Annotated in this window: 58 protein-coding genes and 1 other annotated feature (1 of these 59 running past the window's edge); of the genes, 43 read left to right on the forward strand and 15 right to left on the reverse strand. The window is 58.1% G+C overall.

All coding sequences use genetic code 11. The features are described 5' to 3' along the window. The first annotated feature begins 9 nt into the window (after positions 1-9). Both H8S45_RS10335 and H8S45_RS10340 read left to right on the forward strand, forming a co-directional pair. Entirely contained in the window at positions 10-162 is a 153-nt protein-coding gene (locus H8S45_RS10335; RefSeq protein ID WP_330603198.1) for a phage holin, read from the forward strand. A 344-nt stretch (positions 163-506) separates the two neighbouring features. Continuing rightward, complete coding sequence (locus H8S45_RS10340; protein ID WP_186950030.1) at positions 507-1,304, forward strand: N-acetylmuramoyl-L-alanine amidase; 798 nt, start codon at positions 507-509, stop codon at positions 1,302-1,304. A gap of 45 nt (positions 1,305-1,349) precedes the next feature. Here H8S45_RS10340 and H8S45_RS10345 read toward each other — a convergent pair whose 3' ends face one another. The 3 genes from H8S45_RS10345 to H8S45_RS10355 all read right to left on the reverse strand — a co-directional run bounded on the left by H8S45_RS10345 (position 1,350) and on the right by H8S45_RS10355 (position 3,786). Then, positions 1,350-2,486 carry an XRE family transcriptional regulator gene (locus tag H8S45_RS10345; protein WP_186950032.1) on the reverse strand — a complete coding sequence of 379 codons (1,137 nt, stop codon included), beginning with the start codon at positions 2,484-2,486 and terminating at the stop codon, positions 1,350-1,352. 45 nt (positions 2,487-2,531) lie between these two features. Beyond that, complete coding sequence (locus H8S45_RS10350; protein ID WP_186950034.1) at positions 2,532-3,158, reverse strand: hypothetical protein; 627 nt, start codon at positions 3,156-3,158, stop codon at positions 2,532-2,534. Positions 3,159-3,429: 271 nt separating this feature from the next. Continuing rightward, complete coding sequence (locus tag H8S45_RS10355; RefSeq protein WP_186950036.1) at positions 3,430-3,786, reverse strand: hypothetical protein; 357 nt, start codon at positions 3,784-3,786, stop codon at positions 3,430-3,432. Between the two features lie 177 nt (positions 3,787-3,963). Between H8S45_RS10355 and H8S45_RS10360 the strand changes: the two genes are divergently transcribed. Together H8S45_RS10360 and H8S45_RS10365 are read left to right on the forward strand one after the other, a co-directional pair. Beyond that, positions 3,964-4,146, forward strand: coding sequence for a hypothetical protein (locus tag H8S45_RS10360; RefSeq protein WP_186950038.1), 183 nt, complete (start codon positions 3,964-3,966; stop codon positions 4,144-4,146). Positions 4,147-4,257: 111 nt separating this feature from the next. After that, positions 4,258-4,431 carry a ribbon-helix-helix protein, CopG family gene (locus H8S45_RS10365; protein ID WP_330603197.1) on the forward strand — a complete coding sequence of 58 codons (174 nt, stop codon included), beginning with the start codon at positions 4,258-4,260 and terminating at the stop codon, positions 4,429-4,431. Positions 4,432-4,522: 91 nt separating this feature from the next. Here the strand turns inward: H8S45_RS10365 and H8S45_RS16870 are convergent, their stop codons facing one another. Together H8S45_RS16870 and H8S45_RS10375 are read right to left on the reverse strand one after the other, a co-directional pair. After that, positions 4,523-4,864, reverse strand: coding sequence for a sporulation initiation factor Spo0A C-terminal domain-containing protein (locus tag H8S45_RS16870; RefSeq protein WP_186950040.1), 342 nt, complete (start codon positions 4,862-4,864; stop codon positions 4,523-4,525). Positions 4,865-4,882: 18 nt separating this feature from the next. Then, positions 4,883-5,236: a helix-turn-helix domain-containing protein gene (locus H8S45_RS10375; protein ID WP_186950042.1), complete on the reverse strand. Its 354-nt coding sequence runs from the start codon at positions 5,234-5,236 to the stop codon at positions 4,883-4,885. Between the two features lie 311 nt (positions 5,237-5,547). Here H8S45_RS10375 and H8S45_RS10380 point away from each other — a divergent pair, with 311 nt between their 5' ends. The 3 genes from H8S45_RS10380 to H8S45_RS10390 all read left to right on the forward strand — a co-directional run bounded on the left by H8S45_RS10380 (position 5,548) and on the right by H8S45_RS10390 (position 8,554). Beyond that, a complete protein-coding gene (locus tag H8S45_RS10380; protein ID WP_054327261.1) occupies positions 5,548-5,736 on the forward strand; it encodes a hypothetical protein in 189 nt (62 codons plus the stop codon). 15 nt (positions 5,737-5,751) lie between these two features. After that, positions 5,752-6,636, forward strand: a complete 885-nt coding sequence (locus H8S45_RS10385) for a DegV family protein (RefSeq protein WP_147574143.1) — start codon at positions 5,752-5,754, stop codon at positions 6,634-6,636. Between the two features lie 97 nt (positions 6,637-6,733). After that, complete coding sequence (locus H8S45_RS10390) at positions 6,734-8,554, forward strand: polysaccharide deacetylase family protein (protein ID WP_082397103.1); 1,821 nt, start codon at positions 6,734-6,736, stop codon at positions 8,552-8,554. A gap of 34 nt (positions 8,555-8,588) precedes the next feature. On the opposite strand, the gene H8S45_RS10395 is transcribed toward H8S45_RS10390, so the two are convergent. After that, positions 8,589-9,557 (reverse strand): RluA family pseudouridine synthase, encoded by a 969-nt coding sequence (locus H8S45_RS10395; protein ID WP_186950045.1) that lies wholly within the window; start codon positions 9,555-9,557, stop codon positions 8,589-8,591. Positions 9,558-9,795: 238 nt separating this feature from the next. Between H8S45_RS10395 and H8S45_RS10400 the strand changes: the two genes are divergently transcribed. Beyond that, positions 9,796-10,860, forward strand: a complete 1,065-nt coding sequence (locus H8S45_RS10400; RefSeq protein ID WP_054327263.1) for a LacI family DNA-binding transcriptional regulator — start codon at positions 9,796-9,798, stop codon at positions 10,858-10,860. Positions 10,861-11,006: 146 nt separating this feature from the next. Continuing rightward, positions 11,007-11,810, forward strand: a complete 804-nt coding sequence (locus H8S45_RS10405; RefSeq protein WP_054327264.1) for a hypothetical protein — start codon at positions 11,007-11,009, stop codon at positions 11,808-11,810. A 95-nt stretch (positions 11,811-11,905) separates the two neighbouring features. Here the strand turns inward: H8S45_RS10405 and H8S45_RS10410 are convergent, their stop codons facing one another. Both H8S45_RS10410 and uxuA read right to left on the reverse strand, forming a co-directional pair. Further along, positions 11,906-13,498 carry a mannitol dehydrogenase family protein gene (locus tag H8S45_RS10410; RefSeq protein ID WP_054327273.1) on the reverse strand — a complete coding sequence of 531 codons (1,593 nt, stop codon included), beginning with the start codon at positions 13,496-13,498 and terminating at the stop codon, positions 11,906-11,908. Positions 13,499-13,501: 3 nt separating this feature from the next. Further along, complete coding sequence (gene uxuA / locus H8S45_RS10415; protein ID WP_054327274.1) at positions 13,502-14,572, reverse strand: mannonate dehydratase; 1,071 nt, start codon at positions 14,570-14,572, stop codon at positions 13,502-13,504. Positions 14,573-15,469: 897 nt separating this feature from the next. Here uxuA and H8S45_RS10420 point away from each other — a divergent pair. From H8S45_RS10420 to H8S45_RS10510, 19 genes are all read left to right on the forward strand, one after another. Next, a complete protein-coding gene (locus H8S45_RS10420; protein WP_054327276.1) occupies positions 15,470-16,495 on the forward strand; it encodes a zinc-dependent alcohol dehydrogenase in 1,026 nt (341 codons plus the stop codon). Positions 16,496-16,565: 70 nt separating this feature from the next. Continuing rightward, entirely contained in the window at positions 16,566-17,870 is a 1,305-nt protein-coding gene (locus tag H8S45_RS10425) for an acetyl-CoA hydrolase/transferase family protein (protein WP_107631962.1), read from the forward strand. 3 nt (positions 17,871-17,873) lie between these two features. Beyond that, complete coding sequence (locus H8S45_RS10430; protein WP_107631963.1) at positions 17,874-18,680, forward strand: enoyl-CoA hydratase/isomerase family protein; 807 nt, start codon at positions 17,874-17,876, stop codon at positions 18,678-18,680. Positions 18,681-18,757: 77 nt separating this feature from the next. Then, positions 18,758-19,858 (forward strand): TRAP transporter substrate-binding protein DctP, encoded by a 1,101-nt coding sequence (gene dctP, locus H8S45_RS10435; protein WP_054327279.1) that lies wholly within the window; start codon positions 18,758-18,760, stop codon positions 19,856-19,858. Positions 19,859-20,064: 206 nt separating this feature from the next. After that, entirely contained in the window at positions 20,065-20,577 is a 513-nt protein-coding gene (locus H8S45_RS10440) for a TRAP transporter small permease (RefSeq protein ID WP_107631965.1), read from the forward strand. A gap of 39 nt (positions 20,578-20,616) precedes the next feature. After that, positions 20,617-21,912 (forward strand): TRAP transporter large permease, encoded by a 1,296-nt coding sequence (locus tag H8S45_RS10445; protein WP_054327281.1) that lies wholly within the window; start codon positions 20,617-20,619, stop codon positions 21,910-21,912. A 150-nt stretch (positions 21,913-22,062) separates the two neighbouring features. Next, on the forward strand, positions 22,063-22,578 hold the full coding sequence (locus tag H8S45_RS10450; protein ID WP_054327282.1) for a YceD family protein: 516 nt from the start codon (positions 22,063-22,065) through the stop codon (positions 22,576-22,578). Positions 22,579-22,623: 45 nt separating this feature from the next. Beyond that, complete coding sequence (gene rpmF, locus H8S45_RS10455) at positions 22,624-22,809, forward strand: 50S ribosomal protein L32 (protein WP_054327283.1); 186 nt, start codon at positions 22,624-22,626, stop codon at positions 22,807-22,809. Between the two features lie 167 nt (positions 22,810-22,976). After that, positions 22,977-24,281, forward strand: a complete 1,305-nt coding sequence (locus tag H8S45_RS10460; protein ID WP_054327284.1) for a DUF512 domain-containing protein — start codon at positions 22,977-22,979, stop codon at positions 24,279-24,281. Positions 24,282-24,311: 30 nt separating this feature from the next. After that, positions 24,312-25,637, forward strand: coding sequence for a ribosome biogenesis GTPase Der (der, locus tag H8S45_RS10465; RefSeq protein ID WP_147574145.1), 1,326 nt, complete (start codon positions 24,312-24,314; stop codon positions 25,635-25,637). Between the two features lie 24 nt (positions 25,638-25,661). Beyond that, complete coding sequence (gene plsY, locus H8S45_RS10470) at positions 25,662-26,306, forward strand: glycerol-3-phosphate 1-O-acyltransferase PlsY (protein ID WP_054327286.1); 645 nt, start codon at positions 25,662-25,664, stop codon at positions 26,304-26,306. Beyond that, positions 26,303-27,316: an NAD(P)H-dependent glycerol-3-phosphate dehydrogenase gene (locus H8S45_RS10475; RefSeq protein WP_107631967.1), complete on the forward strand. Its 1,014-nt coding sequence runs from the start codon at positions 26,303-26,305 to the stop codon at positions 27,314-27,316. Before plsY ends, H8S45_RS10475 begins: the two co-directional genes overlap by 4 nt. Positions 27,317-27,458: 142 nt before the next feature. After that, positions 27,459-27,944 carry a DUF6376 family protein gene (locus H8S45_RS10480; RefSeq protein WP_054327288.1) on the forward strand — a complete coding sequence of 162 codons (486 nt, stop codon included), beginning with the start codon at positions 27,459-27,461 and terminating at the stop codon, positions 27,942-27,944. 118 nt (positions 27,945-28,062) lie between these two features. Next, the gene (murB, locus tag H8S45_RS10485) at positions 28,063-28,986 is read left to right on the forward strand and encodes a UDP-N-acetylmuramate dehydrogenase (RefSeq protein ID WP_107631968.1); all 924 of its coding nucleotides are present in this window, start codon (positions 28,063-28,065) and stop codon (positions 28,984-28,986) included. Between the two features lie 31 nt (positions 28,987-29,017). Beyond that, a complete protein-coding gene (rapZ, locus tag H8S45_RS10490) occupies positions 29,018-29,875 on the forward strand; it encodes an RNase adapter RapZ (RefSeq protein WP_054327289.1) in 858 nt (285 codons plus the stop codon). Positions 29,876-29,897: 22 nt separating this feature from the next. Further along, on the forward strand, positions 29,898-30,791 hold the full coding sequence (gene whiA, locus H8S45_RS10495; protein WP_186950046.1) for a DNA-binding protein WhiA: 894 nt from the start codon (positions 29,898-29,900) through the stop codon (positions 30,789-30,791). Further along, on the forward strand, positions 30,792-34,307 hold the full coding sequence (locus tag H8S45_RS10500) for a DNA polymerase III subunit alpha (RefSeq protein ID WP_054327291.1): 3,516 nt from the start codon (positions 30,792-30,794) through the stop codon (positions 34,305-34,307). Between the two features lie 70 nt (positions 34,308-34,377). Next, positions 34,378-35,352 (forward strand): 6-phosphofructokinase, encoded by a 975-nt coding sequence (gene pfkA, locus H8S45_RS10505; RefSeq protein WP_054327292.1) that lies wholly within the window; start codon positions 34,378-34,380, stop codon positions 35,350-35,352. A gap of 1 nt (position 35,353) precedes the next feature. Further along, positions 35,354-36,067: an SDR family NAD(P)-dependent oxidoreductase gene (locus tag H8S45_RS10510; RefSeq protein WP_054327293.1), complete on the forward strand. Its 714-nt coding sequence runs from the start codon at positions 35,354-35,356 to the stop codon at positions 36,065-36,067. A gap of 56 nt (positions 36,068-36,123) precedes the next feature. Here the strand turns inward: H8S45_RS10510 and H8S45_RS10515 are convergent, their stop codons facing one another. From H8S45_RS10515 to aroF, 7 genes are all read right to left on the reverse strand, one after another. Further along, complete coding sequence (locus H8S45_RS10515; RefSeq protein ID WP_186950049.1) at positions 36,124-39,126, reverse strand: phosphodiester glycosidase family protein; 3,003 nt, start codon at positions 39,124-39,126, stop codon at positions 36,124-36,126. Between the two features lie 280 nt (positions 39,127-39,406). Next, positions 39,407-40,792 (reverse strand): shikimate kinase, encoded by a 1,386-nt coding sequence (locus tag H8S45_RS10520; protein ID WP_147574147.1) that lies wholly within the window; start codon positions 40,790-40,792, stop codon positions 39,407-39,409. A gap of 4 nt (positions 40,793-40,796) precedes the next feature. Then, positions 40,797-42,068: a 3-phosphoshikimate 1-carboxyvinyltransferase gene (gene aroA, locus H8S45_RS10525; RefSeq protein WP_054327296.1), complete on the reverse strand. Its 1,272-nt coding sequence runs from the start codon at positions 42,066-42,068 to the stop codon at positions 40,797-40,799. A 6-nt stretch (positions 42,069-42,074) separates the two neighbouring features. Beyond that, the gene (gene pheA, locus H8S45_RS10530) at positions 42,075-43,214 is read right to left on the reverse strand and encodes a prephenate dehydratase (protein ID WP_054327297.1); all 1,140 of its coding nucleotides are present in this window, start codon (positions 43,212-43,214) and stop codon (positions 42,075-42,077) included. Beyond that, positions 43,207-44,298 (reverse strand): chorismate synthase, encoded by a 1,092-nt coding sequence (gene aroC / locus H8S45_RS10535; RefSeq protein WP_054327298.1) that lies wholly within the window; start codon positions 44,296-44,298, stop codon positions 43,207-43,209. The genes pheA and aroC overlap by 8 nt, the downstream gene beginning before the upstream one ends. A 14-nt stretch (positions 44,299-44,312) precedes the next feature. Then, the gene (aroB, locus tag H8S45_RS10540) at positions 44,313-45,353 is read right to left on the reverse strand and encodes a 3-dehydroquinate synthase (RefSeq protein ID WP_054327299.1); all 1,041 of its coding nucleotides are present in this window, start codon (positions 45,351-45,353) and stop codon (positions 44,313-44,315) included. Between the two features lie 166 nt (positions 45,354-45,519). After that, positions 45,520-46,536: a 3-deoxy-7-phosphoheptulonate synthase gene (gene aroF, locus H8S45_RS10545; RefSeq protein WP_107631975.1), complete on the reverse strand. Its 1,017-nt coding sequence runs from the start codon at positions 46,534-46,536 to the stop codon at positions 45,520-45,522. Between the two features lie 81 nt (positions 46,537-46,617). After that, positions 46,618-46,872: a binding site (T-box leader), on the reverse strand. Positions 46,873-47,018: 146 nt separating this feature from the next. On the opposite strand from aroF, the gene H8S45_RS10550 reads away from it, so the two are divergent. The 15 genes from H8S45_RS10550 to H8S45_RS10620 all read left to right on the forward strand — a co-directional run. After that, positions 47,019-47,924, forward strand: a complete 906-nt coding sequence (locus tag H8S45_RS10550) for a hypothetical protein (RefSeq protein ID WP_054327300.1) — start codon at positions 47,019-47,021, stop codon at positions 47,922-47,924. After that, positions 47,912-48,430 carry a stage III sporulation protein AB gene (locus H8S45_RS10555; protein ID WP_054327301.1) on the forward strand — a complete coding sequence of 173 codons (519 nt, stop codon included), beginning with the start codon at positions 47,912-47,914 and terminating at the stop codon, positions 48,428-48,430. The genes H8S45_RS10550 and H8S45_RS10555 overlap by 13 nt, the downstream gene beginning before the upstream one ends. 14 nt (positions 48,431-48,444) lie before the next feature. Next, entirely contained in the window at positions 48,445-48,639 is a 195-nt protein-coding gene (spoIIIAC, locus tag H8S45_RS10560) for a stage III sporulation protein AC (RefSeq protein ID WP_107631977.1), read from the forward strand. Beyond that, the gene (locus H8S45_RS10565) at positions 48,636-49,025 is read left to right on the forward strand and encodes a SpoIIIAC/SpoIIIAD family protein (protein WP_054327302.1); all 390 of its coding nucleotides are present in this window, start codon (positions 48,636-48,638) and stop codon (positions 49,023-49,025) included. Before spoIIIAC ends, H8S45_RS10565 begins: the two co-directional genes overlap by 4 nt. A gap of 14 nt (positions 49,026-49,039) precedes the next feature. Continuing rightward, positions 49,040-50,143 (forward strand): stage III sporulation protein AE, encoded by a 1,104-nt coding sequence (locus H8S45_RS10570; protein ID WP_107631979.1) that lies wholly within the window; start codon positions 49,040-49,042, stop codon positions 50,141-50,143. After that, entirely contained in the window at positions 50,140-50,616 is a 477-nt protein-coding gene (locus H8S45_RS10575) for a hypothetical protein (RefSeq protein WP_054327305.1), read from the forward strand. Before H8S45_RS10570 ends, H8S45_RS10575 begins: the two co-directional genes overlap by 4 nt. Beyond that, entirely contained in the window at positions 50,613-51,164 is a 552-nt protein-coding gene (locus H8S45_RS10580) for a hypothetical protein (protein WP_054327306.1), read from the forward strand. The genes H8S45_RS10575 and H8S45_RS10580 overlap by 4 nt, the downstream gene beginning before the upstream one ends. A gap of 34 nt (positions 51,165-51,198) precedes the next feature. After that, on the forward strand, positions 51,199-51,720 hold the full coding sequence (locus H8S45_RS10585; RefSeq protein WP_107631981.1) for a SpoIIIAH-like family protein: 522 nt from the start codon (positions 51,199-51,201) through the stop codon (positions 51,718-51,720). A 65-nt stretch (positions 51,721-51,785) separates the two neighbouring features. Continuing rightward, positions 51,786-52,199 (forward strand): Asp23/Gls24 family envelope stress response protein, encoded by a 414-nt coding sequence (locus tag H8S45_RS10590; RefSeq protein WP_054327308.1) that lies wholly within the window; start codon positions 51,786-51,788, stop codon positions 52,197-52,199. Between the two features lie 145 nt (positions 52,200-52,344). Then, positions 52,345-52,821, forward strand: a complete 477-nt coding sequence (gene nusB / locus H8S45_RS10595) for a transcription antitermination factor NusB (protein WP_054327309.1) — start codon at positions 52,345-52,347, stop codon at positions 52,819-52,821. Then, positions 52,814-53,752 (forward strand): tRNA (adenosine(37)-N6)-threonylcarbamoyltransferase complex transferase subunit TsaD, encoded by a 939-nt coding sequence (locus H8S45_RS10600; RefSeq protein WP_054327310.1) that lies wholly within the window; start codon positions 52,814-52,816, stop codon positions 53,750-53,752. Before nusB ends, H8S45_RS10600 begins: the two co-directional genes overlap by 8 nt. Continuing rightward, positions 53,749-55,023: an exodeoxyribonuclease VII large subunit gene (gene xseA, locus H8S45_RS10605; protein ID WP_054327311.1), complete on the forward strand. Its 1,275-nt coding sequence runs from the start codon at positions 53,749-53,751 to the stop codon at positions 55,021-55,023. Before H8S45_RS10600 ends, xseA begins: the two co-directional genes overlap by 4 nt. A gap of 1 nt (position 55,024) precedes the next feature. Next, positions 55,025-55,261, forward strand: coding sequence for an exodeoxyribonuclease VII small subunit (xseB, locus tag H8S45_RS10610; protein WP_107631983.1), 237 nt, complete (start codon positions 55,025-55,027; stop codon positions 55,259-55,261). After that, entirely contained in the window at positions 55,258-56,142 is an 885-nt protein-coding gene (locus H8S45_RS10615) for a polyprenyl synthetase family protein (protein ID WP_054327313.1), read from the forward strand. Before xseB ends, H8S45_RS10615 begins: the two co-directional genes overlap by 4 nt. Positions 56,143-56,922: 780 nt before the next feature. Then, a protein-coding gene (locus H8S45_RS10620; protein WP_107631984.1) for a hypothetical protein crosses the window boundary here: on the forward strand, positions 56,923-57,011 show its 5' end (the start). The gene runs 505 nt beyond the window's last position; 89 of the gene's 594 nt are visible here — the first part of the coding sequence; it begins with the start codon at positions 56,923-56,925; its stop codon lies beyond the right edge, outside the window.

The following is a 57,011-nucleotide window of genomic DNA, read 5'->3' on the forward strand; positions in this document are numbered from 1 at the left end:
GGTATCGCTGTGCTGCCAATTGAGGACGCGCAGGTGGAAACCATTGTGACGACGCTATGGACTGTGATCGCCGCAGTAGTGGCGTGGTGGAAAAACAACAGCTTTACAGCACCGGCGATTGAGGCAGATAAAGCGCTTAGAGAAGCGAGAAAAGCAAAATAAAGGCCGCCCGATGGCGGCAAATTGACACAGGGCGGCGTGCGATGGTATAATATGTCGGGCGCTGTCGTTCCCAGCGGCGGGCGGTTGACCACTCCTTGAGAAAGGGGTGGTGCATATGGGCTTGAGATTCGCAAGGATTTCAATATGTGCAGCAATCTTGTTACACATTTTTGTTACATATGCAAAGTAGCCGCCCCTCCGACCAAGAGTTAGCGGCTACTTTGTAGCAATTACCTCGGGTCAGCCGTCTGCCGACAGTGCCCCTTTGTATAGATATTATACCACAAGCCCCGCCTGTGTCAAGGTGGGGCTTTTTGTTGTAGATTGAAACTGAGGTGATTTTTTTGAAAATCCTTTTGATTGCCGGACACGGCGGCACGCCATATGACAGCGGCGCGGTTGGCTGCGGCTATACGGAGGCGGTGGAGACGCGGCGCATGGCGGACGCGGTTGCGCCGTTGCTGCGGAGTTACGGCTTTGAGGTCGCGCTGTACGACCAGAGCAGGGACGCTTACAAGGTGGTGACGCAGGGCGGCAGCCTGCCGCTTTCCGGCATCTCCTATGTGCTGGAGTTCCACCTGAACAGCGCGGCAAATGACCTGAAAGGCAACGGCCGCACGACGGGTACGGAGATCTTTGTGCATACGAATGAGCAGGGCGTAGGCGTGGAGCAGGCGATCCTGCGGCGCGTCTGTGCGCTGGGCTTTACCAATCGCGGCATCAAGTACTCAAGTGGGCTTGCCGTGCTCAAGCATGTGTTTAAGCGCGGCGTGAGCCATGCGCTCGTCGAGACGTGTTTTATCGACGATAAGGACGACATGGCGCTGTATGGCGCAAAATTTGACGCTATCGCAAAGGCCATTGCGGACGGCGTGGCCGAGGGCTTCGGCAAAACGGTACAGGATGAGGAGGACGATACCGTGACACAAGCAGAATTTGAGGCGATGTACGACAAGATAAACCCGCTGTACAAGACGATTAGCGACGTGCCGGACTACTGGAAGCAGAAGGTACGGGAGATGCTGGACAGCGGCGCGATCAACGGCGGCACGGCGGATAATCCGGACGACATCAACATGCGCCATGAGGCGCTGCAGGCGGCGATCGTTGCGTATCGTGCGGCGATGGAAGTGAATAAGTAAGCGGAAAGCCCCCTCTGGTACACAACCGGAGGGGGCATCATACGCTTATAGCAGTTGTAAATGTGGGCGAAAGTCCGATTCCTCATTGAAAAAACTTGGTGCAGTTCCAAAAATCTCTACAAGATCCCTAATTTCCCAACAGAAATCGTGGATTATTTGCTGCTTACTAATATTCCCTATTTCTGTGACAAATTCTATTGCACTCTTCAATAATTTTGGTGGTTCTATAGGGATAGCATCATCAAGAGGTTCGACTTTGCGCCATCTTTTGTATGAAAGTTGACGATACATAGTTTCATAGGTATTTGGATCAATAAGCTCCAAATCCTTGCACCGATAAATCATCGAAGCAATGGAGGTACGCCATTTTTCCTTAAGCATAACAAAATAATTAAGCGATAGAGATCGTATATCGGCAGAAAAAGTTTCGTCTGGCAAAAGTAAGGCACTTGCAAAATGATTAGCCTGAGACTCAATACCCTTTAGAAATTCTGCATTTTTAATGTCATCTTTGGTGACGTGACTATGCATAAGAATATGTCCTAGTTCGTGAGCCAAACTAAATCGTATTCTGCATGCAGAACGCAAATTTTTATTACAGAAAACAATGGGAGTTCCATTGCTTATCATAGAGCAAGCATCTGTCTTGTCACCATCAATAGGAGAACCTGAGATTACAATTCCGTTTTTCTCCATAACGTATGTCAAATTGTCGATTGGACCAGAACCTAGTTTCCAATGCTGGCGCGTTATACGAGCAATTTCTTCAATATCAGAATCTGACAGGAAAGTCTTATTAATAAGAAACTCCACTGGAGGGAGATTGAGAGTAGGCATTTTGACATATCTGTTCAAGTATGAATAAGCCTCACTAGTCCACCTACATTTGACTTGAATCATGCTACGTTCGGTTGCTTCAGAGGATTTAAAAGTACGAAAGAAAATAGTACTATCAGTCGATTCGGCATGACTCGGCTTATAAAAGAATCTTTCGGGAAAATCCAAGACTTCCGCCATTTTTGATATTACTGAATTGCTAGGGTGTGATAAATTTAACTCATACCTGGACACCGCTTGCTTTGTGACACCCAATAAATCTGCCAATTGCGTCATATTATACTTGCGTGCCTCGCGTGCTTCTGTGATCCGCTGGGGGTACGCATAAAGGTTGGAACGTATCATAACTCAAAATCCCCCTTAAGATAATAACGCATTTGTGCAAAGTATTCAAGTTGCATTATAAATATCTTCTTCAGCAACACGTTTTTTGAGTTCGAAATTAAAGTCTTCAAAATCGGCAGAGGGCTTAGCAATCATAAGAGGCTTAGAAAGTTTATGCAGTGGGATCTGATTACAGGCATGTCCATAATCATTATCAGGAATGACTAGACACACAGTGCATGAACGCTCCTTGGCAAAACAAACCTGATGGGTAATTACGCCAAAGCTTGGTGCTAAAAAAGTTAAATGACCTTCAGGGTCATCCAAACTTATTTGATTTGTGCTGGCATAGCTCTTGCGGAAAATAGACTTTCTGGGAAGGATGTTTTTATCTACAGAGCTATGGGTAAGAATTTTTCCCTCGTAAAAAAGCTCAATATGTTTGCAGTTATTGGCGAGGTTATTAGTATATTTATACTTCATAGGAAGTCGACCAGATGTACAATCACGTTCGAGCATAAGATCCACAGAAAGATTGCGAACTATTTGACGCGCGGGGGCTGCAGATGGAAGATGTAGAATGTCCATATCCTGAATATATATGTCGGCATACCCGTATGCTCGTTGTACGGATTCGTTTATTTTCATTAAAGCTGAGGGGTTAAATAACTGCGTAATCTCAAGATCTGTCATTATGATCCTCCGTTGTTCTTGACTGCGTTGACATTGAATCGTGTAAACAGTATCTCATAAATAGGTGAATTTGTCAACTGAAAACTCCGATTTTATAAATGTGTAACAGTTGTTTGAATGTACATATTCGATTTAGACCTATGCCGAAAAAAGATAGAGTATAAGTATACGGACAACGTCGATTGGCTCCAAACTAAAATGGATACCGATGAAGAATATTTGGAATAGTTAAACGAAAGCCCCTCCGGAGTACAGCCGGAGGGGTAATATATTAGTCACTCCTTTTCAATTGGTGTTTTTTCAACTTTGCAAAGCCAACGAATGAAAGCACCATCTGCACAATGACACCGAAAAAATAGATTGGCATAGCGATAATGGCGACAGCGTACAGAATCGCACCGGTGAGGGCAAAGCCGCGTTTACTCATTGCCCAGCCGAGGATGTTGAAAATCGTTGCCAGAACGGTGAGAATCATATGCGGCATGACAAGCGCGGTGGCGATGCCGGCACCGAGTATGACGGCTGGATCGGACTGGGAAAACATATTGCCAAAGAAATACGAAACAACATAGATAGAATACAGCGCCCCCAGAATCCACGAGATCAACAGACATATGCTTTTTTTCATCCTTATATTTCTCCTTTTATCATAGATTACCGCCGCGAGAGCGGAGCAGACGATGGTTTGTTTGGTAGGTCTATCCCCCTTCTTAAAATATATTGGTATCTATATGGTATCTGATAAACACCTAAAAGGTATTTTCATAATACCATTAAAGCAGACTAATTGCAAGAGGTGTATAGAATGAAATCGACTGACGAGGTTAAATTTACTTTGCGCCTGCCGCGTGAGATATGCGATAAGCTGGATTATATTGCATCGTACTGGGGAAGGACAAGAGCAGGCGAGATCCATTGGGCGCTGCGTCAGCACATCAAAGCCTTCGAGGATGAGATGGGTAAAATTGAGTTAGAAGAAAATACTTGAATTTAGAAGACTGCCTTACTTAATAAGGTAGTCTTTTTTTGAAAAAGGCTCTTGACAGTGTAGTTAAATACATGCTATATTGTATTCAGCTACACAAAGGAGGTGCTGTGTGTGGCTACCAAAAGCAGGGCTGAGTATTTTCGGAAAAGAAGAGAAACCCTGAAAATGTTTGCTGTAATGATTGAACGCGACACACTGGATGAACTGGACGCAAAGATTGCAGCGCAAGGGAAAACGCGGTCAGATTGGCTGCGTGAAAAGATTTCGGAAGAACTCAGCAAATGAAAAGCGACCACCCACTGTCCCGACAAGACATCATGTGAGCGGTCGCCCTGCATATCAAACCACAAGGGCTTGACAAATTTTATTATAGAAACTACTTTGCTAAGAGGTACTGATATAGATATGCCAGCATCAAGCTGGGGCTGGGGCGTGTGTCTCGATCAAAGTAAGTTATTTTAATCAATAGATCATAATTCTCGCAGTACCAAAGATTATCGCATGCTGCGCGCAATCCACGTTCGACTGCCGTATAAGTAGTATGGCAGACAGCCGCGACATCAGGGTATAACCATTTGGTAACAAGTTGGAGACGTTCGGGCCGTTCGCGAATCAAGCACAGGGCGGTGAGTAGGTACAGCCCCTGCCGCCGCCCTATATGTAAGCCTAATTGCAGTAATAGGTGCTGCGCGTTCCGTTGATACTGCTCCAGTTCCATGAAATATCGCCTCAGATACTATTCGCGCAGGCCACTGGCCATAAAGTCGCGTAGGATGGAAAGAAGAAGCGATTGCATGGATGGGGAGAGCTGGTCAAAACCCTGCTGGTAAACGGAAAGGGGAAAGGTAGTCTTCTCCGGCGTTTCGGATAACAGCACGGAAAGCGGAATACCAAGTGCATCGGAGATTCGCTCCATTGTAAGTAGGGTAGGGTTGTGCGTACCGTTTTCGATGTCGCGGATCTGACGGTCATCTATCATGGCTTCCGCTTTGAATTGGAAACGGCTGATGCCTGCAAGCTCCCTGTACCGTCGTACATTCTTGCCGAAAACCTCGGAAATATTTTGGCGCTGGTTTAACTCGGCTGCCATATGGTTCGCTCCTTTGCCGCCAGTATACGACAAAATGTGCGTTTACAATACAGACTGTATTCTGGATATAATCAGGGAATACCGTCACCTTAACCGTCACTATACGAAAATTACCCTAATATATAGCGGTTTCAAGCATCCTTGGTAAGGATGAGGTCGTCAGTTCAACTCTGATCAACAGCTCCAAAAAGCCCTGCTGCTTTGTGCGGCGGGGCTTTCTTATTTGGGAATACTGTGGATGACTTCGTGTTAGAAGTGTGATATACTATATACAATATTTTGAGGGCGTGATATCGAAAGGGGTATCCTGTATGACGATTTTGGCCTGTGAATGTGGTAACGAGATTTATATTATGGATGAAACGGAAGCGACCGCCTGGCAGTGTGACGCGTGTGGCCAATGGTATGATTTTTTCGGCGTGAAGGTCGTCCCGCCGCAGGAGCGCAGAAAGACAATTTCGCCGCACTTGATTAATTGGAGCGCGGGCGAGGAACTTTAAGCAGCAGGAGGAGTTATGAATCAACAGAAGATCGCTTTGCTTACCGACTCCTGTGCGGATATTCCGCAGGCGGATATCCGCAAATACGGTATTTTTGTCGTGCCGCTCAAGCTCATCTTTTCTGATGGGGAATATGCCGATGGCGTGGATATTAGTGCCGTTGAGGTGTATCGCCGACTCAAAAAGGAGATCCCGAAGACAACGCTGCCCGACGGGGGACAGGTGTCAGATACCTTGGAGCGCATCCGGCAGGCAGGCTATACGAAGGTCCTTGCAATTAATTTTTCAAGCGGCCTCAGTGGGACGCATAATTTGATCCGGCTGATCGGCGAGCAGACCGTGGGCCTAGAGATTGCCGCCTTTGATACGTTGAGCGGTTCGCTTGGCACAGGTATGACCGTGCTACAGGCGGCCCGCTGGATCGAGGAGGGCTGGACTTGGCCGGAGCTGCTGCGGGCTATCCCGCCCTTGATGCGGGCAACGCATGTTTTCTTTTGTGTCGATACGCTGGAATATCTGCAGAAAGGCGGCAGAGTAGGCAAGATCACGGCGGTTGCGGGGACAATGCTACAGATCAAGCCGATCCTCTCCTTTGCGCCTGACGGGGAACTGATCAGTGTGGCGAAGATCCGTGGGAGAAAAGCGGCGGTCGATCAGATGGTGCGAATGGCCACAGCCCTGGTGCCGCGCGGCGCACGCTTCAATTTGGCTGTCGCGCATGGGGACGCGCCGGAGGAATTGAAGGTGATCCGCAGCCTGGCGCAGAAAAGCCTACCTGATTTTGAAAATTTCATGGAGGGCGAGATCGACTGTACCCTGGGCGCGTATGTGGGACCGCATCTGCTTGGAGTGGGCGTACAGCTCTTAACCGACGCGGTGCTGTCGAAAAAGGGCGAATAGTAACGATACTGTAACTGTTTTTGCATGGGTTATGTGTTATAATACGGTATTGGTAGTATGTAGCAATTGATATTAGGTAGGAAGGAATGAATGAGGCATGTCTTATCAAACGGCGTACCGGTCTCGATACCGCCGTCATAGACGACGCCGCCGGAATAGCCACTGGGGTGTGCTGATTGCATTGATTCTAGTGATCGTCATTGCGATCCCTGTCGCGTTTCATATCGTGAAAGGAATTTCCGGCGCGATTTTTGGAGGAAGCCAGAATCAACTGGTGCTTCAAATGAATAACGGCAAGGCGCTGCTGGGTGATGATGTGGTCGATCTGGGCAGCGCGGCGCCGTTTCGGGATCAGAACGGGAATGCTTATGTTCCGGTCAAACCGGTCTGTGACAATCTTGAATTTTCCCTTACTTGGGATCAGGCCACAAAAACGATCACAGTCAGTGATAATAAGCTGACGGTACAGGCGCAGATTGACAGCACATCGCTGCGCGTGAACGAGGCGGCGCAGACTATGGCTCTGGTACCGCGCCTGTCGGATGGGACCGCGTATGTTCCGGCAAAGGAATTCTGCCGGGCGTTGTCCCTGCAGGTAAATGATTTGGGAAGCGGGCAGGGAGATCTGGTTGTACTCACGAAATCCAAAAAAGAGCTGAAAGAGGATAAGCTGAACGAGATCGCGGAGAAGGCTTTGGAAAAGCTTGGCCCGTCTCAGCAGACGTTGCAGCAAACCAGTGTGCTGATGCGTGTCGGCTCAGATAAGCTTGTGCGGGGCGGGCAGTCCGCGCAGATGGTGCAGGACGGGGAGCGGCTGGGCGCCGCCGTGATCGAGCAGGATGGGCTGCGCTATGTTCCGCTCAAGGCCGCGATTACGACGCTGGGCGGGACCGCGGAGTTTGACGGGAGCGCCGAATGGACGATCAACTATGACGGGATTCAGTCCACCGTGCGGGACAATGCCAAGACCAAGGTTGGCGGGGACCGCGTGAAGGGGGACGATATCAAGGTTCATACGGATGAAAACGGGCGTTTCTATGTTTCAGCGCCCCTGTTTGCGGCGCTGGTCGGCAGAAACTATACCGACCTTGCGGATGAAGAGGGTACTTTTGCGTTCACAAAAGGCTCGCTGGAGGGCTTTGACAGCCAGAAGGCATATCTCGATACCATGAAAAGCGCGCTGACCGACGCGGTCGGCGGAGATATCCCAGAGGCCGATGTATATGTTGCCTTGACCTTTGACGATGGGCCGACCGGCGCTACGGACACCTATCCGAACGGTTACACGGCAACGCTTCTGGAGGAGCTGAAAAAGCGCAATGTCCATGCGACATTCTTCATGTGTGGCTACCGCATCAAGGACTTCCACAGCCATATGGAGCAGTACCTTGCGGATGGGCATGAGCTGGGCAACCACACCATGACGCATCCGATGAGCCGCCTGACACATCTGGACGCGGCGACCGTGCGCGACGAGGTGGAGTCCAACAGCGAATTGATCGAATCGTATACCGGCCAAAAGCCGACGGTCATGCGTCCGGTCGGCGGCGGCGTCAACGACACGGTCAAGGAGCAGATGAAAGCGCTCGGTCTGCCGATCATCAACTGGAGCGTTGATACGCTGGATTGGAGCACCAAGACCGATCCGGAGAGTGTGAAAGACCATATCATCAACGAGGTCGAGGACGGCGATATCGTGCTGATGCACGATATCTGGCAGGGTACCCTGCCAGGCGTGTTGGCAGCCATTGACGAGCTGCAGAGCCGCACGGACAAAACATATGCGTTCGTTACGGTTTCCGAGCTGGCCGCGGTCAAGGGCATCACGCTGGAGCCCGGCATGGTTTACAGCAACCTGTCGGATGCAACGGTGCAGGCCATTGAGGATGGAACGTATAAGGAAAATATTTTCGATTAAAAAACAAAGCAGCAGCCTGTGGGCTGCTGCTTTGCTATAGGTGGTATTCAGGGAAATATTTTTGGACGAAAGGGACGTCCTGCACGGTAAAGGTTTTCCCATCCAGATAGGAAAGCGCGCCGGCATCCGTTTGGAAATGGAAGGACAGCGAATAGGCATACAATGCTTGGCCGAATTCGCCGTAAGGACGGTTACGCTCATTTACGCCGTATTTGCCATCGCCTAACAGCGGACAGCCGATCGAGGCCATGTGCGCCCGAATCTGATGGGTGCGGCCGGTGAGCAGCTCGCATTCGACAAGGGAAAGTCGGCCGCTGGAAGCGAGCGTCCGGTAACGGGTGCGCGCGGTTTTGGCACCGGGGACGCGTGTGCTGTGCAGGGTGACCTGCTTGCGCGTCTCGTCGCGGCGCAGATAGTTTTCGATCAGCCCTTCGGCTGGCTGTGGACGGCCGTGAACAACGCACAGATAGCGTTTCTCGAGTTCACGGGATTTGATCCTGTCGTTCAGGATACGCAGCGCCTCGGCCGTTTTCGCGGCAATTACGATGCCGCCAGTGTTGCGGTCAATGCGGTTGCACAGCGCGGGGGCGAAGGATGCGGCGGCGGACGGCTCCCAGGTGCCGGACTGATACAGATAGGCCTGAATATGGGCGATCAGCGTATCTGTGCCGCCGCGCTCGTCCGCATGCACCACCATACCGGGCGCCTTATCGGCAAGGAGGATATGGCTGTCCTCATAGACCACACGGACGCGGGGGTGTGAAATATGCCGGTAGGCATCCTCCTCTTGGGGTGCGTCAAAGTAGCTGTCGTTCAGATAAAGCTGCACCACGTCGCCCGCTATGAGCTTGTAGCTGGCCTCGGTGCGCTTCCCATTGATCTTGATGCGCTTAAGGCGCAGGTATTTATGCATCTGCCCGCCGGAAAGCAGGGGAACTGTTTTGCCAAGGAATTTGTTCAAGCGCTGCCCGCTGTCATTGGATGTGATGTGGTATTCTTTCAATGGAAAGCCCTCTTTTGTCTCCAAGGATAATATGGGAATAGTATACCTCATTTTTATCAAAAAAGGAAGTAGCAGTTGCGGCAAACTGGAGAAAATATATAGAATATGCACAAAGTATAATAACAAAACAGAGTAAATTTGACGAAAATATCCGCAGCAGGGAATCATATATTGATTGGCTCTTGTCAAGCCTGTATAATTATATTGAGAGAGAGGCGGGGAAAAGGAGATAGTGGTCTTGAAGAAAAGTATGACGATCACGGAAATTGCCAAAGAGGCGGGCGTTTCCAAATCAACGGTTTCTCGCGTGCTGAATAATAAATCAGATGTATTGCCGGGAACAAAAGAGCGTGTGCTCCGCGTGATACGCGAGCACCAGTTTCAGCCGAATGCTTACGCGCGCAGCATGTCACAGCGGCGCAGCCGAACGATCGGCGTGGTTGTGCCGCACGATATCGATTACGTTTTTCAGAACCAGTACTATATGGAGATTCAACGCGGCATTCTTAAAGCGATGACGAAGCGGGGATACTATGCGTTGATGCTCTGCTGTCGGGACATGAAAGAAGCCTTTGACGCGGTGCTGCAGAAAAGGGTGGATGGCCTTTTGCTCATCAGTCCGCTTTATGAGCATACGCCGTATATCAACGAGCTGCTGGAGCATCATGTGCCGCTGGTGCTGATCGGGAAGTCGCCTGCGTCGCAGCAGGTCTATCAGGTCTGCATCGATAACTATATGGGCGCGCTGAGCGCGATGCAGCATTTGTTCGGGCTGGGACACAGGCGGATCGCCTTTATTAACGGTCCGCACTTCCTGCCGTCGAGCGAGGAGCGCCGCCGGGCTTATCTGGACGGTATGGCGCGGCAAGGGAACGCGGTCCTGCCTGGCATGGTGCGCGAGGGGTATAACTCCATTGATTCGGGCTATCAGATCGCCAATCAGATCTTAAACGAATTTCCGGATGTTTCGGCGCTGTTCGTTGCGTCTGACTATATGGCGATCGGTGTGCTGGATACCATTCATGACCGCGGGATGCGGATTCCGCAGGACATTTCGGTTGTCGGGTTTGATAATATCCAAATGTCGGAGCAGGTGACGCCAAGCCTGACCACGGTCAGCCAGCAGATTGAGGAAAAAGGCCGGATTAGCGTAAACCTGCTGATGGACCTGATCGAAGGGGCGCCGACGCCGGAGGGAAGGGTGATCGACGTGGAAGCAAAGCTGATCGTGCGCGACAGCACGGGACCGGTTTCTTCCCGTCAGCCGGATTCTCCCTGGAAAACACACCATATTGCCTTGTAGGACGGAAAGATGCTTGCAAAAGGGCGGGCGGCTGCGGCTGCACCGCCTTTTTTAACGGGTTATTGTCGCAAACAGGCATGAAAAGACTTGCGATTTGAACATGGTACCGGTATAATAGAACTGTTGAGTTTAGGAGTGATTACATTATGGTGAAATTGGTCAAGCTGTTCCCGCAGTACATGCTTCTGCCGGCGGTCGGCGGTATTGCGCTGTTGGCGGCGGCGGGCTATATGGTAAAACGGGGCATATCGTTCTGGCTGGCGCTGGCTGTTCTGGTGATTGGCTTTGCAATTTTGTACATCCTGGCGCTGTCCTACGGGGTGAGCGCCCTGCAGAACCGGCTTGCCTGGCTGTATCAGAACCTTGAGCCTGAGCGCTTTCTGGAAAAGTTTGAAAAGCTTCTGCCCCGTGCGAAAAAGACACCCGCGCTCGAAGTCACGGTTCGGGCTTACCTGGCGGATGGCCATGCCGCGATCGGGGAATTCGATCAGGCGCTTGCCCTGTTGGACGGCGCGCCGGTTGTTACGGAAGAAAGCGAACGCCTCAGCGCGGCGCTGCTGATGCTCAATAACAAGGGCCTGATTCATTTCCGGATGGAAAACGCAGAAAAGGGCAAGGAATGCCTGGACAAGATGCGCGAACTGCTGGAGCGGCAGGATGAGGCGGCACAGAAGCGCTATGCAGAGAATGTGCGTATCCTGCAGTGCCATTACGACGCGCTGACCGGTGTGTGCCAGGATGACGCATACCTGCGTGAACTGGTCCGCAACGGCACCACCGCGCTCTTTCGGGTGAATACCAGCCTGCTGCTGGCGCGCGTCTATCTGTCACAGGGAGAAATCAATATGGCGCGGGCTTATTTGGAGCAGACGATTGAAAAGGGACGGGACTGGCTGTGGCCGACGAAGAAAGCACAGCAAATGCTGGCAGCGCTTCCGGCGGAAGAATAACAAATGAACGCGGGCGTCAAAGCGCCCGTGTTTTTTTATGGGTATGGATAACAAAAGCTCCCGCACAGATGTGCGGGAGCTTTTGTTTATTTCTTTTACGCAGTATACTTTTTGAGCGTTGCCCGGATTGCGCCGGGGCCGGCCATCATTTCCTTCCAGTAGCCGATGACCTTATCCGCAAGGCCGCAGGCATACAGGTCGATGCCGAAAATAGACGCGTCGTGTAGGATTGGCTCCAGCTTGGCGACAGCGGCGTCGTCCGCCTTGCCCAGCTCGATGCCGGACAGTTTTTCCTGCAGGGAGGCGAGCAGCGGGTCGGCACTGCACTGGAACGCATTTCCCTCGTCGTCAACCGCGAGCAGGTAGCGCAACCAGCCGGCCAGAACCAGCGGGATATACTTCAACTCGGCAGCCTTGCCGGGGCCCATCGCGTCGTAATTCTTGATCGCGTTGCCAAAGCGGATCGAAACCTTCTGGGAAGTATCGGTTGCGATACGCTGCGGGGTGTCCGGAATGAACGGATTGGGCAGGCGGGTCTCAAACACTTCGTCGAGGAACGCCTTCGGGCTGAGCACGCCCGGGTCAACCACAACAGGCATGCCCTCGATGTGGCACATACGGTCGATCAGGGTGTACAGCTCATGGTCCTGTACTTCCTTAGCGATCGAGGTATAGCCGAGCATGCAACCATAAACCGCCAGCGCGGTCTGGGGCGGGTTGAGGCAGGTGCAGACTTTCATCATTTCCACCTTGTTAACCGTGTCGCGGTCGGTGAAGATAACGCCGGCCTTGTCCAGCGCCGGACGGCCGTTCGGGAAGTCGTTTTCGATAACCAGGTACTGCGGGCGCTCGGCGTTGACGAACGGCGCGATATAGGTGTTCTTGCTGGTTACGAACGGGTGCATATCCTCCAGACCGTCGGCCTCGAGCTGGTCCGCAATCTCCGGAGCCGGACGGGGAGTGATCTTGTCGATCATCGACCACGGGAACGAAACCTTTTCGGTCAGATAAGCATACTCTTCATCAGAGATCTGGCCGTTCTTCTTCCAGGCGTCGACAAATTCCATGATCGCACCCTGGAGCTTCGCGCCGTTGTGCGAGCAGTTATCCATCGAAACCATGGCGAGCGGCTTGCCGCAGGTATGCATGCGGTGCAGCAGCAGGGTGGCGAGCTGCGCCATGAAAGACTTGCAGGCGGAGGGACCGTTCTTCATGTCCTCCACAGCAGCCGGAACAAGCTCCTGCTTGGCGTTGCGCAGGGAGTAGCCCTTTTCCGTGATGGTGAACGAAACCATCTGCAGGGACGGGGCGGCAAAAATCTCCTTGACGCGATCAAGGTCATGCAGCAGGGTAGTGGTTTCCGCAACCGAGCCGATGACTTCCTTTTCAATGCGGCCGTCGGCCTCGAGGGTAACGGCAACCGTAAGGTTGTCTACCTTGTGGAAGCACTTGGTCACGATCTCGTCGTCGTAGCTCTCGCAGGTGATGATGCCGGTGTCCATGTCGCCGCTCCCGATCAGGTGCTGGGCCACAGCCGCCTGGAACGCACGGAACAGGTTGCCTGCGCCGAAATGCAGCCAAGTCGGCGCAGCCTTGGTCCTGGCCGCGACAGCCTCAATGTCAAACGCCGGCAGAGTATAGCCCTTCCAGGCTTCCTTATCTTTCAAAGATGCAATAGAAAGTTTCATTGCTTAATGAGCTCCTTCCAGTTTCTCCAGCATGTCCCAAACGCCCCACAGATACATGATGCCGAGCGCGCGGTCGTACAGGCCGTAGCCGGGGCGGCATTTCTCGTTCCAGATGTGGCGGCCGTGGTCGGGACGCATATAGCCGTCGAAACCGCAGTCGTGATAGGCCTTCATGATTTCCAGGATGCCGACATCGCCGTCGCAGTCGCGGTGGGAAACCTCAGAGAAGTCGCCGTTTTCATAGTGCTTGACGTTGCGGACGTGCGCGAACGCGATGCGGTCGCAATAGGAGCGGATGATGTCGGCGATGTCGTTCTTCTCGTTGGCGCCGAGCGAGCCGGAACACAGGCACAGGCAGTTGTTCGGATGGTCGACCATTTTGAGGAACTTGCCGATCGCTTCCTTGTTGACCAGCAGGCGCGGCAGGCCGAAGATGTCCCAGGGGGGATCGTCCTGATGGATGGCCATTTTGATGCCGGTCTCCTCGCAGGTCGGCATGATCGCTTCGAGGAAGTACTTCAGGTTTTCCCACAGCTTCTCTTTCGTAACGGGCTTGTACTTTTCAAACAGCTCGTCGAGCTGGGCCATGCGCTCAGGCTCCCAGCCGGGCATGGTGTAGCCCTTACAGCCCTTGAGGATATAATCGGCCATTTCCTTGGCGTCCTCGCGGATGACCGACTTTTCATAGTAAAGCGCAGTCGAACCGTCCGGCAGCGGGTGGAACAGGTCGGTGCGGGTCCAATCGAAAACGGGCATAAAGTTATAGGTAACAACCTTTACGCCGCACTGCGCCAGATTGCGCAGGGTGATCTTGTAATTTTCGATATACTGATCACGGGTCGGCAGGCCGATCTTGATATCGTCGTGTACGTTAACCGATTCGACGACGTCGATATTGAAGCCTGCGTCCTCAATGATCTTCTTTTCATGCATGATCTCGTCGACCGTCCAGATTTCACCGGCCTGCTTATGGTGCAGAGCCCATACGATGCCGGTAACGCCGGGGATTTGCTTGATGTCGGCCAGGGAAACGCTGTCGTTGCCTTCGCCGTACCAGCGGAATGTCATTTGCATAGCAAAACCTCCTTAAAATATTGAACTTTCTGTGCCCACAGGCAGGGAGATCGCTTGTATCGCAGCCCGCGGTACCAGATTGGGCGGAAACGTTCCCACCTGCTTGAAAACACCCTCCATACATAACAGGATGGAGGGCGTCGGCGGCCGCGCCGCCGGATCAAAACGTGGAATGAAACCACCACTCACTGACATTATAATACATACCGGAAAGTTGTCAAGCAAACGGTTTTTTTCAAGATTAAAATTCGGAAACAAAAATAATTTTTTTTGACGAGTAGTTTCACCGAATTATGAAATATCTTGCGATAAAATTGTGAAAAATAAACAAGAATGAAATGATAAATTTGTGACAATGCATATTGAAATTGACGCTCTGTGAAAATGTTAACAAAAAATTAAATGAATATTCTGCACGCTCTACAAAAACCTGAAATGAGTGGTGAATTCTTTTGTGGGGTATTGACAATCGTTGTCTGGACAATTATAGTATTACTGTGCTGTAGAAAACTACTGTATTGTGTTGCTGCGCGAAAAAACAACAAAAGCAGGCACTTGTTTTTGTGTTTCGCATGCGCGGCGGAACGGCGATGGCCGTGAGGGATGGACAACCATTGTTGCGCGATAAGAACCTTGGTAAAGGATATGGCGGCAGGATGGTGTCTATTTTATGTAGGGGGTGTGAAATGTAGGGGGTGTGAAACCGCTCCCGAAACCGTGGCCGAAGATTTCCCGTTTTTCGACAACAAGGGGGGTACCCCCCTTGTTCTGTTGGAAGCATCGCTTCCAACAGAACAAGATAACGGAGACTGGAGACTGGGAAGCGGCGCGCCGGTTCTGGCGAAGCAGAAATATGGTAGCTGGGAACAGACGTCAAGTTGAGGAGGATACTTGATTATGAAAAAGCTTTTGTTAACCGATTTCTTCAAGGTCGAAACGGTGGAGTCGCCGATTCCGGAGCCCGGCCCCGGACAGGCGGTTGTCCGCATCAAGTATGCGGGCATCTGCGGTTCTGACTTACATATTTTCGCGGGCCAGCACCCGACCGCCAAGCCGCCCCTTGTGATGGGTCATGAGGCCTGCGGCGAGGTTTACGCTATTAACTCTGAGCGCACCGACATCAAGGTCGGCGACAAGGTCTGCTCCCACACCATCGAGCCCTGCAACGCCTGCGTGGGCTGCCACGAGGGCCGCGAGAACCTGTGTACCAACGTTAAGATCATGGGTACCTCGATGGATGGCGTGTTCACCCAGTATATGCTGGTAAACGCCGACCGCCTGATCAAGTTCAATGACGACGTTGATATGAAGATCGCCGCGCTGGTCGAGCCGCTCACCGTTGCGGTACACGACACCCGCCGCGCGGGCGTCCGTCCGGGCGACGACGTATTCATCGCCGGCGCCGGCACGATCGGCGTGCTGATCGGCATGATGTGCAAATTCTCCGGCGCGGGGCATGTTGTTCTGGCCGAGATCAATCAGGACCGTATCCGCATCGCCAAGGAGCTTGGCTTTGACGTAGTCGATATTTCCGCTCCGGACTTCGTAGATCAGTGCATCGCGATTGCCGGCGGCAAGTTCGATATCCTGTTTGAAGCCACTGGCTTCCAGGGCGGTTATGACGCCTGCTTCAACCTGATCAAGCAGGGCAGCACGATGGTCCAGGTCGGCATGCCGCCCAAGGGTACCATCTTCAACACGGACATCAACACCATTATCTATAACGAGGCTTCGATGCTCGGCGTGCGTCACCACACGATGACCAGCATGGAGGGCGCGGCCAAGATTATTAACTCCGGTGCGATGAACGAGCAGCTCGCCAAGGTCGTTTCCGCGGTTTATCCGGTCGACCAGGCGATGGATGCGTTCGAAAAAGCGAGCAAGGATAAGTCCATGCTCAAGGTATTGATCGACTTTACCTGATCGCCGTTCGAATTTGGCCTTTTGAGAGAGGGCTTGAGGGGTTCGAGTGGCAGTTGGAGGTCGAACTAAAATGAAAGACTGGAGAGCGATCTATCAGTCGAAGCTCACGACCGCGGAAGAAGCGGTCAAGCACATCCCGAACCATTGCCGGGTATTCTTCGGTCATGGCGCAAACGAACCGTTGGTACTGACCGACGCGCTGGTAGCAAACTACGAGCAGTATGAGGACGTGGAGATCTGCCACTGGGTACCGATGGGGAAGGGCGAGTACACCCAGCCCAAGATGAAGGGCCACCTCAATTACAACGGCCTGTTCCTTGGTCCGGTGACACGCGCCTCCGTCAATGAGGGACGTGCGGATTACACCCCGTTTTATTTCCATCAGTCGCCGCGCTTTTTCACCGACGGGACGTTCCCGATCGATGTTGCATTGGTATCACTGACCCCACCGGATGAACACGGCTTCTGTTCGTTCGGCGTATCGGTCGGCGGCACAAAGCCGGCTGCGCTTTCGGCCAAGGTGGTGATCGCGCAGATCAACGACCAGATGCCCCGCACGATGGGCGATTCATTTATCCATGTGTCCCAGATCACCTATGCCGTGGAAGCTTCGCGGCCTCTGCCCGAGCTGGGCGGCGGCAAGATTGGTCCGGTTGAAGAGGCGATCGGCCGCAACTGCGCCAGCCTGATCGAGGACGGCTCCACGCTGCAGCTTGGCATTGGCTCCATACCGGACGCCGTGCTCAAGTTCCTGGGCGACAAGAAAGACCTCGGCATCCATTCCGAAATGTTCTCCGACGGCGTCGTCGACCTGTATGAGCAGGGCGTCATCACCGGCGCGGCCAAGACCGAAAACAAGGGCAAGATGGTCGCGGCGTTCCTGATGGGCAGCAAAAAGCTGTACGACTTCGTTGATAATAACCCTGACGTTATGATGCTCACGGTGGATTATGTAAACGACCCCGTGGTTGTCTCGCGCCAGAACAAGATGGTTTCCATCAACTCCTGCCTCCAGGTCGATTTCAACGGCCAGGTCAACTCCGAGTCCATGGGCATCAACCAGTTCTCGGGGATCGGCGGCCAGCTCGACTATGTGCGCGGCGCGTCCATGTGTCCGAACGGCAAGTCCATCTTGGCGATGCCGTCCACGGCCAAGCATGGCACGATCTCCCGCATCGTACCGGTGTTCGAGCCAGGTACGACGGTCACGACGACCCGCACCGACGTGCATTACATCGTGACGGAATACGGCGTGGCGAATCTGCGCGGCAAGAGCCTGCGCGAGCGCGCAAGGCTGCTGATCAACATTGCGCATCCGGATTTCCGAGACGAACTCTGGGCCGCATATCATGCGCGTTATGGCGAGGAGGGCTGAAGCATGGCAACGAGAACGGTAGAAATGGTCGGGGAGCATAAGCTGGAGCAGGTTTTCCTGACAGTAGAAGATCATATTGGCATTTTAACGCTGCACAACCCGCCGGTCAACGCGGCCAGCGGCACGGTGCAGGAAGAGATCATCATGCTGTGCGATTATATCAACCATGATGACGATATATGGGTGTGCATCATGCATTCCGACCTCAAGACGTTTTGTGTGGGCGTTGACATCAAGCGCTTCAAAAAAAGCATTGATGACAAGGACGTTACCAATACGCAGGAGGTATATTACGACGGTGCGCTCGCGTTGTACGAGCTGCGCGTGCCGCTAATCTGCGCGGTGCATGGCCACTGCCTGGGCGGCGGCCTGTGCTATCCGGCCGGCGCGGACATCACGATCGCGGTCAAGGGTACGGTATTCGGCGCGCCGGAGGCAAAGCTTTCGGTCGTCGGCGGCTCGGGCCATCTAGCCCGCATCCTGCCGCCGCAGATCCAGCGCGACATGTGCTACTGCGGCACGTTTATTACCGCGGAGGAGCTGACCAAGTACGGCGGCGTGACCAAGGTTGTCGATACGCTGGATGAGCTAATGCCCGCGGCGATGGACAAGGCGCGTGAGATCTGCAAGCGCGGACCGCTCGTACTGCGTTACCTCAAGGCGTGCATGAACGCACAGGAGGATTTCCAGATGAAGCGCAAGAACGATCTGGAGGTCACCTACACGCGGTATATGGCGCGGCACAAGGACTTCAACGAGGGCGTTACCGCGTTCCTCGAGAAACGCGAGCCGCAGTATACCGGCGAATAAATAGTATATCAGGCTGGCACCCCCCCAGCCTGCATATAAATCTCACTTTTAAGAAAGCGAAGAAAAGAGGTTGTAACATGAAGAAAAGATTACTCGCGGCGCTTCTGGCGTCTGCCATGGCTCTGTCTCTGGCTGCTTGTGGCAACACCGACACCGGTGCGGACAATGGCGGCGATGCAGCGGCTAACGGTGGCTCCTCCAATGAGCCGGTCGTTCTGAAGATGAACTCCATCAAGACCACCTCCGACCCGATGTACGAAGCTTGGTCGAACTTCTGCGACCGCATCAACGAGGCTGCCAACGGCACGCTGGACGTTCAGATCTACCCGTCTGAGTCCCTGGGCGCCACCACCGACGTAATCGAATCCATTTCCAAGGGCGCTGCCGCTATTCAGGACTGCGACTTCTCCCACCTGGCTGACTACGTTCCGGACTATTCCGCGTTCATGATGCCTTACCTGCTCCAGAAGCCGGAAGACGTTGGTAACCTGTGGCTGTCCGACTTGGGCCAGGAGCTTGAGGCTCAGCTCCATGAAAAAGGCATGCGCATTATCACCGCCGTTTACTTTGGCGAGCGCAACTGGCTGACCAAGTCCCCGATGCCGGACCGCGCTGCTGCTTCCACCATGAAGCTCCGCTGCGCTCCGACCAAGATGTGGACCGAAATGGTTAACGTCATGGGCGGCAACGCTACCACCTGCACCTGGTCCGAGACCTATCAGGCTATCAGCCAGGGCGTTGCGGACGGCGCTGAGTCCCCGATCCATATCCTGTACTCCGCGAAGCTGCACGAGGTTGCTAAGTACCTGAACTACACCCGTCACCTGTATGCTCCGACCATCATGGTTATGTCGGAAGAAGTATACCAGTCCCTGCCGGAAGAGGGCAAGAAGGCGATCGACGAGGTCGGCCAGGCTTACCCGGCGCAGGCTATCGAAGAGGTTGAGTCCGTTGTTGGCCCGATGCTCGAAGATATGATCAACGAGGGCGTTCAGGAAGTTTACCCGACCGACGAGGCGATCCAGGAGTGGCGCGACTATTCGTTCGAGCACGTTCCGGAAGCTTTCCCGGAGTGGAGCGACAATCTGGTAGAGCGCATCCAGGAAGCGATCGGCGCGACCGATTCCAGTGCTTCTGCTGATACCGATGCCGCCGCGGGTGACGCAGCTGCTGCGTAAAACCTGATTGGTGCTTTCGATCTACTTAATTACGATAAGAATCTAATGATGTAGAACGGTTGTATGCCGCGCCGTTAAAACGGGGGGAACTGGTTTGACGGCGCGGGTATGACTGTTTCATACCCACCTCATGTTGACTCTGACTCTTTTTTGCTACATTCCATTTCGCAAATAGCTTTTTGTGAAAGAAAGGCGTGAATTAATCTGTGAACGAGAACAAACAAGGCTTTTTCAAAAAGTTTATTAACGATTGGGAAATGTACATTGCAAGCGTAGGTTTCGTTGTAATGTGCCTGGCGATTATCATTAACGTATTTTCGCGTTTCGTTATCTCCAAGTCCTTTGCATGGGCGGAAGAGGTATCGTATCTGGGCTTTGCCTATACCGTGTTCTTCGGTGTTTGTACTTTGTATAAGAACCAGGGCATGATCGCGATTGACGTCATTGTGGACCGCCTTCCCAAACTCCCGAAGCGTATTATCTACATCATCAATTTTGTCATCCTGGCGATTGGTAATGCGGTTCTTACCTATTACAGCTTTATCCTCACCGTGGAGGCGTGGGTTCGTCCTACGGCTGCGCTGCGTATTCCGTATACCTTTATGGACCTTCCGGCGCTGATCGGCTTCTTTGTCATGTGCCTGTACTCGCTTCGTTTCCTGTACTGGTCCATCATTGGCAAGGAGTTCGCGGAAACTTCGCTGGAAAACCGCGCATAAGGAAGAATACACGTTTACTATGGAAGGAGGTAAAGAGAAATGTCATTTACAGTATGGTTTCCACTTCTCCTGCTGTTTCTGTTTCTCTTCATGAAAATACCGGTGGCGTTTTCGCTCGCATTCTCCACACTGGTATACTTTATGTTTAACTCGTCGTCTCAGCCGACGGATATTATGGTTCAGAACATGTTGTCCGGTACAACATCGTTCACCTACCTGGCAATCCCGTTCTTTACGGCTGCCGGTGTTATCTTTAACTATTCAGGAATCACAGAACGACTGATGAACCTCTGCGAGCTGCTCGTTGGTAAGTTTGCGGGCGGTCTTGCGCAGGTTAACATCGTTCTTTCCGCTCTGATGGGCGGTCTGTCCGGTTCCGCGAACGCGGACGCAGCGATGCAGTCCAAAATGCTGGTTCCGGAAATGGAGCGCCTGGGCTATTCCAAGGAGTTTTCGACCGTTGTAACGGTTGCATCCTCCTGTATCACCCCGATCATCCCGCCCGGAATCGTTCTGATTCTGTATGCAACTGCGTCGGGCGTTTCCATTCAGGAAATGTTCTATGCCGGCTATTTCCCCGGCTTCCTGATCATGGTTGCTGAAATGGCGCTGGCAGGCATCCAGTCCCGCAAGCGCGGCTATAAGCCCACCCGTGATCGCATCGGTACCGCGAAGGAGTTCGCACAGAACCTGAAGCAGTCCATCTGGGCGCTGTTCCTGCCGTTCGGCCTGATCATGGGCCTGCGTTTCGGCGTGTTCACCCCGACCGAAGCCGGCGCCTGCTGCATCGTTTACGCTCTGTTGGTCGGCGCGCTGATTTACCGCACCATCCATGTCAAGCAACTGCTGCCGATCCTGCGTGAGTCCGTTGAGGCTACCTCCGGCATCATGCTGATCATCTGCGCGTCTATCGCGTTCGGCAAGTTCCTGACTTGGGAACGTATCCCGATGATTATTTCCGAAGCGATCTTGGCGATTTGCCACACGGATTGGCAGTTCCTGCTGCTGGTCAACATCCTGCTCGCTATTGTTGGTATGTTCTTCGAGGGCGGCGCTGCAATGATCCTGCTCGCCCCGCTGCTCGTACCGGCTGCGCAGAGCTTGGATGTAAACCTGATCCACTTCGGTATCGTTATGGCGATCAACCTGACGCTGGCCGGCGTTACCCCGCCGTTCGGCGCGATGATGTTCGTTTCCACCTCGATTACAGGATGTACGTTCTCCGGCTACTGCAGAGAGGTGTGGCCGTGGATCATAATGCTGTTTGCGGTGCTACTGATATTCACTTATGTACCCGGCATTATTCTGTTTGTACCGAACCTGCTCATGGGCTGATAAGGCAGATTTGTGTTATAAAAGGTTCCGTCCATCCGGACGGAACCTTTTATCATTAAAATGCGCCGATGCGCCGATGATAAAGTCGTTTTTTGCTTGACAAAGGGCAAAAGGGTGTAGTATACTATCTTAGTACCATGTGAGGTTGACATGAAGATTGATTTGCGAAAGCTGACCGGCTCGAATACCGTCAGCATCCCGTTTTCCGAAACGCTTGATTTGCGGGAGGAAACGCTGTATGGCGCGAAGCCGTTCCAAAGTCCGGTTCAGATCAGCGGGGAGGTTTCGAACGAGAGCGGTGTCCTGCGGCTGAAAGGGACGATCAAAACGATTTACTCCACCGCCTGTGCCCGCTGTCTAAAGCCGTTGGATATTCTGCTGACAGCCGAGACGGATATGATTTTGTCGGACGACCCTGAGACGGAGGAAGAGGACGATCTTTTCGTGCTGACCGGTGACAGCGTGGATCCTGCGGACGTATTGGTGCCGGCATTGATCCTGCAGGTACAGATGACATATCTGTGCAAGGAGGACTGCAAAGGCCTCTGTCCGCACTGCGGCGCCGACCGCAACGAGGTTGACTGCGACTGCGACAAAAAGCAGATCGATCCGCGTTTTGCCGCGCTGCGCGCCCTGCTCGACTCTGATGAGGACAAGAGCACATAAAACAGTCAAACAAATTGAGAAGATAGAGTAGGAGGTGTATCCACCATGGCAGTACCGAAGAGAAAGGTTTCGAAAGCCCGTCGCGACAAGCGCCGCAACTCCCATTGGAAGCTCTCTTTGCCCGGCATGTCCAAATGCCCGAAGTGCGGCGAGATGAAGCTGGCTCACAGAATGTGCAAGGCTTGCGGCTATTACAACGGCCGTGAGGTTGTCGCCGTTAAGGAAGCGTAAGGCTGAAAACAGAACAAAGGATGGAGAAGGCGGCAACGGCTTCTCCATTTTTTTCGCCCCCGATCGGATCCATGGTTTCGGTCGGGCGTGATGGCGGGTGCGGCCGGATGCGTCCCAGGGGGGAAACGTTCCGGCAAGCGTGAAAAATGCAGAAAGGAGGGCGCTGGATGGCGTCAAAAATTGTCAGTGTGGATGCGGGCAGTCCGGCGGCGCGCGCGGGACTGCGGGCGGGGGAGACTCTGCTGCAGATCGATGGGACAGCGATCCGTGATGTGCTGGATTACAAATTTTACAGCTACGACGCGCGGCTGACGCTCCGCGTGCTGGAAGCGGATGGGGAAAGCGTCCGCGAGGTGCGTGTGCGCAAGCGCGAGGGCGAGCCGCTCGGCCTGAATTTCGAGCATTATCTGATGGACGGGATGAAGCAGTGTTCGAACAAGTGCGTGTTTTGCTTTATCGACCAGCTGCCCCGTGGGATGCGCAAGACGCTCTATGTAAAGGACGACGACGCGCGCATGTCCTTCCTGATGGGGAATTATATCTCCATGACCAACTTGTCGGACGCGGATGTGGACCGTATCCTGCGGATGCATATTTCGCCGGTCAATATCTCGGTGCAGACCACCAATCCGGAGCTGCGCGTCAAAATGCTGCAGAACCGCCGCGCGGGCGAAGCACTTCGGATCATGAAGCGCTTCGCGGAGGGCGGCATCACGATGAATTGCCAGCTCGTCGTGTGCAAGGGGCTGAACGACGGGGAGGAGCTGCGCCGCTCGCTGAACGATCTGAAGAAGCTCTATCCCGCGGTGAATACAATCTCGGTCGTGCCGTTCGGTATGACACGCCACCGCGAGGGGCTGTATCCACTGGAGGCGACGGATAAGCCCTGCGCGGAAGCGATTCTGGATATCGTCGAGCCGTTCGCGCAGGAATGCTTGCGCGAGCTCGGCACGCGCCTGGTCTGGTGCGGGGACGAGCTGTACCTCAAGGCGGAGCGCCCGTTGCCGAATACGGTGTATTACGAGGAGTTTACCCAGTTTGAAAACGGCATCGGCATGCTGCCGTTGTTCATGGAGGAGTTCCGGCTGGCGCTGCCGGATTACGAGGGGCGCGCGGCGCGGCCGTTTACCATTGCGACCGGCACGGCCGCCGCGCCTTCTCTGGCGGTCCTGCTTGACGAGGCGGCCGCAAAATGCGATAATTTAAGCGGCAGAGTCGTGGCGATTCGCAACGATTTCTTTGGGCCGCTGGTCTCGGTTGCCGGACTGATTACCGGCCAGGATCTGATCGCCCAGTTGAAAGGGCGGGACTTGGGCGAGCGCGTGCTGATCTCCGCCAATATGCTGCGGGATGGGGGAGACGTGTTCCTGGATGATTGCACGCCGGAACAGGTGTCGGACGCGATCGGCGTACCCATCGTTCCGGTCGAGATCGACGGCGCGGACCTGCTCGCCAAAATTTTTGAAGATTAGCCCCCGAAAAGCAAAGAGGAGGGAAAGGATATGCCAAAGCCGATTATGGCGATTGTCGGCCGGCCGAACGTCGGTAAATCACAGCTGTTTAACCGCTTGGCGGGCAAGCGCCTGTCCATTGTGGAGGATACGCCGGGCGTAACACGCGACCGGCTATATGCGGAAAGCGACTGGCGCGGACGTGATTTTACCATCATCGACACCGGCGGCATCGAACCGTCAAACGACAACGAAATTTTGCAGTTCATGCGCTTTCAGGCGGAAACTGCGATCTCCCATGCGGATGTGATCGTGTTCATCACCGACCTGCGCACCGGCGTGACCGCGGCGGATCAGGATGTGGCGGCGATGCTGTTGCGTTCGGGCAAGCCGATCGTGCTGGCGGTCAATAAATGCGATAAGCCGGGCGACCCGCCGGCGGAGTTTTATGAGTTTTATAACCTCGGCCTGGGAGAGCCTTACGGCATCTCCGCACTGCACGGTTATGGCGTGGGCGAGCTGCTGGACGCGGCTTACGAGCATTTCCCGCCCGAGGAGGAGGGCGAGGAAGCGTCGGACCGCATCCGCGTCGCGCTGATCGGTAAGCCGAACGTGGGCAAGTCCAGCCTGCTCAACCGCGTGCTGGGCGAGGAGCGCGTGATCGTTTCCAATGTGGCGGGTACGACGCGTGACAGCGTGGACGCCGATCTGGACAACGCGCACGGCAGGTTCACCTTTATCGACACGGCGGGCATCCGCAAAAAAAGCAGGGTGGACGAGAAGATTGAGAAATATTCGGTTATGCGCTCCCTGCTCGCGGTCGAGCGCGCGGATGTGTGCGTCATTATGATCGACGCGACCGAGGGCGTGACCGAGCAGGACACCAAGGTCGCGGGCGAGGCGCATAATGCCGGAAAGGCCTGCATCATTGTGGTCAACAAGTGGGACCTGGTGGAAAAGGACGGCTCCACGATGAAGGAATACACGCTGCGCGTGCGCGAGGGGCTGGCATACATGCCCTATGCGCCGGTGCTGTTCATTTCCGCGCAGACTGGACAGCGCGTGGATAAGCTGTTCGCCCTGATCAAAGCGGTACACGAGCAGAACCATATGCGCATCCCGACCGGCCGCCTGAATTCCATCCTGGCCGAGGCGACCGCGCGCGTGCAGCCGCCGACTGACAAGGGGCGCCGCCTGCGTATCTTCTATATGACGCAGGCATCCACCTGTCCGCCGACGTTCGTCTGCTTCTGCAACGATGCTCGCCTGTTCCACTTCTCCTACCAGCGGTATCTGGAAAATCAGATCCGCGAGGTGTTCGGACTGACAGGCACGCCCGTGCGCATGGTGATCCGTGAGCGCGGGGACAAGGATTAAATTAATTTCTTGGGGGACGACAACATGACATTGACGCAATTTGCCATCATCGCGGTGTGCGGCTACCTGCTGGGTTCGCTGAGCTTTGCAATCATCGTCAGCAAGGTAACGCTCGGCAAGGATATCCGCAACTATGGCAGCGGCAACGCCGGACTGACCAACGCCTACCGCACAATGGGGGCGGGCAAAACGCTGTTCGTGTTGCTGGGGGACATTGCAAAGGGCGCGGCAGCAATCTCGATCGGCGCGCTTCTGGTTGGACCGGTCGGCAAGCTGGTGGCCGGTATTTTCGTGATACTGGGGCATATGTTTCCTGTGTACTTTGGCTTCCGCGGGGGAAAGGGCGTGCTGGTCGGCGCGGTCATGTTGCTCCTGTTCGACTGGCGCATTTTCCTGATCGCGTTCGTGCTGTTTTTCCTGGCGGTTGCGGTGACGCGCTGGATCTCGCTTGGCTCGATTCTGGGCGCGGTCAGCTTCCCCATTACGACCCTGCTGTTCTACCGCGATTCGGTTTTGACCGCGATGGCATTCGGTATGGCGGTGGCGGTCATCTTCATGCACCGGAGCAATATCATGCGTATGCTGCACGGGGAAGAGAACAGGTTTTCCTTCAAAAGTAAAAAGACCATTGAGAAAATAGCTTCCGATGGAGAGGAGAGCGGAAAATGAAGGTTTTTGTATTGGGTACCGGCGGCTGGGGCATTGCGCTGGCTATGCTGCTGCACCATAACGGCCATGCGGTGACCTCCTGGACCTTTTTTCAGGAGGAATGCGACCTGCTGCATCGCGAGCGGGCAAACGAAAAGCTGCTGCCAGGGGTGAGGATTCCAGAGGGGATCACGGTCACGACTGATATGTCGGGCGCGGCGGAAGCGGACCTGGTGGTGATGGCCGTCCCGTCCTTTGCCGTGGCTTCGACCGCGGAGCAGCTCTCCCGCATCGTTCCAGCGGGTACGGTGATCGTCAATGTGGGCAAGGGGCTGGATTCCCAGCACGGCTACTGCCGCTTCTCGGAAACGATCGACCGTGCGATGGGCGGCCGCAACCCCGTGGTAGCGCTGACCGGCCCGACCCACGCGGAGGAGGTGGCCCGTGGGGTGCCGACCGCGATTGTTGCCGCATCAGCGAGCAGGGCGGCGGCTGAGCTGACGCAGGCTGCGTTTATGAACGATACCTTTTTCCGTGTGTACACCTCGTCCGACCTGGTCGGCTGCGAGCTGGGCGGCGCGTTCAAAAACATTATCGCTCTTGGCGCGGGTATTTCGGATGGCTTGGGCTTGGGGGATAACTCCAAAGCCGCGTTTATGACGCGCGGCCTGACCGAGATCGCCCGTTTGGGGGTTACGCTCGGCGCCAAGCAGGAGACCTTCGCGGGGCTGTCCGGCGTGGGGGACCTGATCGTTACCTGCTGCTCGATGCATTCGCGCAACCGCCGCGCGGGTATCCTGATTGGGCAGGGCAAGACCGCACAGGAGGCAATGCAGGAGGTCGGCGCGACCGTGGAGGGCTATTACGCGACCGAAGCCGGCTACCGCCTGGCCCAGCAGCAGGGGGTGTCCATGCCGATCACCGAGGCAATGTATGAGGTGCTGTATAACGGCCTGTCCGCTAAGGAAGCCATACGCATGCTCCTGGGGCGCCCACGGCGCGGGGAGCATGAGGAAGTCTGGTTCCACTAAAAATTAATAGGTAGAATAAACAATAAGAAAAGTATTTCCTGTTGCATTTTTTGCCACAAAAATTCTTTACTTTTTCACGCTCTTTTTGTATAATGATACCATAGCTTATGCTAAAATTTGTAAGGTCATAAGGAGAAAGAGTATGAAAAAGAACATGACGAAGCGTTTGCTGGCCGCGCTGCTGGCGGCGGTAATGGCGTTATCGCTGGCTGCGTGCAGCGGCGGGGACAACGCCGGCAGCGGGGATCAGGCGGCGTCGGCCGCGCTGACCGAGGAGGAATACCAGCAGGCGGTAGAGGATCTGGGCGCGGAGATGACCGAGATCCAGAACAATGCCAGCACCGCAATGACCGATCCGGAGTCTGCGAAAGAGGTTCTGGAGTCCATGAAGGCACCGCTTAACGACTTTATCGCAATCACCCCGCCGGAAGCCTATGCGGCGGGACACGAGAAGATGCAGTCCGGCTGCCAGTCGATGATCGATTTTATCGATACAGTCGTGGCAATGACGGAGGAAACCGACCAGACCAAGCTGACGGAGCTGGTATCCCAGATGGATGAGCAGCTGCGTACCGCTGTCAACGATATGGCGGAAGGCGCGAGCCTGCTGGATGAGGCGAGCAATTAACCGGCTGCCGGAAACCGTTCACCAAAAAGGCACCCCATAGGGGTGCCTTTCGTTTGCACTTTACCTTGCGGTTTGGTATAATATTATATATTGCTTTTGCTTTGCTTGGAGGAAAAGGATGGAGCACCGTATCAACATCAACGAATGCGCGGCGGCCCTTCGTAAAGCCGCGCCAGAGATAGATATTGCGATTAACGAACCCATGAGCCGCCACACTACCTTTGCGATCGGCGGACCGGCGGACCTGTTTGTCATGCCGAAAACCATTGCGGAACTGACGACCGCCCTTTCCGTGGTGCGCGAACATGAGCTGCCGCTGCTGGTGCTGGGGAACGGGTCGAATATGCTGGTTTCGGACGATGGCGTGCGCGGCACGGTCATCTGTACGATCGGGCTGGACGAGGTGCGCGTCGGCGAGGACTGTCGGGTCACTGCGGAAGCGGGCGCGCTGCTCAGCCGTGTGGCACGGCGCGCACAGCGCGCGGGGCTGACCGGAGCGGAGTTTTCCGCCGGCATCCCGGGCAGCTTGGGCGGCGCGGTATTTATGAACGCCGGCGCGTATGACGGACAGATGGCGGGCATTGTGGAAAAAACCGAGTATCTGGACGGAGTGGGCGCGCGGCATGTGCTGGAGGGGGAGGCGCACGGCTTCGGCTACCGGCGCAGCGCTTTCCGCGCCCATCCAGAATGGACGGTGTTGCGTTCAACGCTCCGGCTGCGGCCGGGTGACCCCACCGCGATCCAGCTCAAAATGGCCGACCTTGCGCAGCGGCGGCGGGATAAGCAGCCGCTTAACTATCCATCGGCGGGTTCGACATTCAAGCGGCCGGAAGGGTATTTTGCCGGACGGCTGATCGAGGACGCGGGGCTGAAAGGGGTTTCTGTCGGCGGGGCGCAGGTATCGGAAAAGCATGCGGGCTTTCTGATCAACCGCGGCGGTGCGAGCTGCGACGATATGCTGCGCCTAATCGAGCTGGTGCAGAGCCGCGTGCGGGAGGCATTCGGCGTGGAATTGGAATGCGAGGTCCGGATCATCCGGTAAGCATGGACGAATGGGCAAGGGGGATGAATCGATGTATTTTTTGATTGTTTCAGGTATGTCGGGCGCGGGCAAGAGCCGCGCGGTCGCCACGTTTGAGGACCTGGGGTATTATTGCGTGGATAACCTGCCCATCGCGCTCATCCCGCGCTTTGCCGAGATATGCCTTGCCGCGACTGAGCGTTACGAGCGCGTCGCGCTTGTGACCGATGTGCGCGCGGGCGGGGATTTCCAGCAGTTGTTCGATTCGCTGGACTCGATCAAGAGCATGGGCTGCGACTACCGGATCCTGTTTCTGAATACGGATACGCCGACGCTGATCCGGCGCTTTAAGGAAACCCGCCGTAAGCATCCCCTGATGGAGAAGGGTATTGGCATGACGGCTGCGATCGAGAAGGAGCGCAGCATGCTGGCCGCGCTACAGAGCCGCGCGGATTTTGTGGTCGATACGACTGGACTGTCCGCAGCGGGGCTGCGCGAGCGCCTGCTCGCGCTGTTCGCGGGGACGGATGGCGGCGGCGCGTTCGAGGTGATCGTGCAGTCGTTCGGCTTCAAATACGGCATCCCGCCCGAGTCCGATCTGGTGTTTGATGTGAGGTTCCTGCCCAACCCCTATTATGAGATGAGCCTGCGCGAGAAAAACGGTACCGATCCGGATGTGCGCGACTACGTGTTCCAGGGCGGCATGGCGGATGAGCTGATGCAACATTTGACCTCGACAATCGATTTTCTGCTGCCGCGGTATGTGGCGGAAGGAAAAGCGAACGTAATCATCAGCATCGGCTGTACTGGTGGGAAGCACCGCTCGGTCGCGATTGCGGAGGCGCTTTCCGAGCATCTGCGCGGTCGGGACTACGGCGTGGTCACCATGCACCGCGATTATCAGCGCTGATTGACAGATAAAGGAGCGGTCCATGTCCTTTTCAACCGAAGTAAAGGCCGAGCTGTGCCGCGTTTCCATGCAGCGTGCGTGCTGCACGCGGGCGGAAGCTTACGGCGTGTTGCTGCACGCGTCGGTATTTTCCCATAAAGAGATACGGCTGTCCACGGAAAACGTATTTGTGGCGCGCCGGCTGCAGGCGCTGCTGCAGCGTGCGTTTTCCGTGGACTGCGCGCCGCAGCGGGCGGGGCGCAAGCTACAGCATACTGTCGGGGAGCCAGCGCAGATCGCGCGGATCTTTGATGTGCTGGGATATGACCTGAAAAGCCACCTCGCCTACCATCTCAACCGGAACGTGCTGGAAAACGACTGCTGCGTCGCTGCTTTCCTGCGCGGCGCGTTCCTGATGGCGGGTACGGTGGCGGGGCCGGATAAAAAAAGCCATCTGGAGCTGAAAGCCGGCCGGCAGAGCCTTGCGGGGGAGGAGACAAGCCTGCTGCTCGATTTGGGGCTGTCGCCCAAGCAGGCGCGCCGCGGTAATTCCTGCCTCCTGTACTTTAAGGAGGGCGCGAGCGTGGAGGATTTCCTGACCCGCATCGGTGCGCCGCGCGCGGCGATGGAGCTGATGCAGGCCAAGGTGGAAAAGAATATCCGCAACACGATTAACCGGCAGGTTAATTGCGAGACTGCGAACCTGATGAAAGCGGCGGACGCTTCCGCGCGCCAGGTCGCCGCGATCCGCGCGGTGCTCGACCGGCGCGGGGAGGAAGCCTTTCCGGAAGTGCTGCGCGAAACCGTCCGCTTGCGGCTGGCTTATCCGACCGACAGCCTGGCCGAGCTTGCACAACGCTTCGACCCGCCGATCTCCAAGCCGGGGCTGAGCCACCGGCTGAAAAAAATAACGGAATTTGCGTCAAAGGAGGACTAAATGGTACCGTTTGCGCACCTGCATGTGCATAGTGAATACAGCCTGCTGGACGGCGCGTGCCGGATCGAGGGGCTGGTGGAGAGAGTGGCCGAGTTGGGGCAGACCTCATGCGCGCTGACCGATCACGGCGTGATGTATGGCGTGATTGATTTTTACCGCGCCTGTAAGGCCAAGGGCATCCATCCGGTGATTGGCTGCGAGGTATATCTGGCGCCGCATTCGCGTTTTGAGCGCAGCTATGTGAATGGTGAATGGCACAGCCATCTGATTTTGCTGTGCGAGAATATGACCGGCTACCGCAACCTCATCCATATGGTGTCGCTCGGCTTTTCCGAGGGCTTTTATATGAAGCCGCGCATCGATATGGACCTGCTCCGGCAGCACAGCGAGGGCCTGATCTGCCTGTCCGCGTGCTTGGCGGGCGTGATCCCGCGCGCGCTGGCCGAGGGCGATATGGACGGCGCCTATGAGCTGTGCGAACAGTTTTTGGATATTTTTGACCGCGACCATTTCTATCTCGAGGTGCAGGACCATGGCATCGAGGTGCAGAAAAAGGTAAACGAGGGGCTGTATCAGCTCGCAAAAGAGCTGGATATTGGTTTGGTCGCCACGAACGACGCGCACTATCTGACCAAACAGGACGCAAAAATACAGGACGTGCTCATGTCCATCCAGATGGGCAAGACGGTGGACGACCCCACCCGCATGAAGTTTGAGACGCAGGAGTTTTATATCAAGGACGCGGACGAGATGGCCGCACTGTTCCCAGAGCATCCGGAAGCGCTTGCGAACACCGTCAGGATCGCGGAGCGCTGCCAGGTCGAGTTTGAGTTTGGCAAGTACCATCTGCCGGAATTCGATGTGCCGAAGGGGTATGGCGCCCTGCAGTACCTGCAGAAGCTGTGCGACGAGGGCTTTGCTAAACGTTATCCGGATGACGACGGCACGGTGCGCGCCCGCCTGCAGTATGAGATCGATATGATCGCGCAGATGGGCTTTGTGGATTATTTCCTGATCGTTTCCGACTTCATCGGCTATGCCAAGAGCAACGGTATCCCCGTCGGGCCGGGGCGAGGCTCGGCGGCGGGCTCGATCGTTTCCTACTGCCTGGGCATCACCGACCTGGACCCTATCCACTATTCTCTGTATTTTGAACGCTTCCTCAATCCGGAGCGCGTTTCCATGCCGGATATAGACGTGGATTTCTGTTATGTGCGTCGGCCGGAGGTGATTGAGTACGTCACCGAAAAGTACGGCAAGGACCGCGTAGCGCAAATCGTCACGTTCGGCACCATGGCTGCGCGCGGCGCGATCCGCGATGTGGGACGCGCGCTGTCAATCCCGTATAACGAGGTGGACGCGGTTGCCAAGCAGGTGCCAAACGAGCTGCACATCACGATCAACAAGGCGCTGGCGGTTAATCCAGAGCTGAAAAAGATGTATGACGAAAAGCCGCAGGTACGCGAGTTGATCGATACCGCCCGCGCGCTCGAGGGAATGCCGCGGCACGCTTCGACCCACGCGGCGGGCGTGGTCATTACCAAGGATCCGGTGGATACCTATGTGCCGCTTGCGCGCAACGATGAGCAGATGGTCACCCAGTTCACCATGACCACGCTCGAGGAACTGGGGCTGCTCAAAATGGACTTCCTCGGCCTGCGTAACCTGACGGTGATCGCGGACGCAGAAAAGATGATCCGCCGCCATGTGCCGGATTTTAACATCGAAACCGTGGATATGAACGACAAGGCCACTTATGAGATGCTCGGCCGCGGCTCAACGATGGGAGTGTTCCAGCTGGAAAGCGCGGGTATCACCAACGTCGTCACCGGCCTGCGCCCCGCGTCCATCGAGGATATCACCGCGGTTGTGGCGCTGTACCGGCCGGGGCCGATGCAGTCCATCCCGCGCTATATCGAATGCCGCCACCATCCGGAAAAGGTGACCTATAAGCACCCGCTGCTCGAACCGATCCTGAAAGTCACCTATGGCTGCATGATCTATCAGGAGCAGGTCATGCAGGTGTTTCAGAGCCTGGCGGGTTACTCGCTCGGCAAGGCGGACATGGTGCGCCGCGCGATGAGCAAAAAGAAGATGAAGGAGCTTGAGAAAGAGCGCGTCAATTTCATCCACGGCAATGAGACGCTTGGCATCGACGGCGCGGTCAAACGCGGCGTGCCGGAGCACATTGCGGCAGGCCTGTTCGACGAGATCATGGACTTTGCCAACTATGCGTTCAACAAGGCCCATGCGGTGTGCTATGCGGTTGTTTCCTTCCGCACGGCCTATCTCAAGTGCCATTATCCGCGCGAATATATGGCAGCGCTGCTCACCTCCGTGCTGGACTGGTCGGACAAGATTTCCGAGTATATCCAGGCCGCGCGTGAAATGGGGATTCGGGTGTTGCCGCCGGATGTGAACGAGTCGTTCGATGGGTTTTCGGTTTCCGGACGGGACATCCGCTTCGGCCTTGCTGCGGTCAAGGGCGTCGGCCGGTCGTTCATGAAGCAGCTTGTGGAGGAGCGCGAGACAGGAGGGCTGTTTTCGTCGTTCCAGGATTTTTGCGAGCGCATGTACGATCGGGAACTGAACCGGCGTGCACTCGAAAGCCTGATCAAAGCCGGCTCATTCGATTCCATGGGATACCGGCGGAGCCAGCTGCTGCAGATTGTGGGCGCGGTGGTGGATGCGATCGCGCAGAGCCGCAAGAAAAACATTGAGGGGCAAATGGACCTGTTCGGCATGGGAAATGACGAGGTGCAGGATACGCAGATCGCCCTGCCCGATATCCCCGAGGCGGGCAAGCGGGAGCTTCTGGCAATGGAGAAAGAAACGACCGGCCTGTACCTGTCCGGTCATCCGATGGACGAGTATCGGGAGCTGGCGAAAAAAGCAGACGCGGCCTCCATCCGGAAGATCATCGACGATCTTTCGGGGGAAAGCACCCAGCCCGCCTATAAGGATGGAATGACTGTGCGGCTGGCGTGCGTTATCACCTCTGTGCGGCTCAAATCCACCAAAAACGGCTCGATGATGGCATATGTGACGGTGGAGGATGAGTCCGCGTCGATTGAGCTGATCGTGTTCCCGCGCTCGCTGCAGCAGTGCGGCGCCTATTTGACCGAGGACAGCGCGGTACTGCTTACCGGTAAGATCGACGCGCGCGAGGATGAAGCGCCCAAGGTGCTGCTGAACGAAGCGCAGCCGCTGACCGAAAGCGCAGTGAACAGCATGCTCGCACAGCAGAACCCGCAGCGGTCGGTATATACCGACCAGCAGGCGGCGCGGCTTGCGCCGCAGAAGCTGTTCCTGCGCATTGACAGCATGGGCAGCGACGAATGGCCGCAGATCAAGGCCATACTACTGGCGCAGCCAGGCGATACGCCGGTTTATCTCTATCCTACGGACACTAGGAAAAAAACGCTGGCCAAGCGGGAATACTGGTGCCAGCCGGATGTGCCGCTTTTGGAAAAATTACGCTTCCTCTTGGGCGAGGAAGATGTTATAATGCAGTAGGGAACCGGACAAGGCTCCGCCATGTAAGGCAAATATTATTTTGAGAAGCAACCGATACAGGAGGCTCATTATGGACAAACAGATTCGCAGAATTGGCGTGCTCACCAGCGGCGGCGACGCGCCGGGCATGAACGCATTGATCCGTGCGGTCGTCCGCACCGCTTCGGCGCACGATATCTCCGTGCTTGGCATCCGCCGCGGCTACAGCGGCCTGATTAACGGCGATATCATCGAGATGGCGGCGCGCAGCGTGGACGGGATCATCCGCAAGGGCGGCACGATGCTGTATACCGCCCGCTGCAAGGAGATGCTGACCGACGAAGGGCTGCAGAAGGCGGCGGATACCTGCCGTTATCTGGGGATCGACGGACTGATCTGCTGCGGCGGCGACGGTACGTTCCGCGGGGCGCAGGCGCTGTCCCGCAAGGGCGTACCCTGCATCGGCGTGCCGGGTACGATCGATAATGATATCGTGTGTACTGATTACACGATCGGCTTTGACACGGCCTGCAATACTGCGATTGAATGTATCGATAAGCTGCGCGACACCATGCAGTCGCATGAGCGCTGCTCGGTCGTTGAGGTCATGGGGCGCCGGGCGGGTCATTTGGCGCTGCACGTTGGCTGCGCGGTCGGCGCTACCGCGATCTGCCTGCCGGAGCGCGAGCTGAACTTTGATGTTGATATCATCGAGAAGATGCGCGTCGGGCGCATCAAGGGCCGCAACCACCATATTATTATTGTGGCGGAGGGCTATGGCGCCGCGCAGGATGTTGCCGACCGGATTCATGAGGCGACCGGCATCGATACGCGTGTGACCATCCTTGGCCACATCCAGCGCGGCGGTTCCCCGTCCGCGCGTGACCGCGTGATGGCGACCCGCATGGGCTATGAGGCGGTGATGGCGCTGGAGGCGGGCAAGACCAACCGCGTGATCGTGTTCGATGATAACCGCGTCACCGACTTGGACATCGAGGAAGGGCTTGCGCGCCAGAAGGACCTGGAGCAGGATCTGTTTGTGGCGCAGCAGACGGTAGCGATCTGACATGCCGCAGACAGTCTTGATTACCGGCGGTTCACGTGGTATTGGCGCCGCGTGTGTGCAGGTATTTGCCGATGCGGGCTGGAATGTGGCCTTCACCTACCGCGCCAGCCGCGCAGCCGCGGGCGCGCTGGCGGAAAAGTCCGGTGCGCTGGCGCTTTGTGCCGACCTGACGGATGAGCGTGCGGTCGGACGTGCGGCGGGGGAGGCGGTAAGCTATTTTGGCGGATTGGATGCGGTGGTGTGCAACGCAGGCGTGGCGGAGCAGAAGCTGTTTCAGGACATTACGGAGCAGGAATGGCAGCATATGCTGGATGTCAACCTGCTGGGCGCGGTGCGGACCATCCGTTCCGCGCTGCCGGGCATGCTACACAGAAAGCAGGGCAGTATTGTGACCGTGTCCTCCGTCTGGGGGCAGGCTGGTGCGTCCTGCGAGAGCCACTATGCGGCGAGCAAGGCGGCGCTGATCGGTCTAACCAGATCGCTCGCGCTGGAACTGGGGCCTTCTGGCATTCGGGTCAATTGTGTCGCGCCCGGTGTGATCGATACGGATATGAATGCGGTGCACAGCGCGGAAACCATGCGCGAGCTGGCGGAGCAAACACCGCTGGGGCGCATTGGCACCGCGCGCGAGGTCGCGGAAAGCATCCTGTACCTCTGCTCGGACAAAGCTGCCTTTGTCACCGGACAGGTGCTCGGTGTGACTGGCGGCTTCTGAAAGTATAACAAAAACCCCCTCTGTCATTCGGCAGAGGGGGTTTTTGTTATTCATTTTTAGAACAGCGCGAGAATTTTGGCGATCTCGCCGCGGGTAATCTTGCCCAGAGGTTGCAACGTATTGTCGCTATAGCCGCCGATGATGCCGGCAGCAACGCAGGTTCTGACCTGATCGACCGCCCAGGAGGGGACGGAGGACGCATCCTTATAGGAAAGACTTGCCGCCGCATAGCCGCGCGGCAGGCAGCGTCCGATCACGGTCATGACCTCGGCGCGTGTCATATCCGCGTCCGGAGAGAAATACAGCTTGCCGTTCCGTGTCTCGCCGTTCATGATGCCCGCATGCGAAACAGCGTAGACCGCGCCGCGCGCCCAATCCGGTATGGAGGCATCGTCGGCAAAGTCGAGCGCGCCGGTATACGAGGTGTCCAGACCGAGCAGGCGCGCCATCGTGACCGCAAATTCCTTGCGCGTCAGATTCCGCTCCGGACGAAAATAGGTTTTCCCGTCGCTGCCGGTTTCGCCCTTCATTATGCCGTTGGTATTCAGCAGGGAAGCGTAGCCGCGCGCCCAGTGGGAAGCGGTATCGGCAAACGCGTTGCTGGCGCTGCCTGCTGTGACGGTTGCGGAAGCACGGGTGCGGTTGCCTGCGTCGTCCGATACGTCGATCGTGACGCAATGCGTACCCGCAGACAGCGCGCCGGTTGTGACGGTCAGGGTGGCGCCGCTCATTTTAGCCGCGCCGTCAACCGCTTTCCCATCCACCTTGACTGTAATGTTGGAAGAACGGGCGGGATATTTGCCATTCTCCATCGTAGCGGTACCGCTGATCGTGGCCGCCGCGCCGGCGTCCACGGTCAGGGCGGTGCTGTTCAGCTTGACCGAGGGGGCGTCCGTATTGGTAACCGCGTGGTCGGCGGAAACGACGACCTGGTCTAGGTAGAGCGCGGAACCCGCAGCCCCGCTGCCGCTGCGTTCAAAGCGGATGCCGGTCAGCTTGGACGCGCCCTCCGGAACGGCGGCGGTAAGCTGCTTCCATGAGGCCGTGGTGGCCGCGGACAGGGCTGTGGTCAGCTCATTGCCCTCGGCGTCAGCAAAGACCGCGGTAAGCGTACCCTGCGTCCCCTCGCCGCGCGCCCACAGCGTCAGGTGCTTCCGGCCGGAAACATCGGCCTGCGGGAGCGAGATCGTCGCGGCCGCGACCTTGGTACCGTCATAGGCGGCCTTGAGCGAGCCTTCGCCGCGCGCGACCGCTGTATATCCGGTCACGCGGGTAAGCGTCATGCCCTCGGTGGCCGTGCAGCCGTCCGTGCCGGCCTCAAAATCTGCAACGGTTTCCGCGTCCTGCGGGTCGCCCATGCCGACATTCACCGTTATGGATTTGCTGGTCGCTCCATACGAACAGGTGAGCGTGCCGCTTGCCATGCTGTCGCCCGCGGTGAACACGCCTTTTTCGTCGATCGAGCCGATGCCGCTGGAAACGCTCCAGCTAAAAGCAGTGTCGATCGAGGCCATCTTCTGGCCAAGGTGGTAGGCGATCCCGTCCACATCGACGCTCTGGCCGGGCTTGACCGAGATTGAGCTGATGTCCTTGCCAGCGCTCTGCAGGCCAATCGAATTGACGTCGCCCGTGATGCAGATATCCATTGAGCCTTCGACCGAACCGTTGGAAGCGGTAATGGTGGCGGTGCCGGTTGCTGTACCGGCAGTGAATGTCTGGTTTTCGACCGTACCCAGATCACCGGATACGGTGTAACTCATGCCGGAGGGGTCCGGCGCAGGGCCGTAGGATGCGTCCGCGCCCTTGACCGAGAACCAGGTGGAAGCACCCGGCAGCACATAGCGGTAGCTTGGCGTGAGGAACGCATAGGCAGTGACGTTGTCAGATGTGACATGGTTGATAAAGAAAATATAGTTGGCGCAGGCGCGCTGGGAACCGTCCGAGGGGCTGGTAATCAGGGAAGCGGTGGATTCGCCGGGCCTGCGCAGCGCCATGGCGGAGGAGCCGCCGCCGTCCAGACAGATGGCGCGGACACAGCCCAGCGATACCAGCTCTTCCCCAAGTTGGGCGGCGGTCAGTCCCACGCTGTGCGAGGACTGGTTCCCGTCAACCTCGTATAGCACGACCGTACCGTCCGACCGGACGCCGATCGCGCTGCGTGCGCGGTTGGAAGAGCCTCCATCTATCCCCGAGGTGGTGACAGAGCCGTTATCGATCAGCAGCTTGCCGCCGACCGCGTAATCCACATCCGCCCAGTTGGCGTCGTTCGCCGTGACCTTGAGCGTGACTTCCTCGCCGACAGGGAAGTCCACCCAGGAGGGGACGTTCGCACCGTCCGACTTGGTCAGCACCATCTGGTCGTCCGTGATGGTGAGCGGGCTGTTGCCCGTTCCCTTGTTGATGACTTTCATTTTGACCGTGCCGTTTACCGTGACCGGCGTATCATCCACGCGCTCGAGGATGATGTTGGTGCCGTTGGCGGTAAAGTGGGTCGAATCGTCATAGTTGCGGTCGAGCAGGTATGCGCCTGCGGTGGTACGGGTTTTATTGAAATAGGACACAGAAACCGTGCCGCTTGCGCCGGAAACCGTCATACTCATGGTCGGACGGCCCATCACGGCCGAGCCGTCCGCCTTGAAGCCGACCGCATACTGCCATGCGTCGGATGAGATCAGCTCGCCCTCGTCGATCACCAGCCCGATCGGGACGCCGCTGGACATGACGAAAAAGTCGGCGTTCGTGCCGCCAATGACCGATTTCCCTTGGCTCTCCAGATATTTGACCGCGTTTGTGATCGTGGCGCTGCTGCCGTAAAGCTGCTCGTCCGCATACACCATGATCGGCGAGACGCCTGTGTTCGGCCGGTATGTCAGGATATTTGCACGCTGCACGCCGGCGCTGTTTTTGCCCTCCGAGCGGGTATAGGTCAAGCCTTCTCCCACCGGATAGGAATAGGTGAAGCCGTTGCTGAATGCGGCGCCGGCCGCAGATGTAAAGAGCTGTACTGCGGCAAGGGAAGCCGCCAGCAGGCGGCTGGATACTTTTGCGAAGTGTTTCATGGTCCTCCTCATTTTCTCAGGATAGTGGAAGCCTTGCTGCCGCGCCGCGCCCCCACTTCGCACGCAGCGCCGTCCCGCGCGCCTCTATCCCGCGCGCGGGGCAATGACATTGGTTTTCAGCGGTGCAGCCGCCGAAAACCATAAAAACCCGCGGCATATACGTGGGTTTTTATACCAATACGGAGAAAAGCTTCGTTTCCGGAACTTTTCGAAGCGCGGGACGCATCCGCGCCCGGCACGGTGCGTCCGTTCGACCGGAAGCATGGTTCCGATCGGCTTTTTAGATGCTCTTTACCACTTTTTCCAGCACCTCGGATATCTTGGGACTACGCACCGAGATATCTGCCGCATGGTGGTAGACGGCCTTGCGCGCGTTATACAGGCGGCGCGTTTCGGCCTGCTTGTCAGGGCCGGCAAGCAGCGGGCGGGTGTTGGAATAGGAAAGGTTTTTCAGGATGCGGTAATAGGGAGTGTCCAGATGGATGAGCAGGCCGGTCTCTCGGACTGCTTTCACGTTTTCCGGCCGGAGCACCGCGCCACCACCGAGGGAAAGCACAATCCCTTCCCGCTGGGAAAGCTCCCTGATGTAGGCGCATTCCCGATCGCGGAAATACGCTTCCCCCTGTTCCGCAAAAATGTCGGGAATTTTTTTGCCCTCCCGCGCCTCTAAATACTGATCCGCGTCGATAAATTCCAAACCGGTCAGACGGGCGAGTTTCCGGCCAATGGTGGTCTTGCCGCTGCCCATGAAGCCGCACAGCACGATGTTGCGCTTGCCGTGCTTTTCATGCAGGCGCTTGACCGCCATTTTGCCATAGGTGCGGCGCAGAATGGTTTCGCAGGCCTGCGGCTCGAACCGCACGCCCGACCAGACCGTCTGCGCGTAGGCCGCCTGCATGACCAGCATGAACAGACCGTCGCGCACGCGGGCCTTTTTGGGGTTGGCCAGCCGCATGGTGGCGGTTATAGGTGGGTTGTAAATCGCGTCGAACACATATTCGGCCTTGTGCGGCAGGTAGTGCAGGGGAGCGGCGTTTTCCCTGGGGTACATGCCGACCGGCGTGGAATTCAGGACGATCTGGATATCGCGAGGGATATGCCGGCGGTTATAGACCGCGATGTGTGCGCCGGGCACGGCCGCGCAGAGCTGCTGCCGCAGGGACTCCGCCTTGTCCAGGTTGCGGCCGGTGATGGTCAGGTACGCGCCCTGCGTCACACAGTGGTAGGCCATGACCGAAGCCGCGCCGCCATAGCCCAGCAGCAGGACCTTTTTCCCACGCAGTCTGATCCCATCCCTTGTAAGGGATTCGGCAAAGCCCAGGATATCCGTGTTGTAGCCAACCGCCTTCCCGTCCCGGAATGCCACGGTGTTGACCGAGTGCAGGTTGCGTGCGGCGGTGTCCACCTCGTCCAGCAGGGGGATGACCGCTTTTTTGTGCGGAATGGTGCAGTTGATGCCGCCCAGCCTGCGCTTTGCCAGCTCGAACGCTTCCGGCAGGTCTTCCGGCGGCACGGCGACGCCGATATAATCCGCGTCCTGGCCGGAGGCCGCGAACAGCTGTGCGTGCAGTTCCGGACTCATGGTATGGCCGAGCGGCCAGCCGAACAGCGCGTAGGTCGGCTTTTCCGGCTGGAACACGCGGAACTGTTCCATGGATAGCAGCATGGTATCAGCCCCCCAACCGTTCCAGTGTATGGAAAAAGTCGGGATAGGAGATCGCGACGACCTCCGGCTCGTCGATACGGCATGCGCTGCGCGCGGCGAGCGCCAGCACGGCGAGGCTCATGGCGATGCGGTGGTCCTTGTAGGTTTCAAAGGCGGCGCCGTGCGGACGCTTGCCGCCGCGGATAATCATGCCGTCGTCGGTTTCCTCTGCGTCCACGCCTGCCTTTTTCAGTTCGGTGACCATGGCGGCGATGCGGTTGGATTCCTTTACCTTGAGCTCCTGCGCATCGCGGATGACCGTCTCGCCCTCGGCGTAAGCCGCCGCGACCGCGATGACCGGAAGCTCGTCGATCAGGCGGGGGATGATCGAGCCGCCGATCTCCACACCGCGCAGCATACTATGTTTGACGGTTAAATCGCATACGGGTTCCGCGTCGTCGTGAAAATTCGATATGGAAATATCTGCCCCCATCTCGTGCAGCACGTCCAGAATGCCGGTGCGCGTCGGATTGACGCCAACGTTCCGGATCGTCAGCTCTGAGCCCTCGACGATCGCGCCCGCGACCAGGAAAAACGCCGCGGAAGAAATATCGCCCGGCACACGGATATCCACGGCGTACAGGTCCTCCGGCGGCTCGAGCGTGATAGTGCTGCCGTGTGTTTCGACCTCCACGCCCAAGGCGCGGAACATGCGCTCGGTATGGTCGCGCGAGGGCGCAGGCTCGATAACCGTGGTCTGCCCCTCGGCATAGAGGCCGGCAAGCAGAATGGCGCTTTTAAGCTGCGCGGAAGCGACCGGCAGGCGGTATTCGATGCCGTACAGTTCGCTTGGATACAGGGTGAGCGGGCAGTAATTGTCGTTTTTGCCTTCAATAGACGCGCCCATCTCGCGCAGCGGCTTGATAACGCGGCCCATCGGGCGCTTCTGGATGGAGGCGTCGCCGTTTAAGGTGGCGGTGAACGGCTGTCCGGCCAGGATGCCGCACAGCAGACGGGTGGTCGTACCGGAGTTGCCGGTGTACAGCGTCTCCTCCGGCGCGCACAGGCCGTGTAGGCCCACGCCCTCCACGATGACCTCGCTGTCCGTGATCTCGATTTCCACGCCCATTTTGCGGAAGCAGTCGATGGTGGAAAGGCAGTCCTCGCCCATCAGAAAGCCGGTGATGTGGGTCGTGCCATTTGCCAGCGCGCCCAGCATGACCGCGCGGTGCGAAATGGATTTGTCGCCCGGCACGGTAATCTCGCCGCGCAGCGGGCCGCAGGGTTGGATTTGCATTTGTTTTTACTCCTCCGTCGCATCGGACACCTGATAGCTGCCGATGACCTTGATGTAGGGAAGCTCCTCATGGAGCTGGTATAGCAGGGACTGCACAGCATGGTCACGCATATTGCCGGTGAAATCCAGATAGAACACATAGCACCAGGGGCTGTCTTTCAGAGGTCGGGAATAGATGCTGGTCATGTCGATGCCGTAGTGCGCAATCGTATCCAGCACGGTGTTGAGCGAGCCCGCGACATTCGGGATGTGGAACGCGATTTCGATACGGTTGTCCTCCGGCTGGCTGGTAAGCATCCGGCTGACTGCGATAAAGCGCGTTTCGTTGTGCTTGAGGTCGTTGATGCCTTCCTCCAGAATGTGCAGGCCGTACCGCTCGGCCGCTTCGCGTGAGCAGATGGCGGCAAGCCGCCTGTCGCCTTTATCGCGGACATTCTGCGCCGCGATCGCGGTATTGGCCACTTCGATCGCTTCAAGATTATGCGCGGCAATAAACGCGTGGCATTGGGGCAGGGCGTGCGGATGGGAGCATACGCTTTGAATATCCGCAAGCCGCGCGCCCGGCACTGCGGCCAGGCAATGCGAGATTTTCCGGATATACGAGCGGTTGATGCACAGGCCGTATTCCAGGAGCAGGTCGTAAACCTCGCTGACCGTGCCGGCGGTCGTGTTTTCGACTGGAACCACGCCCACATCCGCAGCGCCGTCGCGCACGGAGCGGAACACCTGCTCCCACGTCGGCACGTTGACCGGCTCGCACTGTGGGAACAGCGCGCGCGCCGCCAGCTCCTGGTATGCGCCCGGTACGCCCTGGTAGTAGACGGTTTTCGGGTCGAGCGCGGACCCCGCCGGATGGAGCGGGAAACGCGCAGGCTCCTCCCGAAGCTGCTCGCTGTATTGATATTCGCGGCTCGCGCGGATCATGCTTTGCAGTAACGCGGTATATTTGAGCCGGATTTCCCCGTCCATACCCGCAGTGCGCTGTTCAATGATTTCCGCTTCCCGATCAGGCTTATAGACGCTGTCGTTCGTTTCGGCCTTGGCATGCGCCACCTCAAGCGCGAGCGACATGCGCTTGAGAAACAGCGCGCGCATCTGTTCATCCACCTCGTTGATCTCCCTGCGGATTGCGGGTAATTCACGCATAGCCGTTCGCCTCCCGCAGCAGGTCTGCCAGCGCGACGGCGCACGCCGCCTCGACGACGGGCGCGGCGCGCGTGACGATGCAGGGATCGTGCCGCCCATGGATGGAAAGCGGCTCAACCCGGCCGGTCTGAAGATTGAGCGTCTGCTGTAACGAAGAGATGGAAGGGGTCGGCTTGATGCACACGCGGAACACGAGCGGCATGCCGTTGGTGATGCCGCCGTTGACACCGCCGTTGTTATTGGTTTCGGTTTTGACCGTGCCTGCCTCCTGATAGATGGCGTCGTTTGCGTGGGAACCGCGCAGCGCGGCAAAGGCAAAGCCCGCGCCGAACTCCACGCCCTTGACCGCGGGTACGCCGAACAACAGGGAGGACAGGCGGCCCTCCACCGTATCCAGCATGGGGCTGCCAAGTCCGGCGGGCAGGCCGGTGGCCGCGCATTCGATCACGCCGCCTACCGAATCCTGCGCTTCGCGCGCATCCTCGATCGCGGCGAGCATGGCGTCCAGCGCGCGCGGGTTATTGACCGGATAGTCGGCCTCCCGCAGCGCGTCAAGCTGCTCGGGACACACATCCACATCGTCAAACGGCATATCCTGAATCTGCGCGATGGACTGGATATGGGAGCCGACCGTCACGCCCTGCGTTTTCAGCCACAGCTTGCACATCGCACCCGCGAACACAAGCGGCGCGGTCAGCCGGCCGGAAAAATGGCCGCCGCCGCGCGGGTCGTTGCAACCCTGATAGCGCACCATGCCGGTATAGTCCGCGTGGCCCGGGCGGGGCTGCGCGGACAGCGCGGCATAATCGCCCGAGCGCTGGTTGGTATTCTGGATAAGGGCGCAGAGAGGCGTGCCGGTGGTTTTGCCGTTGTAGATGCCGGACTGGATAAGCGGCAGATCGGCCTCCCTGCGCTGGGTGGACTGCTTGTTGCGCCCGGGGGCGCGGCGCTCCATCTCGCGCAGGATAAAGGCTTCGTCATATGCGACGCCGGACGGAAACCCGTCGATCACCACGCCGATGCCGGCCCCGTGCGATTCGCCGAAGAGCGATAGTTTGATGGCGTTTCCCCAAATGGAACCCATTGGGCATTGCCTCCTTACAGTTTGAGAATGTATTCGTGCAGCGTTTCCGCGTCGATCGGGGTGATCTCCGCGCGGCCCGCCTCGCGGACCAAGATGAAATTGACCGTCGCGCCGAACTTCTTTTTATCCGACAGCAGGGCGGTGTAAATCGCCTCGCGGTCATAGGTCAGAGCGGTCGGCAGCCCGATGTGCTGCAAAAGCTTTGTGAGCGGCGCGGTCAGGTCCTGATTGCCAAGCAGGGCGCTCAGCCGCATGGCCGCAACCATACCGATGGCGACCGCCCTGCCGTGGGTCAGGTCGGTATAATGCCCGAGCTTCTCCGCCGCGTGGCCGATCGTATGGCCGAAGTTCAGAATCATGCGCAGGCCGGTATCGTGCTCATCGATCGCGACCACGTCGCGCTTGATCTTGACGCATTCGTAGATGATATCCCCGATGCGCGCCTTGTAATCCGGCAAGGCAACCAGGTCCAGAATGCCCTTATTGGCGATATAGCCGTATTTAACCACCTCGGCCATCCCGTCAGCGAAGGTCGCGTCCGGCAGGGTAACAAGCACCGCCGGATCGATCAGAACCAGGCGCGGCTGGTAAAACGCGCCGACCAGGTTTTTACCCTCCGCGAGGTCTACGCCGGTCTTGCCGCCGACCGAGGAATCCACCTGCGCGAGCAGGGTGGTTGGAATCTGGCACAGGGCTAGGCCGCGCAGGAAAGTTGCGGCGGCGAAGCCGGTGATATCGCCCACCACGCCGCCGCCAAGCGCGATAACAAGATCCTTGCGGGTCATGCCGGCGGCGAGCATGTCATGATAGACGGTCTCGACCGTTGCCAGCCGCTTGTACTCCTCGCCCGCGGGGATGACCGTGTGGGAGACCGGAAAGGAAAATTGGCGTTCCAGCGCTTCCAGATACAGCGGCGCGACCGTCGAATCCGTGACGATATGCGCGCGGCTGGGGGAAAAAACATCGAGCATGGCCGCCGCCGCGCGGCCGAGCAGGCCGGTTTCAATATGGATATCGGACACGCCGTTCGTGCCCGTCAGGCTTAGGGTCTGCACTACTGAAGCACTCCTTTGATGATAAACTGCACATTTGTACCGCGCCGTCAGGCGCATTTTTAAGATGGGAAATCGAGCGATGCGGCGCGCGAAGTCGCGCTTTGGACGCGCCCGCGGCAAAACCTCGTCACGTCCCCCTCGCCGGAAACGGCAGCTTCAAGCGAAATCAGATTTCGCGCCCCACTGCCTGCGCCACCGCGCGCAGATTGGTCATGGTTTCGTGGAACGAATCGTAGGTGAGCGACTGCGCGCCGTCTGACAGGGCGTGCGCGGGGTCGTTGTGAACCTCGATCATCAGTCCGTCCGCGCCCGCGGCGATCGCGGCCTTGGCCAGCGGCTCAACCATCCAGTAGATGCCGCCCGCGTGGGACGGATCAACGATGACCGGCAGATGGCTCATGCGCTTGAGTACGGGCACCGCGGAGATATCCAGCGTGTTGCGGGTGTAGGTTTCGTAGGTGCGAATGCCGCGCTCGCACAGGATAACGTTTTCATTGCCGCCTGCCATGATGTATTCGGCGGACATGAGGAATTCCTCCATCGTATTGGCGAAGCCGCGCTTGAGCAGCACGGGCTTTTTGGTCTGGCCCAGCTCCTTGAGCAGCTCGAAGTTCTGCATATTGCGCGCGCCCACCTGGAAGCAGTCGCATTTATCCAGGAACAGCTCGATATGCGCGGGGTTGGTGATCTCGGTCACGACCGGCAGGCCGGTCGCCTCATGCGCCTTGTGGAGCAGTTCGAGGCCTTCAGCCTTGAGGCCCTGGAACGAATACGGGGAGGAGCGCGGCTTCCACGCGCCGCCGCGCAGCACGGCGGCGCCGTCCGCTTGCACATGGCGCGCCACGTCGATGATCTGCTCCTCGCTTTCGACCGAGCAGGGGCCGGCCATCACGACCAGCTTTTTACCGCCCACGACCACGCCCGGCGCGATCTCGACCTGGGAATTATCCGGATGGAACTTGCGGTTGGCCAGCTTGAATGGCTCCTGCACCTTGATAATGTTTTCCACCTGGGGGTCGCGCAGCAGCGCGTCCTTATCCACCGCGCCCGTGTCGCCGACGAGACCGATGACGATCGTACCCGCGCCGTAGATCGGGTTGGCCTTGACATTCCAACGCTCGATGTGCCTGGAAAGCTCTTCAACGTGTTCGCGGGTCGCACCCTGCTTCATAATGATAATCATGTGTTTTCTCTCCTTGTCATATTGGGGGTGAATTGCGTTTGTCCGGCGGAGAAAAAGCATAAAAAAAGCCTTTCATCCACAAAGAGGGACGAAAGACAAACATTCCGCGGTACCACCCACATTCGGCATGGAAACCATGCCGCACTTTTTCGGATACACAAAATATCCTATCCCTGTAACGGAGGAGTCCGTCGGCGCCTACTGCAAGGTTTTTTTCAGCGCCGCAGCTTAAGAGGGAACTTCATCGTGCCGGCGTCTGCGTCCGTTTCCAGTCATGCCGGACACTCCCTGAAAGCCGCGCTTGGAACAACTACTTTCCTCTGTCATCGCTTTGTGCAATATTTGTACTTATTATATTACCGATGCCTCGGGTTGTCAATGCAAAAATTGTTACGGTTTTGTTTCATGAGGAATTGCGGTCAAGGGCGTCGGACAGTCATATTCCGCAGACGGCGCTCATAGAGTAGGACAGGTGATGCAATATGGAAGTGAAACAGGACAAAGCCTACCAGCAGGCGGCTGGATGCCTGCCGCCGCTTCGCGCGGCGCAGCTCGCGGCGCTGGAGGGGCAGGAGGAGGTCGAGGAGCTGCGGTTTCGGGCGGGACGGCCGCCGGCGGTCAAAACGGCCCGCGGCGAGCGGGAGCTGGAGCTTGCCGTCGTTACCGCGCAGGAGCTGCGGGAGATCCTCAGCCGTGCCGCGCGGTATTCGGTACATAGCTATACGGAAAGCTTGAAAAACGGGTTTGTTACGCTTACGGGTGGCCACCGGCTGGGTGTCTGCGGCACCGCAGCGGAGGAAAACGGAAAGGTCGTCGGCATACGCGGGCTGTCCTCCGTCAATCTGCGCATCGCGCGGCAGGCCTGGGGGGTGGATGCCGTGATCGCGCCCTGGGTCGGGGAGGGTGAGCCGCAATCCATGCTGCTGCTGTCGCCACCCGGCTTTGGGAAAACCACGCTGCTGCGGGAATGGGTGCGCGCGGTGTCGGACAAGGGGCATACGGTCGCTGTGGCGGATGAGCGCGGCGAGGTGGCGGCGCTGGCAGACGGCGTGCCGCAGTTCGCGATCGGGCGCTGTACTGATGTGTTGGAAAACTGCTCGAAAAAGCGGGCGGCGCTCATGCTGCTCAAAACCATGTCGCCCGCGCTGCTGGCGTTCGACGAGATCACCGCGCCCGAGGATGTGGAGGCGGTTTCGCTTTGCGCGCACTGCGGCACGGCGGTACTCGCGACCGCGCACGCGGCGGGAACGGACGACCTGCGGCGCAGGCCGCTTTACCGCTCCCTGCTGGAACTGGGCGTTTTCAGGCGGGCGGTCGTGATCGGCCGGAGGGATGGAAAGCGGGAATACCGCATGGAACGATTGGAGGAACGGACATGCTCAAGCTGATAGGTGCGGTGATGATATTCGGCTCCTGCGCGGCGCTCGGATTGTCTGCCCGCCAGAGCCTGCGAAAGCGGGTTGCGGCGGCGGACGCGATGCTGATGGCTCTCTCGCTGATCAGCAGCGAGATATCCTGCCGCCGCGCGCCGCTGCCTGAGATCATCGGGACGCTGGCGGAAAACGAAAACCCGACCGTCCGGCTGGTGTTCGGCGGCCTTCAGCGCCGCTTGCGCGAGCAGAACGGGCTTTCGCTCAGCTATCTGTGGCGCGTCAATCTGCGGGACAACCGCGCGGAGGCTGGACTCGGCGCGCCGGAATGCGATATCCTCTGCGACGCCGCGAACTACCTGGGGCGCTACGACGCCGCCGAACAGGCGGCGGGGCTGGACCAGATTGGCCGGCGCCTGTCCGCCGCGCGCGCGGCGGCGGCCGAGGAACTGCAAAGCAAGGGGAATTTGTACCGCACCTGCGGCATCGCGCTCGGGATACTGGTCGTTTTGGTGCTGATCTGACAACGGAGGGAAGTATGGATGTTGATCTGATTTTCCGGATCGCGGCCGTTGGCATCCTGGTGGCTGTCCTTGGACAGCTCCTGACGCGTTCCGGACGGGAGGAGCAGGCGCTGATGACCACGCTCGCAGGGCTGATCGTCGTGCTGATGCTGATTGTGCAGGAGATCAGCCAGCTCTTTTCGATGATGAAAAGCGTGTTCGGCTTTTGAACGGGCTGACCGCGGCCTGCGGGCTGGCGCTGCTGACGCTGGTGCTTTCGCTCGTGCTGAAAAAGGACGCGCCCGCCATTGCCTTCCTGCTGACGCTGACCGCGGGCGTGCTGATCCTGCTGCAGGCGTTCCAGACGATCGGCGGCACGGCGCAGCGCTTTTCCGCGCTGCTGGCGCAGGGCGGCATTACGGGCAGCCTGTATCTGCCGGTGTGCAAGGCATTGGGCGTGGCGGTTGTGGTGCGCGTCATGAGCGCGCTGTGCAAGGATGCGGGGCAGTCCGCGCTTGCCGCCAAGCTGGAGATTGCCGGCGCGGTGCTTGCGCTTTCCCTGTGTCTGCCGCTGCTGGAGCAGGTGCTGGGCCTGGTGGCCGACTGGACGGTATGAAAGGAAACGGATGGATGAAAAAACTGGTCGTTGTATGGCTCGTCCTCCTGGCCTGCCTCGTATCCGCCGGAGCGGCGGCATCGGGTGTGGATATCGGGCAGACGGGCGGGGAATCGCTTCTCGGCGCGGTGCCGGAGGAGCGGCGGGGGTATCTGGACGGCATCCAGCCGGAAACCGCCGACGAGCTGGCAGGCTCGCTCGCGCGCCTGCTGGACAACGTATCGGAGGACAGCCGCAGCGCGCTGCAGAACGCGGTACATAGCCTGGCGCGGGTAGCGGTCGTGATCCTGCTCACCGCGATGGCGCGCGGCTTTTCCGCGGCGGCGGGCGGCGAAGCGGACGCATGGATCGATATGGCGGGCGCCCTCGGCTGCGCTGCCGTGTTGCTGCAGGACTTTTCCGGCGTGCTGTCGCTCTGCCGCGATACGCTGGAGCAGATCAGCCTGTTTTCCGGCACGCTGCAGCCGGTGCTGGCGGCCGCGCTGTCGGCCGGCGGCAGCGCCGCGACCGCCACCGTGCTGCAGGTGGCGACGATGGTGGTGTTCGACCTTGTTATCCGCCTGATCCATACGCTGATGGTGCCGGCGGCCTGTGCGTATCTTGCGATCACCGCAGTGGACGCGGCGACCGGCAACGGCATGCTGCGCGGCCTCGCGGACGGGATCAAGAGCCTGACCTCGGGTGCGCTCAAGCTCATTTTGACGCTATTTACCGCATACCTTACCATAGCGGGGAGCGTTTCGGGCAGCGTGGACAGGATGGCGCTGAAAACGGCGAAGTTTGCCGTGTCGGGCGCGGTGCCTGTGGTGGGGGGCGTGATCTCGGACGCGACCGAGACGGTGCTGTCCGGCGCGTCGCTGCTCAAAAATTCGATCGGCGTGTTCGGGATGCTGTGCGTCACGGCTATCTGCCTGGTGCCGTTCCTGCGCGCGGGCGCGAGCTACCTGTGCTATAAGGCGGGGGCGGCTGTGCTGTCGCCGCTGTGCTCGGGCAGCCTGCGGCAGCTTTTGGAGGGGGTAGGCACGGGCTTCGGCCTGCTGCTCGGCATGCTCAGCACCTGCTGCCTGATCTTGTATTTGGAGCTGGTATATGTGGTTGCGATGGTGAAGCCGATATGACCGAATTATTTCAGACAATTTTGATGCGCGTCACACTGGCGGGCGTAGCCTCGGCGGTTGCGCTGCGCATGGTGGGCGGCGGGGCGCTGCGGGAGATCATCAAGGCTGCGGCGGGTCTGCTGATGCTGCTGGCGCTGCTGCAGCCGCTCTCCGGCCTGCGCACCGCCGCGTGGGATGGCTGGGGCGTGCCGTCTCAGGAGGATATCGCTGCAATCCAGGAGCAAAACACCCAGACCACCATGAGTACGGTCGCGGCCAGCATCGCGGAGATGGTGGAGCAGCGCACGCAAAAAGAGGGCTTCGACTGTACGGTCGATGTGACCATGGCAAACGATGAAAACGGGATTTTGCAGGTGGACCGCGTGACCGTATATTACGGCGGGCGGGACGCGGCGCGCCTGGAAGAGCTGCGCGCGATTCTGACCGAGGAGTGCGGGGTGCCGGAGGAAAGGCAGGAGATGATTGCAAGATGAAAAAACCAGAGCTGGCATGGCTGAAAGACCTGGGGGAGAAGCTGCGGCCGCTGGCGCACCGGTATCGGGCGGTCCTGATCGTGCTGCTGGCGGGGATGCTGCTGCTTGCCTCCGGTGGGTGGTTCGGCGGGGGGAAGGAGCAGGCCGCGGCGCAGACCGGACAGCCGGAGACGGCGGGATTCGACCTGGCCGTGTTTGAGCAGGACCTGAACGAAAAACTTGCGGCGATCGAGGGTGTGGGGCGGGTGGAACTGATGCTGTCGCTCGACCAGACCGAGGAGGCGGTATATGCTGTGAACACCCGCCAGACGAGGAACGGCGACGCAGGACAAAGCTATGAAAGCGATCTGACCGTTGTATCAGACGGAAGCTACGGCGAAAAGCCGGTGACGGTAAAAAGCCTGCTGCCGACGTTCCGTGGCGCGGTCGTCCTGTGCGACGGCGCGGACAACGCGCAGGTGCGCCTTGCAGTGACGCAGGCGGTCGGTACCGTATGCGGCATCGGCTCGGACAAAGTTACGGTTCTGAAAATGGCGGCGGGAACATAAAACATAATAACCATGTACAGGAGGGCGAGCAGTCATGAAAAAAATCAAGAAACGCGGGGCAATATACGGAGTGATCGCGCTGCTGCTTTGCGTTGCGGTCTACCTCAACTGGAGCTACATCGATGCGCCGGAGGACCTGCTGGTCGCGGAACAGACCGATCCGGAGGACACGGCGGCAAGCGCGCAAGGCGCGGCGGACGGGACGGATTACTTCGCGGCCTCGCGTCTGACCCGCGAGCAGGCGAGGGATGAGGCGGTCAGCACGCTCAAGGAGCTGAGCGAGAGCGAGGAAGCCGACCAGACCGCGAAGGACGAGGCGGCGGCACAGATCTCCGCGCTGGCCGAGGACTCCGTGGCCGAGGCGAACATCGAGAGCCTGATCCGCGCGAAAGGGTACGAGGATGCGGTTGTGATGATTGGGGACGACAGCGTAAACGCGGTCGTCGCGCCGCCGGAGGGCGGCCTGCAGGCCGAGGACGTTACGGTCATCAAGGACATCATTATCTCCGAGACCGGCATGTCGGCCGGCCAGATCAAGATTGTCGAGGCGGCCTGATCGGTATTTTCTCTTTCTTTTTTGCCAAAACTGTGTTATAATCCGTAAAAAGGAGAGTGAACAGTATGGCGGATCATAAGGAGTACTGGTCAACCGAGGACGACCAGGGCTGCATTCGTATTTCTGAAGACGTTGTCGCTTCGATCGCCGCGCTTGCCGCCTCGGAAACGGAAGGCGTAAGCGGACTGTATTCCAGCCTGACAAGCGATATCGTCAGCTTTTTGAGCAAGAAAAACATTTCCAAGGGCGTTCGCATCGAGATCGGCGAGGAAGGGACGGTCCGGATCGAGATTGGCTTCCTTGCGCTGTTCGGCCACAACATCTGCGATGTGGCAAAGCAGGTGCAGCAGCACGTCAAAGCTTCGGTGGAATCCATGACCGGCCTCAAAGTTACCGAGGTCAATATCCACGTCGGCGGCGTGACGTTCGCGCCCGCGCCGGCGGCGGAGGAGCCGGCGGCCGGACAGGAGCAGGGCTGAAACGGATAGGGAGAGCGGCATGGCGGCGGCCATGCCGCTTTTGTTTTGCCAAATCCTCCCGCTTTTCATGGAATATCGGCTTGAAATTTTGGCGAAAATAGGATAAAATAGGTCGTATTCAGAAATATAGGAGGAGCTTGCCGCCGTGAGCAGAACAAAAGCGAGAGAGATTGCCCTGCATCTGATTTTTGAGATGGGGTTTCAGCAGTTTGAGGATGAAAATCTGAACAACCGCCTGGACGAGAGCATCATGGCCTCGATCAGCGGGGATATCGCGCTGTATGCGGGCAAGCTGTCCGACCAGCAGACGCAGTACATCCGGTCGGTGGTCAAGGGCGTTGCCGGCAGTCTGGAGGAGCTGGACCGCACGATCGAAGCCTATTCCAAGGGATGGAAGCTGAACCGCCTGTCGCGCATGACCTCAGCGGTGCTGCGCCTGGCGATCTATGAGATGCGCTATGTGGACGATGTGCCGGTCGGCGCGGCGATCAACGAGGCGGTCGAGCTGGCGAAGGTGTACGATACGGACGAAGCGGCCGCGTTCGTCAACGGCGTACTCGGCTCGGTGGCGCGCGCGGAGTTTCCGGACAAGCCCGCGGCGCTGGAGACGGCCGATGCCTGAGCGCTTCCTAGGGATCGACACCTCGAATTACCGCACCTCGGCGGCGGTTTATGATGCGTCGTCGGGCGCGTGGCGCAACGAGGGCGGTCTGCTGTCCGTGCCGGAGGGCGCGATCGGCCTGCGTCAGTCGGACGCGCTGTTCCAGCATACCGTGCGTCTGCATGAGAAGATCGGGTCCCTGCCGTCAGGAGAAGTGCGCGCCATCGGCGTGAGCACCCGCCCGCGCGCGGTCGAGGGCTCGTATATGCCCTGCTTTCTGGCGGGGGAGAGCGTCGCGCGCAGCGCGGCGCATTTGCTATCTGTGCCGCTTTTTGCAGTCTCGCATCAGCAGGGGCATATCGCGGCGGCCGCGCTGAGCGCGGGCAGGCTCGACCTGTTGGATGGGAGCCTGCTTGCGTGGCACCTGTCCGGCGGGACGAGCGAGCTGCTGCTGGTGCGGCAGGGGGAGGATGGACTGCCGGGCTGCACCTGCGTCGGCGGCACGACTGACCTTGCCGCTGGCCAGTTCATCGACCGGACCGGCGCGCTGCTCGGCCTGCCATTCCCGTCGGGTGCGGCGCTGGACAAGCTGGCGCTGCAGGCGCGGCCGGAAAAGGGTTTTGCGCCAAAGGTGGCGGATAGCCGCTTTTCCCTTTCCGGTATGCAGAACCAGGTGGAAAATAGGCAAAAGGCTGCGGAGCCTGCGCAGCTCGCGCGCTTTGCGCTGGAAACGGTCGCAAACGCGGTCGTCAAAGCGTCCGACCAGGCGGTGCGGCGGTACGGCGGCCCGATTTTGTGCGCGGGCGGCGTGATGGCGAGCGAGGTCATCCGCGCGCGGATGCGGGAGGCGTTCGGGGACGCGGTATATTTCGCTGAGCCGGCATTGTCGGGCGACAACGCGGTCGGCGCGGCCGTACTCGCCTCGCGGCTGTATGAAAGGATGAAAACGTGAGCACCATCTATTCCGTAACCCAACTGAACAACGAGATCAAGGAACTGCTCGACGCGGTACCCGGCTACCGCAGCCTGCTGGTGCAGGGCGAGATCTCCAACTATAAAGCGCATTCCTCCGGCCATCATTACCTGACGCTCAAGGACGAGGGCGCATCCATCAACGCGGTGCTGTTCCGGTCGGACGCGGCGCGGCTCAAGTTCCGCCTGCAGAACGGGATGAAGGTCATTGTGCGGGCGCGTGTCAGCTCGTTCCCGCGCACGGGCGCGGTGCAGCTCTATCTTTCCGAGGTCATACCGGACGGGGCGGGTGCGCTGAATCTGGCCTTTGAGCAGCTGAAAAACAAGCTGTATGCGGAAGGGCTGTTTGACGAGAGCCGTAAAAAGCCCATTCCGTCCTGCCCGCGGCACATTGCGCTGGTTACCTCTCCGACCGGTGCGGCTGTGCGCGATATGATCCGCATTCTGGGACGGCGCTGGCCGCTCGCCAAGGTCACGCTCTATCCCGCGCAGGTGCAGGGGCAGGGCGCGGCGGAAAGCATCGCCCGCGCGCTTGGGCTTGCCAACGCGGTGGGGGAGGCCGACGTTATCCTGTGCGGCCGTGGCGGCGGTTCGATGGAGGATCTGTGGGCGTTTAATGAAGAGGTCGTCGCGCGGGCGATCTTTTCCTCGGAAATACCTGTGATCTCGGCGGTCGGCCACGAGCCGGACGTGACGATCGCGGACTTCGTGGCCGACCTGCGCGCGCCGACGCCATCGGGCGCGGCCGAGCTTGCGGTCCCCGACCGGACAGAGTATGCGCTTTCGGTCCGCGCGCTGCATACGCGGCTGCATACGGCTGCGCATAAGCTGCTGCAGGCAAAGGGGCAGCGCCTGGCGGGGCTGCAGGAGCGGCTCGCGCTGCGCACCCCCGCGCACTATATCGCGGAAAAGCGCCTGCTGCTCGACCAGATGGCCGACCGGCTGGGCGCCGCGCTGCCCGCGCGCCTGGGACGCGAGTCGCAGAAGCTGGCCGTGCTGCGGCAGCGCTTGGCCACGGCGGGACAGGGCGGCCTGCACAGGCGGCGCCTGCGCTTTACGCAAGCTGTGGCGACGCTCGACGCGATCAGCCCGCTGCGCGTGCTGGCGCGCGGCTATGCGGTCGCGACGAAAGGGGCGCGCGGCGCGGTCGTCAGCGACGCGCGCACGCTCAAAGCAGGCGATACGCTGCGTATCCGGTTTGCCAAAGGCGCGGCGGACTGCCGCGTGACCGATATCAGGGAGGAATCATAGCATGGCTGAAAAAACGTTTGAAAACCAGATGGAACGGCTGGAGGAGATCGTCCGCCTGCTGGAAAAGGGCGAGGCGCCGCTGAACGAGAGTATGAAGCTGTTCGAGGAGGGGACGAAGCTGTCCGCCGCGCTGGGCAGGCTGCTGGACAAGGCGGAACAGAAAGTGACCGTGATGCAGGAAACCGCGCAGGGCGAACTGACCGAACAGCCCTTTGACGCGGAGGAGGCGGCAAAATGACGTTTTCCGAACAGATGAAGGCGGATGTCGCGCAGATCGAAGCCGCGCTGGCGCAATACCTTTCCCGCGAAACGGGCGAGGGCTACGACCGTATTTTTGAGGCCGCGAAATATTCGGCGCTGGCGGGCGGCAAGCGCCTGCGGCCGGTGATCGTGCTGGCATTCTGCCGCTTGTGCGGCGGAGAAGCGGACAAGGCGATGCCGTTTGCCTGCGCGCTTGAGATGATCCACACCTATTCGCTCATCCACGACGATCTGCCCTGCATGGATGACGACGACCTGCGCCGCGGGCGTCCGACCTGCCATAAGGCGTTTGACGAGGCAACCGCCGTCCTTGCGGGCGACGGGCTGCTGACCGCTGCGTTTGAAACCGCCGCCGCCGCGAAGGGGCTTGACGCGGAAGCCGTGTTGCGGTGCGTGCGCATTCTGGGACGCGAGGCGGGTATGAATGGCATGATTGCGGGACAGGTGCTCGACCTGGGGGCGGAGCACCGCCGGATATCGCTCGACGCGCTGAACCTGCTGCAAAGCCTCAAGACAGGGTGCCTGCTGCGCGCCGCGTGCGAGCTGGGCTGCACGGCGGCGGGCTGCACCGACGCGCGCACGCTGGAAGCGGCGCGCGAATACGGCGAAAAGCTCGGGCTGGCGTTCCAGATTCAGGACGATATCCTGGATATCGAGGGTGATGCGCGGACGCTCGGTAAAACGACCGGCAAGGACGCGCGGGATGAAAAATCGACCTTTCCCGCTCTGCTTGGGCTGGAGGCGTGCCGCGCGCTCGCGGACCGGCTGACCGGGGAAGCGGTGGCGGCGCTCGACGGGCTTCCGGGGAACGGCTTTTTGACCGAGCTTGCGCGAAGCCTGACGGGCAGGGCAAACTAAATGTGAATTTTTATGCGGTTTTCTTGAATAAGAGCTGTGTATGTGTTAAAATAACAAATAAGTGGCGCAGTATCCTAGTCAGCGCATACGATTCCCAGGACGGGCCTAAAAATCCGTAGAAGGGCATATCGATGAAGTCTCTGGTGTTTGCTTCTTACGCCCAGTTTGGGGTGGATGCTGGAGGTTAAGGCTTGCGGGCGCGCTTCAATGGCATGAAGTACCGACCCTCTCGCCGTGGAGACCTGTATGCGTGGGACACCTATAGCATCGCTTTGATTGATGGATGTTCTACGGTGCAGGATGAAACCTGTATTGCGGTGCGGCGTGACTGTGCGTGTTCTCCCGCCCGCCCTCTTTTGGGGGGCGGGAAAATGGGCGGCGCACACGAGCAAAACGCTGTGTGCAGTGTAGCCTGCCTTGCGTGGCCATGGTGGATAGCGTATCCGCCCGCGGTTTCCCGGCCAGGAACGCCGCGGGAATTGACGGTTGAAACCATGTCTGCAAAAGAGGCTAAGAATCGTGTTGCCTGCAGTGGAAATCACCTAGGCTGTTCGCAAAGAGGCAGATCGAGGATTGCAGTGCGGACTCAGTGGCAATTCGGTCCCGGTGATGGCAACATCCCGGCACGGACTTTAATGGGAAACCCCCACGACGGCGACGCGTGGCAGTCCGCGGGGAAAGCCAACCGAACCTCAAGCCGCAAGATTTACTCGATCTGCCGCCACTTTTATCAAACAAGTTGCAAGCCGGAACCGGCTTTTTAATTAAGGAGTAGTGGGATTGGAAGCGTCCGATAAACAGAAGAAAAAAGCGCAGCCGCAGCAGAAGCCGCGGCTGATCAATACGCGCTGGGTGGCGACGATCACCTG

This window comes from Agathobaculum faecis, from assembly GCF_014287995.1.
In the GTDB taxonomy this organism is placed as follows: Bacteria; Bacillota; Clostridia; order Oscillospirales; family Butyricicoccaceae; genus Agathobaculum; species Agathobaculum ammoniilyticum.

Coding starts and splice junctions, on each gene's coding strand:
- H8S45_RS10345 (WP_186950032.1), bottom strand. CDS start 2,486: ATGATACGTTCCAACCTTTATGCGTACCCCCAGCGGATCACAGAAGCA.
- H8S45_RS10350 (WP_186950034.1), bottom strand. CDS start 3,158: ATGACAGATCTTGAGATTACGCAGTTATTTAACCCCTCAGCTTTAATG.
- H8S45_RS10355 (WP_186950036.1), bottom strand. CDS start 3,786: ATGAAAAAAAGCATATGTCTGTTGATCTCGTGGATTCTGGGGGCGCTG.
- H8S45_RS10360 (WP_186950038.1), top strand. CDS start 3,964: ATGAAATCGACTGACGAGGTTAAATTTACTTTGCGCCTGCCGCGTGAG.
- H8S45_RS16870 (WP_186950040.1), bottom strand. CDS start 4,864: ATGGAACTGGAGCAGTATCAACGGAACGCGCAGCACCTATTACTGCAA.
- H8S45_RS10375 (WP_186950042.1), bottom strand. CDS start 5,236: ATGGCAGCCGAGTTAAACCAGCGCCAAAATATTTCCGAGGTTTTCGGC.
- H8S45_RS10380 (WP_054327261.1), top strand. CDS start 5,548: ATGACGATTTTGGCCTGTGAATGTGGTAACGAGATTTATATTATGGAT.
- H8S45_RS10385 (WP_147574143.1), top strand. CDS start 5,752: ATGAATCAACAGAAGATCGCTTTGCTTACCGACTCCTGTGCGGATATT.
- H8S45_RS10390 (WP_082397103.1), top strand. CDS start 6,734: ATGTCTTATCAAACGGCGTACCGGTCTCGATACCGCCGTCATAGACGA.
- H8S45_RS10405 (WP_054327264.1), top strand. CDS start 11,007: ATGGTGAAATTGGTCAAGCTGTTCCCGCAGTACATGCTTCTGCCGGCG.
- H8S45_RS10410 (WP_054327273.1), bottom strand. CDS start 13,498: ATGAAACTTTCTATTGCATCTTTGAAAGATAAGGAAGCCTGGAAGGGC.
- uxuA (WP_054327274.1), bottom strand. CDS start 14,572: ATGCAAATGACATTCCGCTGGTACGGCGAAGGCAACGACAGCGTTTCC.
- H8S45_RS10420 (WP_054327276.1), top strand. CDS start 15,470: ATGAAAAAGCTTTTGTTAACCGATTTCTTCAAGGTCGAAACGGTGGAG.
- H8S45_RS10425 (WP_107631962.1), top strand. CDS start 16,566: ATGAAAGACTGGAGAGCGATCTATCAGTCGAAGCTCACGACCGCGGAA.
- H8S45_RS10430 (WP_107631963.1), top strand. CDS start 17,874: ATGGCAACGAGAACGGTAGAAATGGTCGGGGAGCATAAGCTGGAGCAG.
- dctP (WP_054327279.1), top strand. CDS start 18,758: ATGAAGAAAAGATTACTCGCGGCGCTTCTGGCGTCTGCCATGGCTCTG.
- H8S45_RS10445 (WP_054327281.1), top strand. CDS start 20,617: ATGTCATTTACAGTATGGTTTCCACTTCTCCTGCTGTTTCTGTTTCTC.
- H8S45_RS10450 (WP_054327282.1), top strand. CDS start 22,063: ATGAAGATTGATTTGCGAAAGCTGACCGGCTCGAATACCGTCAGCATC.
- rpmF (WP_054327283.1), top strand. CDS start 22,624: ATGGCAGTACCGAAGAGAAAGGTTTCGAAAGCCCGTCGCGACAAGCGC.
- H8S45_RS10460 (WP_054327284.1), top strand. CDS start 22,977: ATGGCGTCAAAAATTGTCAGTGTGGATGCGGGCAGTCCGGCGGCGCGC.
- der (WP_147574145.1), top strand. CDS start 24,312: ATGCCAAAGCCGATTATGGCGATTGTCGGCCGGCCGAACGTCGGTAAA.
- plsY (WP_054327286.1), top strand. CDS start 25,662: ATGACATTGACGCAATTTGCCATCATCGCGGTGTGCGGCTACCTGCTG.
- H8S45_RS10475 (WP_107631967.1), top strand. CDS start 26,303: ATGAAGGTTTTTGTATTGGGTACCGGCGGCTGGGGCATTGCGCTGGCT.
- H8S45_RS10480 (WP_054327288.1), top strand. CDS start 27,459: ATGAAAAAGAACATGACGAAGCGTTTGCTGGCCGCGCTGCTGGCGGCG.
- murB (WP_107631968.1), top strand. CDS start 28,063: ATGGAGCACCGTATCAACATCAACGAATGCGCGGCGGCCCTTCGTAAA.
- rapZ (WP_054327289.1), top strand. CDS start 29,018: ATGTATTTTTTGATTGTTTCAGGTATGTCGGGCGCGGGCAAGAGCCGC.
- whiA (WP_186950046.1), top strand. CDS start 29,898: ATGTCCTTTTCAACCGAAGTAAAGGCCGAGCTGTGCCGCGTTTCCATG.
- H8S45_RS10500 (WP_054327291.1), top strand. CDS start 30,792: ATGGTACCGTTTGCGCACCTGCATGTGCATAGTGAATACAGCCTGCTG.
- pfkA (WP_054327292.1), top strand. CDS start 34,378: ATGGACAAACAGATTCGCAGAATTGGCGTGCTCACCAGCGGCGGCGAC.
- H8S45_RS10510 (WP_054327293.1), top strand. CDS start 35,354: ATGCCGCAGACAGTCTTGATTACCGGCGGTTCACGTGGTATTGGCGCC.
- H8S45_RS10515 (WP_186950049.1), bottom strand. CDS start 39,126: ATGAAACACTTCGCAAAAGTATCCAGCCGCCTGCTGGCGGCTTCCCTT.
- H8S45_RS10520 (WP_147574147.1), bottom strand. CDS start 40,792: ATGCTGCTATCCATGGAACAGTTCCGCGTGTTCCAGCCGGAAAAGCCG.
- aroA (WP_054327296.1), bottom strand. CDS start 42,068: ATGCAAATCCAACCCTGCGGCCCGCTGCGCGGCGAGATTACCGTGCCG.
- pheA (WP_054327297.1), bottom strand. CDS start 43,214: ATGCGTGAATTACCCGCAATCCGCAGGGAGATCAACGAGGTGGATGAA.
- aroC (WP_054327298.1), bottom strand. CDS start 44,298: ATGGGTTCCATTTGGGGAAACGCCATCAAACTATCGCTCTTCGGCGAA.
- aroF (WP_107631975.1), bottom strand. CDS start 46,536: ATGATTATCATTATGAAGCAGGGTGCGACCCGCGAACACGTTGAAGAG.
- H8S45_RS10550 (WP_054327300.1), top strand. CDS start 47,019: ATGGAAGTGAAACAGGACAAAGCCTACCAGCAGGCGGCTGGATGCCTG.
- H8S45_RS10555 (WP_054327301.1), top strand. CDS start 47,912: ATGCTCAAGCTGATAGGTGCGGTGATGATATTCGGCTCCTGCGCGGCG.
- spoIIIAC (WP_107631977.1), top strand. CDS start 48,445: ATGGATGTTGATCTGATTTTCCGGATCGCGGCCGTTGGCATCCTGGTG.
- H8S45_RS10570 (WP_107631979.1), top strand. CDS start 49,040: ATGAAAAAACTGGTCGTTGTATGGCTCGTCCTCCTGGCCTGCCTCGTA.
- H8S45_RS10575 (WP_054327305.1), top strand. CDS start 50,140: ATGACCGAATTATTTCAGACAATTTTGATGCGCGTCACACTGGCGGGC.
- H8S45_RS10580 (WP_054327306.1), top strand. CDS start 50,613: ATGAAAAAACCAGAGCTGGCATGGCTGAAAGACCTGGGGGAGAAGCTG.
- H8S45_RS10585 (WP_107631981.1), top strand. CDS start 51,199: ATGAAAAAAATCAAGAAACGCGGGGCAATATACGGAGTGATCGCGCTG.
- H8S45_RS10590 (WP_054327308.1), top strand. CDS start 51,786: ATGGCGGATCATAAGGAGTACTGGTCAACCGAGGACGACCAGGGCTGC.
- H8S45_RS10600 (WP_054327310.1), top strand. CDS start 52,814: ATGCCTGAGCGCTTCCTAGGGATCGACACCTCGAATTACCGCACCTCG.
- xseB (WP_107631983.1), top strand. CDS start 55,025: ATGGCTGAAAAAACGTTTGAAAACCAGATGGAACGGCTGGAGGAGATC.
- H8S45_RS10615 (WP_054327313.1), top strand. CDS start 55,258: ATGACGTTTTCCGAACAGATGAAGGCGGATGTCGCGCAGATCGAAGCC.